This is a genomic window from Secundilactobacillus silagei JCM 19001 (genome assembly GCF_002217945.1).
GTDB lineage: Bacteria > Bacillota > Bacilli > Lactobacillales > Lactobacillaceae > Secundilactobacillus > Secundilactobacillus silagei.
Genome location: NZ_BCMG01000002.1, coordinates 229,470 through 287,140, shown reverse-complemented (window position 1 = coordinate 287,140; position 57,671 = coordinate 229,470). Strand labels below are relative to the sequence as shown.

The 57,671-nt window shown below is 44.8% G+C and carries 46 protein-coding genes and 2 pseudogenes (2 of these 48 cut by a window edge); 19 read left to right on the top strand and 29 right to left on the bottom strand.

Annotated features, from left to right (window positions below; all coding sequences use genetic code 11):
* Both CES79_RS02980 and CES79_RS02975 read right to left on the bottom strand, forming a co-directional pair.
* Positions 1-515, bottom strand: the 5' portion of a protein-coding gene (locus tag CES79_RS02980) for a DNA alkylation repair protein (protein ID WP_054656150.1). Its footprint begins 142 nt before the window's first position; 515 of the gene's 657 nt are visible here — the first part of the coding sequence; its start codon is at positions 513-515; its stop codon lies beyond the left edge, outside the window.
* A gap of 87 nt (positions 516-602) precedes the next feature.
* Positions 603-1,076 carry a Dps family protein gene (locus CES79_RS02975; protein ID WP_408005816.1) on the bottom strand — a complete coding sequence of 158 codons (474 nt, stop codon included), beginning with the start codon at positions 1,074-1,076 and terminating at the stop codon, positions 603-605.
* Between the two features lie 185 nt (positions 1,077-1,261).
* On the opposite strand from CES79_RS02975, the gene CES79_RS02970 reads away from it, so the two are divergent.
* Complete coding sequence (locus CES79_RS02970; protein ID WP_054656148.1) at positions 1,262-1,948, top strand: DUF554 domain-containing protein; 687 nt, start codon at positions 1,262-1,264, stop codon at positions 1,946-1,948.
* A 55-nt stretch (positions 1,949-2,003) separates the two neighbouring features.
* Here the strand turns inward: CES79_RS02970 and CES79_RS02965 are convergent, their stop codons facing one another.
* On the bottom strand, positions 2,004-3,356 hold the full coding sequence (locus CES79_RS02965; RefSeq protein WP_089136261.1) for a gluconate:H+ symporter: 1,353 nt from the start codon (positions 3,354-3,356) through the stop codon (positions 2,004-2,006).
* 278 nt (positions 3,357-3,634) lie between these two features.
* Between CES79_RS02965 and CES79_RS02960 the strand changes: the two genes are divergently transcribed.
* Positions 3,635-4,252, top strand: coding sequence for a hydrolase (locus tag CES79_RS02960; RefSeq protein WP_054656223.1), 618 nt, complete (start codon positions 3,635-3,637; stop codon positions 4,250-4,252).
* 72 nt (positions 4,253-4,324) lie between these two features.
* Here CES79_RS02960 and icd read toward each other — a convergent pair whose 3' ends face one another.
* The 5 genes from icd to yjeM all read right to left on the bottom strand — a co-directional run bounded on the left by icd (position 4,325) and on the right by yjeM (position 11,972).
* Entirely contained in the window at positions 4,325-5,602 is a 1,278-nt protein-coding gene (gene icd, locus CES79_RS02955; RefSeq protein WP_089136260.1) for an NADP-dependent isocitrate dehydrogenase, read from the bottom strand.
* A gap of 14 nt (positions 5,603-5,616) precedes the next feature.
* On the bottom strand, positions 5,617-6,699 hold the full coding sequence (locus CES79_RS02950; protein ID WP_089136259.1) for a citrate/2-methylcitrate synthase: 1,083 nt from the start codon (positions 6,697-6,699) through the stop codon (positions 5,617-5,619).
* Between the two features lie 23 nt (positions 6,700-6,722).
* A complete protein-coding gene (gene acnA / locus CES79_RS02945; RefSeq protein WP_089136258.1) occupies positions 6,723-9,347 on the bottom strand; it encodes an aconitate hydratase AcnA in 2,625 nt (874 codons plus the stop codon).
* A gap of 297 nt (positions 9,348-9,644) precedes the next feature.
* The gene (locus CES79_RS02940) at positions 9,645-10,373 is read right to left on the bottom strand and encodes a hypothetical protein (protein ID WP_089136257.1); all 729 of its coding nucleotides are present in this window, start codon (positions 10,371-10,373) and stop codon (positions 9,645-9,647) included.
* 105 nt (positions 10,374-10,478) lie between these two features.
* Entirely contained in the window at positions 10,479-11,972 is a 1,494-nt protein-coding gene (gene yjeM / locus CES79_RS02935) for a glutamate/gamma-aminobutyrate family transporter YjeM (protein ID WP_089136256.1), read from the bottom strand.
* 585 nt (positions 11,973-12,557) lie between these two features.
* On the opposite strand from yjeM, the gene CES79_RS02930 reads away from it, so the two are divergent.
* From CES79_RS02930 to CES79_RS02920, 3 genes are all read left to right on the top strand, one after another.
* The gene (locus tag CES79_RS02930; protein ID WP_089136255.1) at positions 12,558-13,574 is read left to right on the top strand and encodes a ketopantoate reductase family protein; all 1,017 of its coding nucleotides are present in this window, start codon (positions 12,558-12,560) and stop codon (positions 13,572-13,574) included.
* A 156-nt stretch (positions 13,575-13,730) separates the two neighbouring features.
* Positions 13,731-14,630 carry an NAD(P)H-dependent flavin oxidoreductase gene (locus tag CES79_RS02925; protein ID WP_054656142.1) on the top strand — a complete coding sequence of 300 codons (900 nt, stop codon included), beginning with the start codon at positions 13,731-13,733 and terminating at the stop codon, positions 14,628-14,630.
* Positions 14,631-14,650: 20 nt separating this feature from the next.
* The gene (locus tag CES79_RS02920; protein ID WP_089136254.1) at positions 14,651-15,061 is read left to right on the top strand and encodes a peptide deformylase; all 411 of its coding nucleotides are present in this window, start codon (positions 14,651-14,653) and stop codon (positions 15,059-15,061) included.
* A gap of 372 nt (positions 15,062-15,433) precedes the next feature.
* On the opposite strand, the gene CES79_RS02910 is transcribed toward CES79_RS02920, so the two are convergent.
* Positions 15,434-16,828 (bottom strand): FAD-binding oxidoreductase, encoded by a 1,395-nt coding sequence (locus CES79_RS02910; RefSeq protein WP_089136288.1) that lies wholly within the window; start codon positions 16,826-16,828, stop codon positions 15,434-15,436.
* A gap of 244 nt (positions 16,829-17,072) precedes the next feature.
* On the opposite strand from CES79_RS02910, the gene CES79_RS02905 reads away from it, so the two are divergent.
* Positions 17,073-18,161: an LCP family protein gene (locus tag CES79_RS02905; protein ID WP_089136252.1), complete on the top strand. Its 1,089-nt coding sequence runs from the start codon at positions 17,073-17,075 to the stop codon at positions 18,159-18,161.
* A gap of 67 nt (positions 18,162-18,228) precedes the next feature.
* Here the strand turns inward: CES79_RS02905 and CES79_RS02900 are convergent, their stop codons facing one another.
* The 5 genes from CES79_RS02900 to CES79_RS02880 form a co-directional block, all read right to left on the bottom strand.
* Positions 18,229-19,638 carry an APC family permease gene (locus CES79_RS02900; RefSeq protein ID WP_089136251.1) on the bottom strand — a complete coding sequence of 470 codons (1,410 nt, stop codon included), beginning with the start codon at positions 19,636-19,638 and terminating at the stop codon, positions 18,229-18,231.
* Between the two features lie 321 nt (positions 19,639-19,959).
* Positions 19,960-20,718, bottom strand: a complete 759-nt coding sequence (locus tag CES79_RS02895; protein ID WP_089136250.1) for a hypothetical protein — start codon at positions 20,716-20,718, stop codon at positions 19,960-19,962.
* Complete coding sequence (locus tag CES79_RS02890; protein WP_054656134.1) at positions 20,711-21,424, bottom strand: ATP-binding cassette domain-containing protein; 714 nt, start codon at positions 21,422-21,424, stop codon at positions 20,711-20,713. Before CES79_RS02890 ends, CES79_RS02895 begins: the two co-directional genes overlap by 8 nt.
* Entirely contained in the window at positions 21,402-21,791 is a 390-nt protein-coding gene (locus tag CES79_RS02885) for a GntR family transcriptional regulator (protein ID WP_054656132.1), read from the bottom strand. Before CES79_RS02885 ends, CES79_RS02890 begins: the two co-directional genes overlap by 23 nt.
* 1,874 nt (positions 21,792-23,665) lie before the next feature.
* Positions 23,666-24,316 carry a hypothetical protein gene (locus CES79_RS02880; protein WP_054656130.1) on the bottom strand — a complete coding sequence of 217 codons (651 nt, stop codon included), beginning with the start codon at positions 24,314-24,316 and terminating at the stop codon, positions 23,666-23,668.
* A 175-nt stretch (positions 24,317-24,491) separates the two neighbouring features.
* Between CES79_RS02880 and CES79_RS13190 the strand changes: the two genes are divergently transcribed.
* Together CES79_RS13190 and CES79_RS13185 are read left to right on the top strand one after the other, a co-directional pair.
* A complete protein-coding gene (locus CES79_RS13190) occupies positions 24,492-25,211 on the top strand; it encodes a choline/carnitine O-acyltransferase (protein ID WP_054656128.1) in 720 nt (239 codons plus the stop codon).
* A 32-nt stretch (positions 25,212-25,243) separates the two neighbouring features.
* Positions 25,244-26,251: pseudogene (locus CES79_RS13185) on the top strand (choline/carnitine O-acyltransferase); the annotation flags it as partial.
* A gap of 64 nt (positions 26,252-26,315) precedes the next feature.
* Here CES79_RS13185 and CES79_RS02865 read toward each other — a convergent pair.
* The 7 genes and pseudogenes from CES79_RS02865 to CES79_RS02840 form a co-directional block, all read right to left on the bottom strand.
* Positions 26,316-26,984: a matrixin family metalloprotease gene (locus CES79_RS02865; RefSeq protein WP_054656123.1), complete on the bottom strand. Its 669-nt coding sequence runs from the start codon at positions 26,982-26,984 to the stop codon at positions 26,316-26,318.
* Between the two features lie 522 nt (positions 26,985-27,506).
* Positions 27,507-28,160, bottom strand: a complete 654-nt coding sequence (locus CES79_RS02860; protein WP_089136248.1) for a matrixin family metalloprotease — start codon at positions 28,158-28,160, stop codon at positions 27,507-27,509.
* Positions 28,161-28,618: 458 nt separating this feature from the next.
* Positions 28,619-29,275 (bottom strand): matrixin family metalloprotease, encoded by a 657-nt coding sequence (locus CES79_RS02855; RefSeq protein WP_089136247.1) that lies wholly within the window; start codon positions 29,273-29,275, stop codon positions 28,619-28,621.
* Positions 29,276-30,068: 793 nt separating this feature from the next.
* On the bottom strand, positions 30,069-30,725 hold the full coding sequence (locus CES79_RS02850; RefSeq protein WP_089136246.1) for a matrixin family metalloprotease: 657 nt from the start codon (positions 30,723-30,725) through the stop codon (positions 30,069-30,071).
* 638 nt (positions 30,726-31,363) lie between these two features.
* A pseudogene (locus CES79_RS13225) lies at positions 31,364-31,547 on the bottom strand (IS200/IS605 family transposase); the annotation flags it as partial.
* Positions 31,548-31,652: 105 nt separating this feature from the next.
* Positions 31,653-32,309, bottom strand: a complete 657-nt coding sequence (locus CES79_RS02845) for a matrixin family metalloprotease (protein WP_089136245.1) — start codon at positions 32,307-32,309, stop codon at positions 31,653-31,655.
* A gap of 568 nt (positions 32,310-32,877) precedes the next feature.
* The gene (locus CES79_RS02840) at positions 32,878-33,528 is read right to left on the bottom strand and encodes a matrixin family metalloprotease (protein WP_159459447.1); all 651 of its coding nucleotides are present in this window, start codon (positions 33,526-33,528) and stop codon (positions 32,878-32,880) included.
* Between the two features lie 1,032 nt (positions 33,529-34,560).
* Between CES79_RS02840 and yaaA the strand changes: the two genes are divergently transcribed.
* On the top strand, positions 34,561-35,316 hold the full coding sequence (gene yaaA / locus CES79_RS02835; RefSeq protein ID WP_089136243.1) for a peroxide stress protein YaaA: 756 nt from the start codon (positions 34,561-34,563) through the stop codon (positions 35,314-35,316).
* On the opposite strand, the gene CES79_RS02830 is transcribed toward yaaA, so the two are convergent.
* On the bottom strand, positions 35,313-35,900 hold the full coding sequence (locus CES79_RS02830; RefSeq protein ID WP_054656337.1) for a TetR/AcrR family transcriptional regulator C-terminal domain-containing protein: 588 nt from the start codon (positions 35,898-35,900) through the stop codon (positions 35,313-35,315). The two genes, yaaA and CES79_RS02830, sit on opposite strands and share 4 nt — an antisense overlap.
* Positions 35,901-36,071: 171 nt before the next feature.
* Between CES79_RS02830 and CES79_RS02825 the strand changes: the two genes are divergently transcribed.
* Positions 36,072-37,367, top strand: a complete 1,296-nt coding sequence (locus CES79_RS02825) for a threonine/serine exporter family protein (RefSeq protein WP_089136287.1) — start codon at positions 36,072-36,074, stop codon at positions 37,365-37,367.
* A 73-nt stretch (positions 37,368-37,440) separates the two neighbouring features.
* On the opposite strand, the gene CES79_RS02820 is transcribed toward CES79_RS02825, so the two are convergent.
* The gene (locus CES79_RS02820; protein ID WP_054656342.1) at positions 37,441-38,571 is read right to left on the bottom strand and encodes an AI-2E family transporter; all 1,131 of its coding nucleotides are present in this window, start codon (positions 38,569-38,571) and stop codon (positions 37,441-37,443) included.
* A 228-nt stretch (positions 38,572-38,799) separates the two neighbouring features.
* Here CES79_RS02820 and CES79_RS02815 point away from each other — a divergent pair, with 228 nt between their 5' ends.
* The 3 genes from CES79_RS02815 to CES79_RS02805 all read left to right on the top strand — a co-directional run bounded on the left by CES79_RS02815 (position 38,800) and on the right by CES79_RS02805 (position 42,919).
* The gene (locus CES79_RS02815) at positions 38,800-40,902 is read left to right on the top strand and encodes an ABC transporter ATP-binding protein/permease (protein WP_089136242.1); all 2,103 of its coding nucleotides are present in this window, start codon (positions 38,800-38,802) and stop codon (positions 40,900-40,902) included.
* Between the two features lie 134 nt (positions 40,903-41,036).
* Entirely contained in the window at positions 41,037-42,296 is a 1,260-nt protein-coding gene (locus CES79_RS02810; protein ID WP_089136241.1) for a sensor histidine kinase, read from the top strand.
* The gene (locus tag CES79_RS02805; protein ID WP_054656335.1) at positions 42,296-42,919 is read left to right on the top strand and encodes a response regulator transcription factor; all 624 of its coding nucleotides are present in this window, start codon (positions 42,296-42,298) and stop codon (positions 42,917-42,919) included. Before CES79_RS02810 ends, CES79_RS02805 begins: the two co-directional genes overlap by 1 nt.
* A 358-nt stretch (positions 42,920-43,277) precedes the next feature.
* Here CES79_RS02805 and CES79_RS02800 read toward each other — a convergent pair whose 3' ends face one another.
* Positions 43,278-43,508, bottom strand: a complete 231-nt coding sequence (locus CES79_RS02800; protein ID WP_054656334.1) for a cytochrome b5 domain-containing protein — start codon at positions 43,506-43,508, stop codon at positions 43,278-43,280.
* Between the two features lie 83 nt (positions 43,509-43,591).
* On the bottom strand, positions 43,592-44,983 hold the full coding sequence (nhaC, locus tag CES79_RS02795; protein ID WP_054656333.1) for a Na+/H+ antiporter NhaC: 1,392 nt from the start codon (positions 44,981-44,983) through the stop codon (positions 43,592-43,594).
* Positions 44,984-45,456: 473 nt separating this feature from the next.
* Here nhaC and CES79_RS02790 point away from each other — a divergent pair, with 473 nt between their 5' ends.
* Together CES79_RS02790 and CES79_RS02785 are read left to right on the top strand one after the other, a co-directional pair.
* Positions 45,457-46,011: an NAD(P)H-dependent oxidoreductase gene (locus CES79_RS02790; RefSeq protein WP_054656332.1), complete on the top strand. Its 555-nt coding sequence runs from the start codon at positions 45,457-45,459 to the stop codon at positions 46,009-46,011.
* Between the two features lie 57 nt (positions 46,012-46,068).
* Positions 46,069-47,034 (top strand): aldo/keto reductase, encoded by a 966-nt coding sequence (locus tag CES79_RS02785; RefSeq protein ID WP_089136240.1) that lies wholly within the window; start codon positions 46,069-46,071, stop codon positions 47,032-47,034.
* 333 nt (positions 47,035-47,367) lie between these two features.
* On the opposite strand, the gene ahpF is transcribed toward CES79_RS02785, so the two are convergent.
* Positions 47,368-48,921, bottom strand: coding sequence for an alkyl hydroperoxide reductase subunit F (gene ahpF / locus CES79_RS02780; protein WP_054656330.1), 1,554 nt, complete (start codon positions 48,919-48,921; stop codon positions 47,368-47,370).
* Between the two features lies 1 nt (position 48,922).
* Entirely contained in the window at positions 48,923-49,486 is a 564-nt protein-coding gene (ahpC, locus tag CES79_RS02775; protein WP_054656329.1) for an alkyl hydroperoxide reductase subunit C, read from the bottom strand.
* 798 nt (positions 49,487-50,284) lie between these two features.
* Here ahpC and CES79_RS02770 point away from each other — a divergent pair.
* The 3 genes from CES79_RS02770 (at position 50,285) to CES79_RS02760 (ending at position 55,557) form a co-directional block, all read left to right on the top strand.
* Positions 50,285-52,810: an AAA family ATPase gene (locus CES79_RS02770; RefSeq protein WP_089136239.1), complete on the top strand. Its 2,526-nt coding sequence runs from the start codon at positions 50,285-50,287 to the stop codon at positions 52,808-52,810.
* 637 nt (positions 52,811-53,447) lie between these two features.
* On the top strand, positions 53,448-54,938 hold the full coding sequence (abc-f, locus tag CES79_RS02765) for a ribosomal protection-like ABC-F family protein (RefSeq protein ID WP_089136238.1): 1,491 nt from the start codon (positions 53,448-53,450) through the stop codon (positions 54,936-54,938).
* Positions 54,939-54,972: 34 nt separating this feature from the next.
* Positions 54,973-55,557: an isochorismatase family protein gene (locus CES79_RS02760; protein WP_054656328.1), complete on the top strand. Its 585-nt coding sequence runs from the start codon at positions 54,973-54,975 to the stop codon at positions 55,555-55,557.
* A 65-nt stretch (positions 55,558-55,622) separates the two neighbouring features.
* Here CES79_RS02760 and CES79_RS02755 read toward each other — a convergent pair whose 3' ends face one another.
* Positions 55,623-56,801, bottom strand: a complete 1,179-nt coding sequence (locus tag CES79_RS02755; RefSeq protein ID WP_089136237.1) for an MFS transporter — start codon at positions 56,799-56,801, stop codon at positions 55,623-55,625.
* A gap of 134 nt (positions 56,802-56,935) precedes the next feature.
* On the opposite strand from CES79_RS02755, the gene CES79_RS02750 reads away from it, so the two are divergent.
* Entirely contained in the window at positions 56,936-57,316 is a 381-nt protein-coding gene (locus tag CES79_RS02750; protein ID WP_054656327.1) for a winged helix-turn-helix transcriptional regulator, read from the top strand.
* A gap of 95 nt (positions 57,317-57,411) precedes the next feature.
* Here the strand turns inward: CES79_RS02750 and CES79_RS02745 are convergent, their stop codons facing one another.
* A protein-coding gene (locus tag CES79_RS02745; RefSeq protein ID WP_054656326.1) for a TetR/AcrR family transcriptional regulator crosses the window boundary here: on the bottom strand, positions 57,412-57,671 show its 3' portion. 286 nt of this gene lie beyond the right edge of the window; 260 of the gene's 546 nt are visible here — the last part of the coding sequence; its start codon lies off the right edge, out of view; it ends in the stop codon at positions 57,412-57,414.

Genomic DNA, 57,671 nt, shown 5'->3' with positions numbered 1-57,671 from the left:
TCCGGCGTGGCAATATCTGGCAAAATAGCGCGTTCCAGCAGCCGCGTATCAGTCTGGCCCTTTTCCATCAACTGCAGCGTGATGGCCACCCGCCGCAGCCAAAAATCATCAGCGCCGTTAAACAATTCAAACACTGCTTGCTTATCCGCTGGTCGAACCCGGATATAATCACCAAACCCTTTACGCAGGGCATCAACTGAATCCCACCAGGCTTTTTCGGAAATCAAGCGGGCCAGCCGCTGCATATCGTTAAAGTTAAATCGTTTCACGTTAGCTACCAGTAAATCGATCGCCACGTACTGATATTCACGTTCAGGCCGTTGATACAGTGTCTCGATACCTGACACTAATTCCGGCACGGTCACCCGTTTACTTTGTTTAAGCAGTTCTCGAGATTGCCGTTTTCGTTCCGGCGTTTTGAGTCCCGCAAAGGCAAACTGATCGCGCATATACCGCGCCATGGGAGCCTTCAAAGCCGGATCACCTACCAATTGAAAGTCATCAAACAGCGTCATGCTGACACCTCACTTTCCGTTTTAATTATAGCGTATCACATGAGTGCATATTAAAACCCCATGCCAATTTGCCATGGGGTAAACTGTTTAATCCTGCGGTCCCTGGCCTAAGTAGGCCGACACCATCCAGATCAGTTTTTCAATTTCAGTGTGGTTTTCAATCAGCATGTCTTGCGTAGAGAAGTCCTTTTCATCATCCGTAATCTCGATACCTTTTTGATACTGGTCACGCAGATATTTGAACTGATCATTCAATCGTGTCATCAACTGTTGTAAGGTCAACTGGTCGAAGGCTACTTTTTCATCCGGTAGCCCCGTTTTTTCAATAAATTCGTGGGTCGTTGCGATCGGACTGCCGCCAATGGCGATCAGCCGTTCCGCCACTGCGTCTAACTGTTCGTCTAACGTGTCGTTATAGTCATCCATTAACGGGTGCAACTTGAAAAATTCTGAGCCGCGCATGTACCAGTGAGTTTGCTGAATATTAGTATGCAGCTGGCTTAAATCGGCAATTAATTGGTTCAGTTGGTCCTGTGTCTTTGGATACTGTGTCATAGGCATTCCTCCAATACTAGATCAAGTGACTTCTACTACTTGATATAAGTATATCAAATCTCTGCAATTGAGCCTAGAAAAGTGCCCCCGTTTCTCATCCCAGATTCAAATAACCTTGCAACGGGATTCTAAATCATTTATGATAAACGAATGTACATATTTATCATTTTTTAATCTAAGGGGAAATTCATATGATTCTATTCGGTGCACTGGCCAATGGCCTCGCCGTCATCTGCGGTGGCGGTATTGGCCTGGCTTTTAAACACGGTATTTCAGAACGCGTCAAAACTTTAGTTGTACAGAGTTTAGGGGTCTGCGTTGTTTACGTCGGCATCAGCGGTTCACTCAAGGGCACCAATACAGTCATCGTGGTGCTTTCAATGGTGATCGGCGCAATCATTGGTGAGTTGATCAACTTTGACCGCCAATTTCAAAAATTCGGTGACTGGCTGGAAAAACTGATGGGCATGAGCGGTGAGAACCATTTTTCAGAAGCCTTCGTCACCAGCACCCTCTTTATTTGTGTAGGGGCCATGGCAATCGTGGGGTCCCTGCAAAGCGGGATGACCGGCAATAATCAGGTGCTGTACACCAAATCAATGATCGACGGCGTTTTTGTACTGATCCTCGCAACGACGTTAGGATTAGGCGTCATCTTTTCATCGGTTTCAGTCGTGCTGTATGAGTCCGTTTTGACTTTACTAGCTCAGTGGGTAGCGCCGCTGTTTACCCACACCGTCATCAACGAAATGACCTGTGTCGGCTCCCTATTGATTTTGATCATCGGCCTAAACATGCTGAAATTAACCAAGATCAAGGTTGCCAATCTGTTGTTGGCACCGTTTTTGCCAATTCTGCTGTGCGCAGTGATCAAGTAACTGAATTTGAGACAAATAAAAAGTCTGAGCAAATCTGCTCAGACTTTTTTGCGTCCTAGTGGACAATTGCATTTAATATCAGCACGAAAACCAATCCCCAAACCGACAGCCAGGTTTCCAAAACTGTCCAAATGGCCAGGGTCTGTTTCACCGTTAAATCAAAGTATTCCTGGAACATCCAGAAACCAGCATCGTTAACGTGGGAAGCAGCCACTGAACCAGCACCGATGGCAAGAACCATCATAGCTGGATCAGCACCGCTAGAAATCATCAATGGCGTGATCAGCCCGGCTGCAGTCATACTTGCAACGGCAGCAGAACCCAGCGCGATCCGCAAAACAACCGCGATCAGCCAACCCAAGATCAGCGGTGATAAGTGAACGCCGGCAACTAAGTGCTGAATAGCATTCCCCACCCCACCATCAAGCAGAACTTGCTTGAAAGCAGAGCCACCACTGATGATCATCAGCAGCATGGCGATCGACTTGATTGATTCAGTCAGTGCATCGCCAATTTGCTTCATGGAACGGTGTTGGTGGAAGCCCATTGACCAAACTGCAAACAATAGTGAGATCAGCATGGCAACCACTGGGCTACCAATCATCGACATGTAGGAATTAAGCCCCTGTCGTGCGGCTGAGCCCGTATCATGAACAATCAATTGGTAAATTGTGGCGGCCCCCATGAAGATCACTGGGAACAATGACGTCAAAATTGAAATTCCAAATCCTGGTGTCTCATCAAGCTTGAACTCTTTGATCTCACCAAACGCCGGCAGTTCCTTCTTAAAAGTAAACGCAGACGGCGCGTACTTTTGAGCCAGCTTAGTAAATACCGGACCAGCCATGATCACCGTTGGAATCGCTACAATGATTCCGTACAGCAAGACCGTCCCAATGTTGGCGCTTAACGCCGTGGCCACAGCGGTTGGTGCCGGTTGTGGCGGTAAGAAAGCTTGGGTGGTGGACAGTGCCGCTACCATTGGTAACCCAAGGTAGAGGAATGGCACTCCGGCCTCTAGGGCAATCGAGAACACGATCGGTGTTAAGAGCACTAACCCAACTTCAAAGAACATCGACATCCCGATGATAAAGGATGCCACAACAATCGCTAACTGAAGCCGTTTCTTTCCAAATACGCGAATCAGCGTTTGGGAAATGCGGTACGACCCACCCGCTTCAGACACTAACCGGCCGATCATGGCACCAAAACCAAAGACGATGGCTAATTCTCCCATAGAATTACCGATCCCTTTAGTGATGGTTCCCGCAATATCGCTTGGGTTCATACCCAACCCTAAGGCAACTAGAACGGCGGTCAAAATTAAGGAAATAAACGTGTTTAACTTCACACGAATAATCAGGAATAACAACAATGCAATCCCTAAAAACAGCACTATAAATTGCAAGACAACTTCCTCGTTTCTCTCTCATATACTTGTTATATGCAAAAAAGCACAACAAAAGAATTGTAGGCAACTTAAAGGTGAACTGCAAGCGTTTTTGAAAATAATTTTCATGAAAGCGGATTACAGTGATAATTTATTTCAATTTCTCATTTCTAGCTATCTTGAATTTCTCATAAATTTAACATTATAAACCTATTGTCGGATATAAGTCGTCGTTCTTTGAATCACGTCGGCCCCTGCTTATAATGTGCGTAATTAACGAGAAAGGAATGATCATCATGACAAGTTACGCACCAAGAGATCCCCAAACTGACCGTTTATTAGCACCCGGCAATAGTGTTTTTGTGATTATTGATTATCAACCAACGCAGATTCAATCCATTGAATCAATGAACCGCCACCAGCTCGTCCAAAATATTGTGGCAACCACCAAACTGATGCAGGCTTATCATGTGCCGATCATTCTTTCAACGGTAAACGTTGCAACTGGTCGCAACAAAGATACCATTGATGACTTAAAGGCCGTTTTAGGTGATACGCCATCGTATGACCGCACCACGATCAATGCCTGGGAAGATCAGGAATTTAATGAAGCAGTCACGTCAACTAACCGTCATAACATTATCATAGCAGCGTTATGGACGGAAGCGTGCCTGACCTTCCCCGCCATTGACGCCATGGCTGAGGGCTACGACGTTTATCCGGTGGTTGATGCCGTTGGCGGCACCAGTCTCGATGCCCACGAAGCAGCGTTACGCCGGGTAGAACAGGCCGGCGCCCACCCCACTTCTTATGCCCAGTTAGCTTGTGAGCTGCAACGCGACTGGAACCGAACGGACACTGTTCCTGCTTTCTTAGAGGGAATGTTTGAAACGGGCAAATTTTTAGAATTATAGAAGCTGACTGAATAAGATATAAACAAGGCCTACTCCGCTTAATCGGAATAGGCCTTGTTTATATCTTATTCTTTATCTTTGACCAGATTGGGCAATCAACTGTGCCACATAATCGCCAAATTCACTGGTACTCAGCACTGTTGCGGCTGCTGTTTTAGCAAAATCAACAGTCACATGATGCGATTGAATGGCCTGCTTGATGCCGCTTCGGATCAACTGGGCAACTTCGGTCCAACCCAGATAATCAAACATCATGGCACCGGATAGAATAATCGAAGTCGGATTCAATTTATTTTGACCGGCAAATTGCGGTGCGGTTCCGTGCGTCGCTTCAAAAATCGCGTGACCCGTTTGATAGTTAATGTTGCCACCAGGCGCAATCCCAATACCGCCAACCTGGGCGGCTAAGGCATCCGAAATGTAATCACCGTTTAGGTTCATGGTCGCGACCACTTCAAAATGCTCTGGGTAGAGTAAGGACTGCTGGAAGAAGTTATCGGTGATCACATCATTCACGACCAACTTTTGCGCATCACGGGCGGCTTGATAGGCCTGATCAGCTGCTTGAGCACCCTGATCGGCTTTAATTTGATCGTATTGATTCCACGTAAAGACTTGATCACCATACTTTTCAGCCGCTTCATAGCCCCATCTTTTAAAGTTACCCTCAGTCTTTTTCATAATATTGCCCTTATGAACCAACGTTAAGGTGTGCCGGTTGTTAGCAAGCGCGTAATCGATGGCCGCCTTGACCAGCCGGGTCGAACCCTGTTTTGAAATGGGTTTAATGCCAAAAGCGGACGTATCGGGGAAGCGGACCTTACTGATTTTATCCTGTTTAGTCAGTAAGTCTTTCCAGGCTTCAGCATCCGCCGTGCCAACGTCGCTTTCAATTCCAGCGTAAATGTCTTCCGTATTCTCTCGGAAAACGTCAATATTCACGTTTTCGGGATGGACGACTGGCGATGGCGTTCCTGGATAATACGTTACCGGTCGAAAGCAGGCATACAAATCCAATTTCTGACGCAGGGTCACGTTAATGGACCGGTGGCCAACGCCAATGGGAGTCGTCAGCGGGCCCTTAATGCCAACTAGGTATTCACGCAGCGTTGACAGCGTCTTATCCGGCAGCCATTGGCCAGTTTCTTGATAAGCCTTCTCACCAGCTAATAATGGCAACCAGTTAATTTTCTTTTGACCAGCGTAGGCTTTCTTGACCGCTGCATCAAAGACCGTTTGAGCTGCTCCCCAAATTTCAGGGCCAATACCGTCCCCCTTAATAAAGGGAATGGTTGGCTTATCCGGCACTTGAAGCTGGCCGTTATTCATGGTTATTTTTTCTTCAGTCACTTAAAATTTCCTCCTTATCGGCTCGGGTAATGCCGGTTAGTCTCACCCACGTACTCCGACGATGGCCTGATCAGGCAGCCCTCAGCTTGCTGTTCAACAATGTGTGCCAGCCAACCTGCTGTGCGACAGGCCGCAAACATCATGGTGAACGTTTGCTTGTCAAGGTCAAAGCAGTGATAGATCAACGCGGTATAGTAATCCACATTAGGATGCAGATGGGTCGCTTTAAACATATAATCTTTAATTTGCTCTTGCAACACAAAGTACGAATCATTATCCGTTTCGTGCGCAATTTTGCGGGCGACTTCCCTCAGGATAACGGCTCTTGGATCACCATTTTTATAGATACGGTGACCAAAACCCATGATCTTGTGTCCACTAGCCATCTGGTCTTTGACGTATTGCACGGGATCCTGACCCGTGTCACGGATGGTTTCCAGCATTTTAAAGACCCGTTCATTAGCACCGCCGTGAAGCGGTCCCTTTAAGGCACAGACCGCTGCGGTCAAGCACGAATAGTAATCGGCTTGAGTCGACGCCACCACTCGGGCAGTAAACGTCGACGCATTAAATTCATGATCGGCGTGCAGCACCATGACGGTGTTAAACATGGCGACCCGTTCTGGAGTTGGCCGCTGCCCGGAAAACAGGTAGATAAAGTTTTCAACTACGCCCCAGCCCTTTTGCGCGTGTTTAATGGGCTGACCGTCCCGAATACGAATAATTGCCGCAATGGCCGTTAACAGCTTCGCCAATATCCGTGGCGGATCATCTCGCTTAACATCGTTAGTCGTGCCAAGAAGCGACACCGTCGTCCTTAAAATACTCATTGGATGCTGCGGCTCATAGGTGATCCTGGTGATCAATTGAACGGTTTTTTCTGGTAATACCATTTCTGAAACCAGCCGTTTTCTAAATTCACTTAATTCATCGGCACTTGGAAGCCGCGTGTGCCACAACAGGAACACCACTTCTTCAAACGGGGCATCCTTTAATTCCTTAATAGGATATCCTGCGTACGTTAATACCGCATTCTTCGTTGAACTGACCTTGGTCTGATCAACCACAACTCCAGCTAATCCCTTTGGTAATTCCATTTTGTCACCTCTGACGTTAAACCCTATTGATTCTCTTTAGCAGCTACCTTATTGGCAACGATCATTGGCATAATGCCGCCGTTTCTGTAATACTTCCAATCAACGGGGGTATCAAAGCGCACGATCGCATCAAATTTAGTTTGCTGATCCGCCTTCTGTGCCATTACGTGTGCGACTTGACCGTCCAGTTCAATTGAGAATGTTTCGGTCCCGTCTAACCCTAACGACTCGGCAGTTTGTCCCGGCTGATATTGAAGCGGCACAACGCCCATCATGGCTAGATTAGCCCGGTGAATTCGTTCAAAGCTTTCAGCGATGATGGCTTTGACACCTAAGAGTTTGACACCCTTAGCAGCCCAATCACGAGAAGAACCCATGCCGTAATCCTTACCGGCCAAGACGACTAATCCGGTATGATCAGTCTGATACTGCTGCGCGGCTTCAAAAATGGTCGTTTCTTTATTAGTTGGTAAGTACCGGGTAAAACCACCGGTCTTATCAGGCGTTAACTGATTCTTTAACCGAATATTTGCCAGTGTACCGCGCATCATGACTTCGTGATTACCGCGACGGGAACCATACGAATTAAAGTCCTTCGTTGCAATCCCTTTGGACTTCAAATAACGGCCAGCTGGCGTTTCCGCGCCAATAAAACCGGCTGGCGAAATGTGATCCGTAGTGATGGAATCACCTAACTTAGCCAGTACGCGTAGACCGGATAACTGCTTGCTGCCGGCTGCACCATCAAAGAATGGCGGTGCCGCGATGTACGTTGAGCGAACGTCCCACTGATAAGTTGCTGATTGCGGTGCTGGCAGTTCATCCCAGGTCATGTTTTGGCTCAAAATGGACTGGTAGTTCTTTTGAAATTCTTTGGGCTTTAGATACTGCTGTTCAAGCTGTGCGACTTCACTATCTTTTGGCCACAGATCCTTTAAGTAAACTGGCGTACCCGATTTAGAGGTTCCCACCGGCTGAGTTGTCAGGTCAATATCACAAGTCCCAGCTAACGCGTAGATCACAACGAGTGGCGGTGAAGCTAAGTAGGTATCCTTGACCAGTGGATTAACCCGGCCCGCAAAATTACGGTTAGCACTTTCAACTGCCGCAATTGGATAAGGATGCTCAGTGAGCCTAGTTTGCAGGTCTTCTTTTAACTGACCTGAATTACCAATACAAGTCATACAGCCATACCCAACCAGGTTAAAACCAAGTTGATCCAAATAGGGTTGCAGCCCCGCCGCTTCCAAATACTGGGTCACGACTCGAGAACCTGGCGCTAACGATGTTTTCACATAATCGGGCACTTTTAAACCTAACTCAACGGCCCTTTTAGCAACTAATCCAGCTGCCAAAAGAACTTTCGGGTTAGAGGTATTCGTACAGCTGGTAATGGCTGCGATACCGATGGAGCCGACCCGAATCTTGAATTTCTGACCGTTAACTGTCACTGGATAATCAGGCAGCTGACGCCGGTCATCAAATTGTTTGGGCATGTCTTTTAGCGCAACCGTATCCTGTGGCCGGTTGGGTCCAGCTAAGCTGCTTTGAACACTGGCCAAATCAAGTGAGACGGTTTCACTGTATTGCGGAATGGCCTTTTCGTCATAGAACAGGCTATTCGTTTTTGCATAATTTTCCACTAGATCAATTTGATCAGCCGACCGGTTCGTTAATTTTAAATAGTCGATAGTTTGCTGATCGATCGGGAAGAACCCACACGTAGCACCGTATTCAGGGGCCATATTGCCAATAGTGGCCCGGTAAGCAAGTGGCAGGCTTTGCGCGCCTTCACCGTAAAATTCAACGAACTTTCCAACCACGTTATGTTCACGCAGCAGGTGGGTCAACGTCAGTGCCAGGTCGGTGGCTGTAATGCCCTCGCCTAACCTACCCGTCAACTTAACGCCCACTACTTTAGGCATCGGCATATACGTGGGTTCGCCCAGCATACTGGACTCTGCTTCAATGCCGCCGACACCCCAGCCGAGAACCCCCAGGCCGTTGATCATCGTGGTGTGCGAATCAGTTCCAACTAACGTATCTGGGAAGGCTTCGTAACTGCCATCCGCCAATTGCTTGGGGTGGATAACGTCAGCCAGATACTCCAAATTAACTTGGTGAATGATCCCCGTGTCAGGTGGAATGACCGTCAGATTTTTAAAGCTGTTTTGCGCCCATTTTAAAAAGGTATATCGCTCACGGTTGCGTTTGAATTCTTGCTGGATATTGTAAGCAAAGGCCTGCTTATTGCCAGCGTGATCAACTTGAACGGAGTGATCAATGACTAAGTGAACCGGGATTTCCGGATTGATTGAATTCACATCGCCGCCCCGTTTAGCCACCACATCACGCATCGCTGCCAGATCAACTAACGCTGGAACACCCGTTAGGTCCTGCAAAATGACCCGTTCCGGTTGATGCGCAATATTTTGATCATGATGCTGATCCCAATCATTGAACGCGGAAGGAACCCGCCCTTGATCAGGTTTCTGATCTGCACGGCGCAACGCTTCTTCCAGTAAAATCCGAATGGTGTAAGGAAGCTTGTCAACCGTCTGTCCATGATCCTTCAAATACGCGTCAATACTGTAAAACCGGTATGAACCGCCCTTTAAATTGAGTTGTTGCCGGTATGATTTATTCATAAAACCCACCGCCTTTGTATGTGCCAGAAGCCACTAATACTTTAATTAGAAAGTCGAACAATCTTAACCTTTAAAATTAAATCGTTAATAATTTCACTTTGTTCTAATGATATTCTCATTTACGTTTAATCTAGCTGTAATCAGTTATTTTGTCAAGACTTTCTTGAATATTTATTTACACTAACGACTAAAAATTTACAGACACTTGACCGTTTAATCCGTTTAATTTCAACTAAAAAAGCCACTGGATCAATAATCGATCCAGTGGCCTCATCTTTTTATTCTGTTATTTAGACGCTAATTGACAGTTTGGGTGTTACTCGGTTCATTTTCGCTGTCAACCAGCTCGACCTTGATTCCCTTTTTAACTAACTTTGCCCGCCCGGTCGTTACAAACCGATCGCGGATACTGGTTTTGGTATACTTGGTCACTCGAGCCAGCAATCGTTGCATGATCTTCAGCGCATCTTTACTCGTGGTCATCCCCGTTGCCAGTTGCTTTTCTTTAAGGGCGTTATACTTAAGGGTTTCGAACTTTAATTTATTCTTGACGATTCTCATTCTGGAGAAATCATAGATGCCATTTTGCTTCAGAATGAAGTGGTACAATTCCCGCTTGGTACGTTGAAAACCTTCAAACTTATCGCCCTTATAGATAAACACGTACTCGCTTTTACCAGCTTTGGTTTTGAGCACATCACCGTCATGCAGCGTAAAATTACGCAGCGCTTCGTAAGAGCCCGTTGACAGATTAATTTGGCCTTCGTAAAAATCAGCCGAAAATCCAGAACCCACATCAAAATCAACGGAAACACTCGTTGCCTCGTGCTTATCATGAGCCACAAAGATTTCACTATCATCATATGGCGCCCTGAAGGTACCGTCTAAATCGATGTTTTGAACATCATTTAACCGCTTAGCTAACGTTGCTTCAGACGGTTCATTTGGATCAACAATTTTTGCAAACTTATAACCCTTTCGATGCTTAATAATTGGGATCGTTAACGTTTCAACATTACTTGTCATAGCTCATCCTTCTTAAAATGTCATGGTTGTTAGTTGCTTTAATTTAACTAAAGGTCTCCTCATTAAGCCTAACACAGCGTTACCATAATTAACATTCTTTCAGCATTAATTTCGGTCCTTCGTCTGACGGGTGCGAAAGGCTAAGAACGCCCACGCAACCGCACCGAAGAAGACTGGCCCAATGATGGTCCAAAAAGCCGTATAGTAATCGTGCGTCATGATTGGATAGGCCGCGGTGAAAATGATGCCACCACTAATCACGATCAGAACCACTGCCACGATCAAGTTAGTCCAGCCACGGTTGGTATAAATTTCAAACGGCCGTTCCAGGTCGTGACGCCGCTTAAAGAACGGAAAGGCCCCAATCAGGAAAATGTACGGAAACGAGGTGGAAACGTTCCCCATATCGGTTAGAATCGTGTAAAACTTAGCTGCTGTACTGCCACCGAATGCCACTAAGAAGATCATGACAGCGACGATGATTGCTTGGATCCACATTGCGTAGGCCGGCATGTGATGCTTGTTTAAAGTCGTCATCTTCTTTGGCCAAAACTTTGGGTTGGAACCCATAATAAAGGATTTCAACGGTGAATAAACCAGGACAAAGAAGGAACCTAAGTAAGCAATAAACATACTTAATCCCGCAAACCGGGCAAACAAGGTTCCCAGTATAGTAGCGGTAGCTGTCGACAGATTCAAGCTCTGCCCCAAAACGACCCCGAGGTTATTCATCAAAACATAGGTGATATTTCCGAGGTTCACCTGATTGCCGCCCAAAACGTGCTGCCAGTTCGTGCTGATCCCCCACAGGAAAATCGATGATGAATAAGCAATGGTGATCACAACGGTGGCAATAATCAACCCTCGCGGAAAAGTCTTCTCGGGCTGATCCATACTGTCGGTCACACCGCCTAAAGACTCGGCCCCAGCGTAAGCAAACACCGCGTAGACCACAAAGGAAACAAAAGCAATTGGCGATTGAAACTGACTGTTAGGTGAATTAACGAAGCTGCTTAACCCGTGAATCGGTTCAGCTAAATGACCGCCATTTGCGAACAGTACCACAAAGCTGGCCAGCACAAAAATCACCGTCAGCAAACTCACAAAAACGCCGCCCACCGATGAGATCTTCGCTATCGCATCGATCCCATGCACGTCACACCACGTTACAGCTAGGATCCACAAAATACCTAGAAGCCCAATTAGCTGGGTCGACCCCAGACCGAACAGCTGCCACTGCGGTGTGCTGTCGTGACCGGAAATCAGCGTGGCTAACGGAATCCAGACCTTTGACGCCGTCGATACCATCCAAATAATCCAAGACGATAACCAAATAAAGGTCCCGATAAAAGCCCACCGTTCACCAATCGATCCGGCCATCCAGGAATAAATGCCACCGTGAGCGTCCTTAAAAGCGGCCCCGTATTCAGCGAACATTAATGAACTGGGTAATAGGAATAATAAAGCTGCTAAAATATACCAGATAATACTGGCATACCCCATCTGGTCATACGCGATGGTCGTATTTGCAAACCCATAGATCGTCGTAAACGTCATTAAGACCAGATTAACCAACGTAATACTTTTCTTTTTTGCCATAAAAATAACCTCATCCAATCTCAAATAATTGCAATAATTATATATGTCACTATTAATTTTAATTGTTACTGTATAAGTACTCAATGACTATGAAAGATAATTAATAATCTCATTCTTACATTATTCTTTTAGATAATGTATTTCAGGATATTTTTAATGAGCAGCTTCTTAGCTTATAAATGTATATTTATTTGAATATTTGTAATATTCCATTGGATTACGATGAGATAAACATTAAAATTAGATTTGACATCTCACATTGAAGTGTTATTATGATGTCAATTCGATAAGCAAATGCGTTGACGAGGACAGCGTTGGTACACCATAAGCGAGTTCGGTTTGGTGTAAGCGGACAATTTGTACCAGCCAATCACCTCGAAGCACTGCTGATAAACGGTAACTAGTAATCAGTGGCGGAGTCAATCTCCGATATCAACATGGATCTGTGTTTGCAGATTGTAAGTGCTGCTTGGTGACAAACAGCAAACATAAAGGTGGTAACGCACACGTGCCCTTTAAGTCAGAGATGGCTTAAAGGGTATTTTTGCTTTCAAATTACAATACTTATTTAAAGGGGTAATACATATGAAATTCACAGTTGTTGGAACAGGTGCAATGGGTTTGCGGTATGGTGTTTTGCTACAGGATGCTGGTAATGAAGTTGACTTTGTTGATGGCTGGAAACCCCAAGTCGAAACCATCCGTAAACAGGGTGGCGTTAAGGTTTCTCGGGATCATGAAGATACCCATCTGGTACCCGTTAACGTTTATTACCCAGAAGAATACGATGGCAACCCCGACTGCTATATCTTTTTCCTGAAGCAAATGCAGTTGTCCGATATGCTGAAACGTTGCGCCCACTTCTTTAAACCTAACCAATACGCCTTTACCTGCATGAACGGGATGGGCCACATCGAAAAATTGTTGAAGTACTTCAAACCAGAAAAGCTGGTCGCAGGAACCGCCTTGGTTGCCACTGTTTTGAACGGCCCTGGCGACGTTGACTTCATCGGTAAGCGTGGCGCCGGTTCAATGAACCTCGCTAACTACACTGAAAAGCCAGATGACTTCACCCACAAGCTGGTTGAACAGCTTAAAAAAGCCCAGTTTAATCCTAATCTCACCAGAAACTTCCGCGGCACACTGATGGCCAAAGTCGTCTTCAACTCAGTTGTTAACACCCTTTGCACCATGTTTGAAGTCACCATGGGTGAATACGCCGACTATGAAGGCGCTGATGAAATGAGCCGCCAGCTGATCGACGAAGCCTACGACGTCTGCGAACGCGATGGCGTCAAGATGCTCAATACCCGTGAAGAAGAACTGGAAAGTGTCAATTACGTGTCTAAAGTCGCTAACCCACTCCACTACCCTTCAATGTATCAGGATATGCATAACTACCGGCCAACCGAAGTTGATTACATCAACGGCTACCTGGTTAAGCTAGGTAAGAAACATGACTACTTTGCTAAGACCCATTCCTTCTTGACCCATGAAGTCCATTTGGCAGAACGCAATAAGCAACGTGAACTGAAGCGGATGCGTGAAGAAGAAACCGCACCAGAAACGGTGGTTGAACATCAGCAAGTTGCTGGCAGATAGTGTTTTAATTTCAAAAAAGCAATGAATCACATCTCGTGCGATTCATTGCTTTTTTGCGTCCAACTTGAATTGTCATTTCCAACCCCCAACCTCAGCCATTTCGTGTTATTCTGTTAGGTAAATCATGTCATTTCCTAATCCCAAGGAGGTCATAATATGCAACTGACTAAATTACTGCACGTTCAAAAACCCATCATTCAAGGTGCCATGGCGCAAATCTCACGGCCAGAGTTGGTGATTGCCGTTAGTAATGCCGGTGGTTTAGGTGTTTTAACCACTACTGGATCCACGCCAGAATCGCTGCAAGCAGATTTAAAGACTATTCGAGCCGCAACTAAGCAACCATTTGGGGTTAATTTGATGCTGCAGCAAACTAACATTGACAGTCTGTTACCCGTCCTATTGGCTGACCCGGTTCCAGTTGTCTTCACCAGCGCCGGTAACCCTGCGCCATTCCTGCAGAGCTTAATCAATGCCGGTACCAAGGTGATTTCAGTCATTCCTAACGTTAAGATTGCCAAGAAAATGGCTGCCCTGGGCGCATCCGCAGTGGTTGCTGAAGGCGCGGAATCTGGCGGCCATATCGGCACCGAAAACACCATGGTATTGGTGCCGCAAGTCGCATCCGCGGTGGACATCCCCGTAATTGCTGCTGGTGGTATTGGCACCAGTGCGGGCGTAAAAGCGGCCTTCGCGTTAGGTGCCGCTGGTGTCCAAGTTGGCACCGCATTTTTAGTTGCCAAAGAGACCCCCATTGACCCGATTTATAAACAACTGGTGATTAAAGCCGACGATAATGGTACAGTAGTTACCGGAACTGGTGGTGATCGCGTTCGTAGTTTGAAGACACCGTTAACGACCAAATTGCTGGTTACCACTGACTCAGCAACGTTCAGTCAGTTATCCAGCGGTTCTTTGCTGCGTGCAATTCATGGCGATGTGGATCATGGCAGCTTCATGGCTGGTGAAATCGCCGGTGCCATGACCAAGATCCGCCCAGCTAAGGAAATCATTGATGATTTAAACCAAGGCGTTCCCACAATAATAGAAGACTGATTTTAAGAAGGAGTTTTTTCATGATCAAACAAATTAACCACGACCAAGGTTTTCTTTCCCAAAAAGCCACTCGAGCAACCCAGGCGGATGCCGCTGCTGTAACCGACCTCGTGGATACCCTTAAAGCTAACACTAGTCGCGCCGTTGGCTTAGCGGCTAACATGATTGGCGTTAAAAAGCGCATTATTGCGATTCAGCTTGGCATGTTATCCATTCCCATGGTCAACCCAGAAATCACTAAAAAAAGCGGTCCTTACGAAGCTACTGAAGGCTGTCTCTCGTTGGAAGGTCAGCGAACAACGACCCGTTATAAGACGATTGAAGTCACGTATCAGGATCAGAACTTTAAATCACACACCCAGACGTTTAATGATTTTACCGCTGAAATTATTCAGCATGAAGTGGATCATACGAATGGGATTTTGATTTAACTGAAAAAAGAGCACCAGGAAAATCGTTTGTGATTTTCCTGGTGCTCTTTTCTTTTACATTGACTAAACGTGTTCAGAAAACCTGCCCCCGGCCACATAACGCAACTAATTTCAAAATGCAAAGCCGGAATTTTCCTGGCGCTTTGCTTTTACGTAGCCGAAACGTGTTCAGAAAGCCTGCCCCCGGCCATATAACGCAACTAATTTCAAAATGCAAAGCCGGAATTTTCCTGGTGCTTTGCTTTTACGTAGCCGAAACGTGTTCAGAAAGCCTGCCCCCGGCCATATAACGCCACCAATCCCAAAATTCAAAACCGGAATTTTCCGATTGGTGGCGTTATATTCTGGGGGCAACCCGGCTTTCTTCACACTCTAGTTTATTTTCCTCTTCGGATTCAACAGCTGCATTGGATCAAACAGCGACTTGATCTGATGCTGAATCTGATCAACATCTTCACCCAATTCTTCGTTGTTCCACTGATTCTTCATGGTACCAACGGCGTGTTCGCCCGAAATCGTGCCGCCCAGTTTCAACGTTTCATGGAACATTAATTGCAGCGCTTCAACAACGTCTTGCGGCGCCTCTTTTTGTTCCTTTGGCCAAACAATCGTCGGGTGCACGTTACCATCACCAGCATGACCAGCTACGTAGATCTTCAGGTGCTTTTGAACACCCACTTGGTGAATATAATCCATCATCGTCGCCAGCTTGGACAATGGCATTGCCATATCTTCCATAATATGATTCTGACCAGCAAATATAGCTGGCAGCATATCACGACGCAACTTCTCTAAATCAGCCTGTTCTTTTGAATCAGTTGTAACGGTGACATTAACTGCCCCGTACTGATTCATCAGTTCTTTCAGCTTATCGACTACTTCTGGAATACTGTTGTCGACTTTGAAGATCAGCATCGCACCACTATTACTGCTGTAATGCGTCCCTTCGTATTTATCCAGTGCCTCAATTGTGGCGTTATCCAAGGCTTCCAGCATCGTTGGGTAAACTCCAGAAATGCGAATTTCAGCAACGGCTTCAGCTAACTTAGTCATGTCGTCAAAGAACGCGATCCCCATCGTTGGCGTGCCAATCGGAATCGGCATTAATTTCACTGTTACTTCAGTCACAACGCCCAACGTACCTTCAGAACCAATAAATAACTGGGTCAGATTATAACCAAAGGCTTGCTTCAACGTCCGGCCGCCGACTTTGATCTCACGACCATCCGCCAAGACGACCTTTAATCCCAGCACGTTATCTTTCGTCGCACCGTACTTCACGGTACTCATCCCACCAGCGTTAGTGGCAACGTTGCCGCCAATGCCAGAGATTGGCTTGGAACCTGGATCCGGTGCATAAAACATCCCCTGTTCACGGGCCGCCTTATCCAGATCACCGTTGATCACACCCGGTTCGACAACGGCCAATGAATCGGCCCGGCTGATTTCTTTAATGTGGTTCATCTGCTTGGTCGACAGCACAAAGCTGCCCGCCACGCCGTCAGCACCAACCACCGTACTGGTAAATTGATTTTGCGGGACCACCGGCACGTGGAATTTGCGGGCGGCCTTCATAACCCCCTGGATATCCCTAGTGGACTTCACTTCAATGTAAGCTAATGCTAAGCCACTCTCATCACTGGTCATCTTGGAGCTGAAGGATTGCTTCTTCAGGGTCTCAGGATCAGTAAACACGTTACCATCAGTGACTTGCTGCTTTAAAAATTCAATGATCTGTTCATTACTAAAAGCACTAAAAACTGTCAATAACATCAAATCCTTTCTAAACGAATACTTCAAAATTTAGTATAGTGCAATCGTTATGCAGTTGATATTAATTACACCTATTATTTGTACTGTTATCGATAAGATGTTTTAAGTTTTATTAATGAAAATTTATTTGAACTTCAAAAGATAACGTTTATACTTTATCCTTAAGTCTACGTGTGTTATAACTGTCTTTCTAAAAGCTATTCGTTTTACTAATCTGATTAACATTAAGGAGTCATATATGCAAAATCAAAACCCGAAACACTCGGCGCCAAAACAACATTCAAAATTACGACGGGGCATCGTCTGGACGATAGTCGCACTGGTGGCTGTCATAGGCATTGGGGGCGCCTATGCCATCTATCAAACCAAAGCCAACATTGACCAAACCTACTCTGCCGCTCACGGTGCCAATCGTGCGAAGGTTTCGAATTCTAAGCCCGTCAGCATTTTACTGATGGGAACGGATACTGGTGCTTTAGGCCGGACTGATAAGGGCCGGACCGACACGATCATGGTGGTCACCATCAATCCGAAAACCAAAAAAGCCACCATGGTCAGCATTCCTCGTGACACGCTAGTGAAAATTGCCGGTACTAATGACACTGAAAAGATTAACGCTGCCTATACAGTGGGCGGTGCTTCAACGTCCATGAAGACGGTTGAAAAACTGGTGGACGTCCCGATGAACTACTACGTTTTGATCAATATGGGCGGTCTGGAAAAAGTGGTCAACGCAATCGGCGGCATCGAAGTTAACGTACCCTTCTCATGGACCGATTCGCACACTCACATGTCCTTTAAGAAGGGTAAGGCGCATTTGAACGGTAAACAGGCCCTGGCCTTTGCCCGGATGCGTTATGAAGATCCTAACGGTGATTACGGTCGCCAAAAGCGCCAGCAACAAGTCATCCAGCAAGTCGTTAAAAAAGTGACTAAATCTGGTAACGTCGCCATGTACCAAAAGTTACTCAACTTGCTGTCCAGCAACATGAAAACCAACTTATCCTTTAACGATATGATCAGTTTGGCCGAACATGATAAAGATTCTGTCAAGCACGTGAAAAAATCAAGCTTACAGGGTGTCGGTGCCTACATTGACGATGCCGCTTACCAAGTGCCCGCTACCAAGACGCTTCAGAACACTTCTGACCTCTTGCGGGCTTCTCTTGGTAAACCTAAGGAACCATTAAACAACTTCAACGTACAGCAAAATAAGCTCAACACGAAGAACGGCTTCGACTGGGATTCCGGTAACAATCCGGTTTATACGGTTTACGATAATAATGCCGCTTCGGATAACGCCAATGCTACCCAGACCAATAATTAATGAACAGCCCAAAATGGCTTACTCGGTGATCTTTCAAGATTACCGAGTAAGCCATTTTTAGTTGAATTTAATTTTTACGTAACTGACTGTGCCAGACACCGTACGCAGCGTAAATAATGACACCGATAGCAAACCAAATACCTGAAACGACCCAGGTTTCTAATGGCAGCTGAAGTAGCATCCAGATGCATAGCCCAGCAGAAATGATCGGTAGATAGGGATAGAATGGCACTTTAAAGCCCGTATTGGCAATGTCTTTGCGTTTCCGTAATGGCAGTACACCTAACGACATCATGGTGAAGGCGATCAAGGTCCCAATGTTGACCAGCTGAGTGAGCCGGTCTAATGAAACCAAGCCACCCATAATGGCAATCACAATGGTGACCGCCAGTAACCCGTGACTAGGAACTTGGTGCTTCATGCTGATTTTTCCTAAGCTTTTAGGTAATAGACCATCCCGGCCAATGGAATAGATCAGCCGTGATGAACTGTAGATCATCGAAAGCATCATCGTAAACATTCCGGCTAAAGCCCCAATTGAAACCACGCCAGCGACCCAGTTTTGGTTCACAATTTGCAGCGCGAAGGAAACTGGTGCGGCCACGTTTAATTTCGTGTAAGACACCATCCCGGTCAAGACAGCGGCAACTGCCATGTAGAGAACCGTACAGATGATCAGCGTCCCCAGAATACCGATTGGCATGTTACGCCGCGGATTCTTCACTTCAGCTGCGGAAGCTGAAACACAGTCAAACCCGAGATAGGCGTAGAACACCAATGAAGCGCCCCGCATAATACCATGCGCACCATATGGCGCAAATGGGTGCCAGTTGCTAGGCTTAACGTAGAAAATACCAACAACCACGAATAATAGAATAATGAAAATTTTAGCCACCACAATAATGTTATTGATCCGGGTAGTCGTCTTGACCCCCTGTGTCAGCAGTAAACTAATAGCCAGCACGATCAGAATTGCAAATAAGTTGAAATAAGTGCCGTGAGCCGGATCAAAGCTGCCCGTAATCGCCTTAGGCACTGTAATGCCAACACCCTTTAAAAATGACACTAGGTAAGCCGACCAGCCAGTAGAAACGGCCGCCACGGATAACATGTACTCGAGGACCAGCGCCCAGCCGATCACCCAGCCAATGAATTCACCGAACACAATGTTGCCGTATGAATAGGCACTGCCGGCAACGGGTAACGCGGATGAAAACTCCGCGTAACACATGGCAGCGGTGGCACAGACCAAGGCTGCCAAAACAAATGATAGGACGATTCCAGGACCGCTGTATAAAGCAGCGACCGTGCCGGGAAGAATAAAGATCCCGGTTCCAATCACCGTTCCAACCCCTAATAATAGCAAATCCTTAGCATCCATCGACTTTTCTAATAAACTATCCTTATCTAAATACCGGTCGAGCGACTCTTTTTTAGTTAACCGCCCGAATATGCGAGAGACCGTTGTGTTCTGCATAACTTCTTCCTCCTCATAATTTCCACTAATCTGTGAACACCAACGATCAGACCAACAAAAAACACCAGGGACCACGTTGTCCGCTGGTGTTTTTAACCAGTCAGGCAGCCCAAGCGTTTCGCCTAGCCGTCTGACCGTAAGTGTAAGTGCCATGCTAATAGCAACTTCTCTAACTTACTGGTTGATAGCCAGGCTCGTTAAAGAAGAAGAAAAATCGCTGCTGTGTTACTTGATCACGATTCATTAGCATATTGTGGCACTCCCTTCGTTGTGTATGAGAGTATTTTAACAATTGAATGAGAAAAAAGCAAGCTGCAAAAATTACTGTGCCGTTTCAACGAATTTATTCATTAATAAAATGTTGGCAACTGATTCCAGCACGGCCACTAACACGATGGCACCTAGGCTGGCAAAAGCTGTTCCCCAGCCCACTGAGAGCCCACTCATCACCATGCCGTAGATGTGAAAGACGCCGACAGCAGTTCGAATAATCGCTAAACTGACGACAATGTATAAGATCCCGCGAATCAGCCGTTGACGACCGATGGGCAGAAACGCGCCAATACTTAGAATGATCAAATGGATCAATGAAATCGTGGTCCAAACCATCACGATTGAAGTCACAAAGATCAGCAGTGCCATCACCACGATTCCAATGACTTTCATTGTACTGAGACCGCCATCTGAAGACATAAAATAATTACTCCAGTTACCACTTGCAAACGCGACAATTGCGTTGATCACAGCCTGGACGACCCCAAAATACAGCATGGCAAGAACCGTTGCGCTTAAACTGCTCAGATAGATTTTAGTATCACTAGCTGGAATCAGTCGAATAGCATCACTCTGATAAACGCTTTCGTTATACATCGCCATTCGGATAACAACAATCAAGAAAGCTAAGGAGCTCCAAAAGCCAATGGCGGACATGAATCCAGAACCAATATTAGCCACCCCGTTTTGAATGGCCAGCATGACCCCATTGACTACAATAACAACCAGCATCAAAAGAATGATCCGGTTGATCGATTTAAATCTATCCCGCAATAAAGCGGGTACTAGTGCCGTAAACTTAGTCATTGATATCAGCCTCCCCATATAAACCTTCGTAATAATCTTCGATACTCTGACCGCTTTCTTCACGGATCTCATCGGCCGCCTTATGCACAGCGATCTTATCGTCCTTAATAATCACGATCTCGTCTAGAATTGGGGCAATTTCAGAAACGTAGTGGTCACTGATGATCATCAGTGAGTCGGCTGGTTTCCACTGAATAATACTATTAATGATCTTTTTGCGGCTCATACTGTCGATCCCGCTAAAGGGTTCATCGAGTAAGTAGATGCTGGTCTGTCGCGCGAGGGTTAGGCTGATCACTAATTTTTCCCGGGTCCCTTTTGATAAAGCTGATAAGCGCTGCGATTCATCCAGTTTTAAAAACGTCGCCATTTGCGTATATTTCTGTTCATCAAAATCAGGATAGACCTTGCTATAAAACCGTTTGACGTCACTGATTCTTTGGTTAGTTGCAATCCCACCTAACGGATCACTATAACTGATCAAACTTTTGCGGTTAGCCAAATTACTATCGCCGTTGATCGTGATCGTGCCACGAGCGTTCTTCGCAAGTCCAGCAATCAACCGCATTAAGGTCGTTTTCCCAGCCCCGTTTTCACCTAACAGACCAATAATTTTATTTCCTGATAGTGATAAAGACACATCCGTTAAAATTTTCTTGAGGTTCTTACGATAATTCAACTGCTCAATCTTCAATGTCGTTGCCATTTGAATCCCCCTGCCTTTCAATATATGCCGTTAGTTCAGCAACCATCTGCTCATCGCTAATATTCAGCCGGTGAAGCCGATCATAAAGTTGTTTTAAATAACTGGTCATTAGCTGCTGCTTCAGCTGTTCGACAATCTGCGCGTTATCAGTCACAAAGTTACCGCGGCCACGTCTTGAAATGATCACGCCTTCAGCAATCATCTCGCTCAAGGCCCGCTGCACCGTGTTCACGTTGACCGTCATGGACACTGCCAATTGCCGGATTGCAGGAAGCTTATCGCCAGGTGCTAATTGGCCAGCAATGATTTGATCATAGATAACCGTTTTGATCTGGTAATAAATAGGCACCTTGTCATCAAATTCCATTTTAGCTGTCCTCCTTAGTTAGTGTACTAGTTTCCTATTACACTATATCACTAATCCACAAAATTTCAATATCAGGGACTCAAATCAGACAAAAATAGTGATAAAAGTGCTTTTGTAATATAAATGTAACATTTAAATGACCAATAAAATTGGCATAAAAATTTTTTTGAAATATTCGCCATTAGACACCTAATTGATTAACCATAAGTTCCTGTAACTGTGTGTTGTCGGCAATTATAGCCTTTTCATGATAATCATCGAAAATCGATCAAACAATATTGATTAAAACCGTTAGTGACATTAACTATCGAAATTTTGGGTATAATTCGCGATTTGTTATGTCATCTTCACACTTTCTTCACATTTAGAGACTATATTATGACCATAGCCTAATATCTTAAAGGAAGATATTAAGTGAGCTTTTTCATTTTACTCCTCCAAAGTAAAATTTATATTTCCGTGAACCCCATCACGAAAATGCCTACTCCTATGAAGATCACCCTCCCCCGGGCGATCTTTTTTTTGCCCTTTTTTAGACAAAAATAAAAGATTCGCTTGGCTGTCTTCTTCAGACTAGTAAAGCGAATCTTTTATTTGACGCGATACACATCTTAGAGTAACTCGGACCCTCATCCATAACACACCCAACAGAGAGCGCACAGTCACCTGACCGTGCATTGACTATGTTTTATCAATGCGATTCAAGCAATATGAATTCCCTGGGTTCATACTGCTAATTACTCCACTGTGGCCTCCAACCACATTAGGACGGTACTGCTCACAAGGCGTCCAATACCTCGATCATAATCTCCACATCATGATCTCATGCTGATGGTTAGTGACCCATTCACCGAACCAATCATCACAACACAGTATCTGCAACATCTTAGCAAGCTTCTTCATTTTTCTCACTAGACCTATTAATTCACGAATCCCCCGGAACCAATAAATCGAAGATAAGAACAAAAAGACCCATTCATTCGGCCGGCTGATAAGCCTCCGAGAACGGGTCGTGTCCTAACCAACGTTAGAACTGAGCATTTAAATTAACTTTTTCGTTCTTAAGTATATATATAATCTATCACATAGCCTGGATAATATCAAGCCTTTTACAACATTATTATTATCTATAAGTTAATTAAGCAATCAAATTTACTTAATTGTAACCCTGCCTGACAAAGCTTGATTGACCAGCAGACTCGTTAGTAAAACGATAAACTAGCCGCAGCAAAGCCACTTGCCGCGCTCTTCTTAAACTAAAAAAGCAGCCACCCCATCAGGCAACTGCCTCAATCAATTCAATTGTCCATGATGATCATGCCGCTACTGAAATAAGTGGGTGTCATAATTGTTAAAACGTGAACAAGCTAATGTCGTTTAACCCAATCTTCGCCGATACTGTAAGGATGAAAACAGACTAAACTACATGTACGCTCAACCATTACGTGTTGGGGTACACCCGGATTTTTCAATTTTACTTCCTCCATAATCAAACCCATCTAAGCTAACAAAAAATTCATCATGTGCATTCAAACTATGCCAGATAACAACGTCTATTAACTTTCTTAGCCTAAAGATATCCCCCCTCACATCACCAGACTCACTTCAATCAGGTAAATTCCCCCTTACCTGAAGGTTTCATTGAACCCGTCTAGCTTATGGACAAATATAGCGACATTGATTGCCTGAGTCAAACATTTTTACCTGTATTCTTATAAAAAATGATAAGCGATGCAACTACGTGATTTTGTGTAACGATGCTATTCTGACGTATATCTTATACAGGCTTTTTTGAATATATTAAATATTTTTATAAAAAATAGCATTTTTATATGCTAAAAATGCCAAAAATTTATGTTAAGTTATTACTATAATTAGCTCAACCAGGAATCAAGCCAAAACCGCTTTTGCGTGATCACTTCTGCCGCCGTTTCACTAATAGCTTTAATCTGTTTAAGTCCTGGCTGCTGGCTTACTTTTTCTAATAACCTTGTTCGCTCCTGCTCGTCCGTAATCACCCATTTTAACGCATCCATCTGCACTAATATTTCAAATAGATTCAGTGCTGCCGTATCCAAGACACTCGCATTGAGCTTATCGATCAGCCACGACTTAGCGGCCGTGCGCGCTGAATCAGTGGGTTCATAGATTACATGCGGTTTGAGATTATTCTGAAAGATCACCCGCTGGACCTGTTTGGCTGCACGTAATTGCGAGCCAATGCCATCATAGGTTTGATTCGCAATGTCCCAGCTGGTAATTGGCGTTAACGCGCTTGCTAGCTGATCATCCTTTGCGAGACAATCGGTCAGCTCTTTAACAAAAATCGTGAGATAGTCCGGTAATTGGCGATTGTTATCAAATACCACTTTGTCGTCCTGTATCTGAATGACGTTATCCGCCACTAAATCTAAAAAGACGGCCAGCACAAAGTAGGACTGACTCGTAAATCGCGTTCGTAGCATCGGCTTTTTACCAATGCGTTCCGTTATGAGTAAATATTTTTCTGCAGTTGTTAGTGTCACTGAGCATCACCCCTTAAAAATAGCATACCACCTGATCGAATAACCGTGAAGCCGGCAATTTGACGAACCGTTATCCATGACGAAATTTGAATAATATGCCATAATATGGCTCAAAGACACCATATTTTAAATTTTTTCTTCCTATTATAAGTAAATATTCAAAAGGGGCTTTAAAATGACCGCAAAATATTCAACGCAACTGTTACCGCAATTAGCTAAACTGCCATTGCCGGATATTGATGCAACACTTTCACGACTCGAGAAATGGAGCCGTCCATTATTAGGTGATTTGCAACGCGCCAAATTTGCTGACCAAATCGCCGCCTTCAAAACTAACGATGCACCCGAACTGCAGGCGTTGCTCAAACAGCGCTGGGCCGAAACCAACGCGAACTGGGTGACGCCTATTTCGCGTCAGCACACGCTTAAAAACCGCCACCCGCTTCAAGAGACCTCTAACTTCGCGTTTACCGTGTTCTCAGCTAACCTACCAGATTTAGATCAAGTCACAATGGCTGCCAAACTGCTTCAAAATTTCGCTGATCAGTACCTGGCTTACGCGTCAGAGGAAGCGCCAGTTGAAACCGCGCCGGATGGCCAGCCGGTCGATATGAGTACTTACCAGCGACTCTTTCGAACACAGCGACAGCCAGGCCTTGACCAGGATACGTTGCAAAAGACCCGCAATACGTTGAAAAACGTCGAATCAACGGTCATTTATCACCAAACTGTCTATCAAGTTCGGCTGATCGACCACGCCGGGCGCGTTGCAACCCTGCACTCACTCACCGAAACATTGACGCAGATCATGGAAAATACCGCTGCTGATGCCTTCTTTATCGGCGCTTATACTGGTTTACCACGAATGACGCAGCACGGTTACAGCAGCATTTAGCAGCCAATCAGGCCAATCGCGAAAATTTACAGCGTATCAGTAACAGTTTGTTGGTGCTAACGCTGCAAGATTCCAATCAGCCACTGACTGCTCAGTCTGTCTTGCTAGGACCTCAAGACCGGATCTTCGATAAAACGACCCAGGTCATCATCAGCGCTGACGCCCACGTTGGGTTTGCCTTCGACCGCAGTCAAACTGATCCGTACCCGCTTTTAAAATTAACCACGGCCGTCGTAGAACACCTAAGTCAACCGGCCGACCAGTGGGACAGCAAGGGTAAACCACACTTTCAACAGCTTACTTGGCAGCTGGATCACTATACCAAAGAAGCGCTCAGTGAAGCTGCAAATAAAAACGCGGTAATTGCTAATCGTTTGGGCTTTGCATCCACCACGATTCAAGATTTAGGCAGTGAATCACTAAAAAAATTAAACATCGCTGCCGATGCCTTTAGCCAAGTTGGACTGGCACTCGCCGAATACCGTGCAACCGGTGGCTGGCGAAACATTTCAGAACCCGTTTCAATGCACCAATTTTATCAGGGGCGAACCACTAACATGGCTTCTGTCACGCTTGAAGCGCAGCGTTTTATCACCGCCTTTGCCGCTGGTCAACGGGATACAGCTGTTAAACAGCTATTTGATCAGGCCGTGGCCGCTCATAGTGACCGCATGGCTCTAACACACAATGGTCTTGGTATTGAGCACCACTTATTGGGGCTACAGGCCATGATGGCGCAAAATGGCGGTAACGCTGTCTTTCCCGATGCCGCTGCCTTCTTTCATTCAGCATTTTTGAACCAGTTAGTGACTGCCTTCTTTTCAACCACCAGTTTACCCTTTGAAATCATCGACAGCTTAGCAGCTGTGCCGACTAGTACTGATGGTTACGGTATCTATTACGGCGTCTCAAAGGCTAAGCTCTCATTAACGGTTTCAGCTTGGAAAACAAACCCGTTTACAGCTGAAGAACTGCTCACTAACGTAGTCGACAGTCTGACTGCGTTATCTGGCTGGTTAACTGCTCAATCCAACAACTAAAAGAACGTAAAAAAATATCCATTCCCCCCGGAATGGATATTTCATTTCTAATGTTGATTTTGCTTTAACGATAACTCTGTTTCAGCCCGTTAAAATCGGGTTTGGCAACGGATTGATCACGTGTAGCGTAATACATCACGCTACTTCTGCCGACGTTATGTTCCAAGCCTAAAGCGTGACCCAGTTCATGTTCGGCAACGTTCGTCCGTTCCTGCTTTGAATAATGAAAATGATCGGCAACATTGCGATAAATATAGGACTTAGCACCAGCCAAAACGTCTAAATGATTCAGTCTTGTATGGTCATAATACGATGAATAAGTAATCCCAACTGATGACCCGTTCTTACCCTTTGGTGAATTACTAGTACCTAGTAAAACATCCGGTTTCCCAGAAGTAGTAACTAAATGGACAACCCCGCCGCGATTCCAGCTCTTAACAGCGGTCCGCCAAACGGCATCATAATACTTTGATCCACTGGCAACCTTATAGGTAATGGTCGTCGACTGCCAGCGCTTAGCAGCTGGTGTTACTCTTGCTGAACCTGTCGCATTATCCATCCACTTATCAGAACTAGCTTTTACAGTACCAAAGTATGTGTCGGTCTTAATCTGCGCTTGAGTCGCATCTGCTTCAGTGACCAACTTGGCATCGGCATGACTGGGCGAAATACAACTAAAACCTGCAACAACAGCAACAGCAGCCAATAAGCGATACACTATCCGTTTATTCATATTTACTGATAAGTCTCCTTAAATTAAAATTTAATTATGTTGACTATCAGCTTTTTCTAAAGGCTTTCTTTAAAAACACAACATGAGAAAACCATACTCTTCCTTAATATAAAATTACTAATTCACAACTAGTAAAAAGATTAAATCTTTTACCCCATTTATTACTTATTGCCCCTAATAATTAACTCAACGGTATGACTATAACATCAAGCCATTTGAAATACCAGATTGAAAACATTACAAATGTTTTACTAAAAATGACCTTGTGAATTTATTATAACGTTAAACTTTTAACTAAAATCCTAGTTTGTTAGGCTTTTCAGCTCATAAATTAAAGCTTATGTTTGAAAACATGAACAGTTTCATTTGCACGTTAGGATTTTAAAGTTAGAACAATTTTGTCAATATAATGAATGCTTTGTTTATTTTTAATACATTTTATTATATCTGTATCACAAAAATGGCCAAAAAAAATAACCATCCCCCCGGAATGGCTATTTCACTTCTAATTTAACTAAGATCTTATCGATAACTGGCTTTTAATCCATTAACATCTGACTTAGAAACCATTTGATTACGAGTGGCATAGTACATCACGCTATTTTTACCAACGTTATGTTCTAAGCCTAAAGCGTGGCCCAATTCATGTACAGCAACGTTGGTTCGTTCTGCCTTTGAATAGTGGTAACGGTTAGCGACGTTCTTGAAAACGTACGCTTTAGCGTTTGCCATCACCTTTAGATCATTCATCGTTTTGTCATGATAATATGACGAATAAGTGATGCCGACCGTGGTGCTATTTTTACCCAGCGTTGAATTCTTATCAGCCAAAGTAATATCAGCCTTACCAGACGTAGCAACTAAGTGGATAACGCCACTACGGTTCCAGCTCTTAACCGCTGACTGCCAAACGGAATGATAGTAACTTGATCCACCAGCAATCTTGTAGGTGATCGTGGCTGATTGCCAGCGTTTAGCCGCCGGTGTCAAACTGGCTGAACCAGTTGCGATGCCACCGTCAGTCTTGGCAGTTCCCTGAAGAACTGATGTCTGAGTAACAGCACTTGTCGCATCAGCGTCTGTAACTACCTTGGCATCTGCATGGGGCGTTGCTAAAAGTAACCCCGTAGCAACGGCAGCAACGGCTACCAGACTGCCCATAAAACGATTATTCATATTCACTGATTAGTCTCCTTAAATGTTCTAAGTGTCTCCGGCTATCAGCTTTTTCGCTAACTCTCCAAAATTACTATACCCGTTAAAGCACTGCTTCATTTACTTTTTATTGCCCCCCAATAAAAAGTAACGAGAATGAATATAACATCTGCGCGCAAGGAATGCAACTACAATTAAATAAGAAAACGTTCGAAAATGAATTCATTTGCCTCTCTTCTACATAGAATCGTTTGTTTAAAAGCCGATGAGATGAGTTAAAGAAATGAGTTTCATGCTCACAGAAATTATTTAAAAGCATTATTTTCCAAGAAATTCATTTTTCTGATGTATTCAGTATTGTACTTTCGTTCGGTGCTTATTGATCTCCCATAGTTTCAACCCAACGGTCCCTCCTATAGAATCAAAAATATCCATTCCCCCCGGAATGGATATTTCATTTCTAATTTAAATTTTTGATTTTAACGGTAACTGGCTACCAAGCCGTTAACGTCTGGTTTTGAAACGGATTGATCACGAGTAGCGTAATACATCACGCTGCCTTTGCCTACGTTATGTTCCAAACCTAAGGCGTGGCCTAATTCATGTTCAGCAACGTTGGTACGTTCTGACTTTGAATAGTGGTAACGGTTGGCAACGTTTTTGAAGACGTATGATTTGGCGTTGGCCATTACTTTTAAATTATTCATGGTCTTGTCATTGTAGTATGAAGAATAAGTAATCCCAACAGTGGCATTCTTCATAGTAGAGTTCTTATCAGCTAAAGTAATATCAGCTTTACCAGAAGTAGCGACCAGCTTTACCACACCGCTCTTGTTCCAGCTCTTAACGGCTGACTGCCAAACGGTCTTGTAATAACCGGATTTGCTGGAGATCTTGTAGGTGATGGTAGCTGATTGCCAGCGCTTAGTAGCTGGTGTTAATTTAGCGGAGCCAGTGGCTTCGCCGCCATCGGCTTTAGCAGTACCATTCTGTACCTGTGTCTTAGTAACAGCACTCGTAGCATCGGCGTCTGTAACTACCTTTGCATCTGCATGACTTGGTGTTGCGAAAAGCAAACCTGCGGCAACGGCAACGACAGCTAACATACTACCCATAAAACGATTGTTGATATTCAATGAATTGTCTCCTTAAAGTCTGTGTGCATTCAAAAAATTACTTACTAAAATTCAATTTGTGAAAATTGAATTGGTTTTCCGTTGCTTGGTTATTGACCCCCCAATAACCAACGCAACGAGGATGACTATAGCACCGGGAATTCAGGAATACTATTACAGGAATGTTACAAAAAATCAGCAATATTGAGTTTGTGAAATAATTATACCTTTAACTATTTAGGGGCTAAAGTCTATCGCAGCAGGCTTCCCAGCCCCTAAAACCACGCTAAAATACACGGATGTAAACAGTTTCATTTACATATTAAATATTTAAAAAAGTTTGCGATATTTTTAAAAATATCAAAAAACACTTGATTTTTAGGACATATAGTGATATGTGTCCTATTCGTTATACCTGGAAAAGCCCAACTCTTTTTGTAAATCAACTTGTTAGAACTAGCAATCTTTGGTTTTAGTTCAGATCAAAACCACCTATTTTTCATAGTCCAGCATTTAGCTAGAACATTCATCAGTCGTGTTAGCCAGTCGCACTTTCTCTATGTAAAGTGAAATTAAAGCACCTATCAATCTAAGACCATAAGTTCTAGTTACCAGTCAGTATTTCAAGGCACTGGTTTCTCAAGCATCAGGATCACTTTACTATCCTTATTAGGGATGCTGGTATTACTTACCGCTTTAGATCTTCATATTTTTGACACTCAATCGATCCAACACAATATCACGTATACTAATAAATCAAAAATATCCATTCCCCCCGGAATGGATATTTCATTTCTAATTTAAATTTTTGATTTTAACGGTAGCTAGCTACCAAGCCGTTAACGTCTGGTTTTGAAACGGACTGATCACGAGTAGCGTAATACATCACACTGCCTTTACCCACGTTATGTTCCAAACCTAAGGCATGACCTAATTCATGTTCGGCAACGTTGGTCCGTTCTGACTTGGAATAATGGTAACGGTTGGCAACGTTTTTGAAGACGTATGATTTGGCGTTGGCCATTACTTTTAAATTATTCATGGTCTTGTCATTGTAGTATGAAGAATAAGTAATCCCAACAGTGGCATTCTTCATAGTAGAGTTCTTATCAGCTAAAGTAATATCAGCTTTACCAGAAGTAGCGACCAGCTTAACCACGCCGCTCTTGTTCCAGCTCTTAACGGCTGATTGCCAAACGGATTTGTAGTAACTTGAACCACTATCGATTTTGTAGGTAATGGTAGCTGATTGCCAGCGTTTAGTAGCTGGTGTTAATTTAGCGGAGCCAGTGGCTTCGCCGCCATCGGCTTTAGCAGTACCATTCTGTGCCTGTGTCTTAGTAATAGCACTCGTAGCATCGGCGTCTGTAACTACCTTTGCATCTGCATGACTTGGTGCGGAAAAAATCAAACCTGCGGCAACGGCAACGACAGCTAACATACTACCCATAAAACGATTGTTGATATTCAATAAATTGTCTCCTTAAATTCCGTGTGTATTCAAAAGCTTACTTACTTTGTGAAAATCGAATTGCTTTTCCGTTGTGTTGGTTATTGACCCCCCAATAACCAACGCAACGAGGATGACTATAGCACCGGGAATTCAGGAATACTATTACAGGAATGTTACAAAAAACTGGTGAAATCGAGTTTGTGAAATAATTATACCTTTAACTATTTAGGGGCTAAAGTCTATCGCAGCAGGCTTCCTAGGCCCTAAAACCACGCTAAAATACACGGATGTAAACAGTTTCATTTACATATTAAATATTTAAAAAAGTTTGCGATATTTTTAAAAATATCAAAAAACACTTGCTTTTTAGGACGTATAGTGTTATGTGTCCTATTCGTTATACCCAGAAAAGTCCAACCCTTTTTGTAAATCAACTTGTTAGAATTAGTAAATTGTCCATCCTTTACAATCTGTCATTTAACTAAAATAATTGAATCTACCATATTAACTAACCAGCATTTATCTATGTAAAATAAAATCAAAATCACTCGCCAAATAGATAGTTTGCTCTAAGAATGGAAATTCTGATTACCGGACAATGTTTTATCTTTATGTACGCATCATGATTACTTTGTTACCTTATCAGGACGTTGATATTATTCACCGTCTTTGAAAGGATCCTCATATTCTTTGACACTCAAGATCACGTTTCTTTTAGTTTTGAATATATTTTTTAATCGTCGTTTCGTTCAAAACCACATTGCTGACATAATATCCATCTGCCCAGCAGTGACAGTCGTCAAAGTCGCACTTTAAGTCCACGTATATTAAGGCACTTTTATCCCACACTTAGAAGAAAACCACTAGGTGCAGAACTGGATCTAAAAGCATAAATCAAAAATATCCATTCCCCCCGGAATGGATATTTCATTTCTAATTAAAATTTTAACGGTAACTTGCTTCCAAACCATTAACGTCTGGTTTTGAAACGGATTGATCACGAGTAGCGTAATACATCACGCTGCCTTTACCAACATTATGTTCCAAACCTAAGGCATGACCTAATTCATGTTCAGCAACGTTAGTTTTTTCTGTCTTGGAATAGTGATAACGGTTAGCCACGTTTTTGAAAACGTATGAAGTGGCATTGGCCATAACTTTTAAACCGTTCATATTCTTATCATTATAGTATGAAGAATAAGTAATCCCAACAGTGGCATTCTTCATAGTTGAGTTCTTGTCAGCTAAAGTAATATCAGCTTTACCAGAAGTAGCGACCAACTTAACAGCACCGCTCTTATTCCAGCTCTTAACGGCTGATTGCCAAACGGTCTTGTAATAACCGGATTTGCTGGAGATCTTGTAAGTGATGGTAGCTGATTGCCAGCGCTTAGTAGCTGGTGTTAATTTAGCGGAGCCAGTGGCTTCGCCGCCATCGGCTTTAGCAGTACCATTCTGTGCTTGTGTCTTAGTAATAGCACTCGTAGCATCGGCGTCTGTAACTACCTTTGCATCTGCATGACTTGGTGTTGCGAAAATCAAACCTGCGGCAACGGCAACGACAGCTAACATACTACCCATAAAACGATTGTTGATATTCAATGAATTGTCTCCTTAAATTCCGTGTGCATTCAAAAGCTTACTTACTAAAATTCAATTTGTGAAAATTGAATTGGTTTTCCGTTGTGTTGTTTATTGACCCCCCAATAACCAACGCAACGAGGATGACTATAGCACCGGGAATTCAGGAATACTATTACAGGAATGTTACAAAAAATCAGCAATATTGAGTTTGTGAAATAATTATACCTTTAACTATTTAGGGGCTAAAGTCTATCGCAGCAGGCTTCCTAGGCCTTAAAACCAGGCTAAAATACGCAGATGTAAACAGTTTCATTTACATATTAAATATTTAAAAAAGTTTGCGATATTTTTAAAAATATCAAAAAACACTTGCTTTTTAGGACATATAGTGCTAAGTGTCCTATTCATTATACCTAGAAAAGTCCAACCCTTTTTGTAAATCAACTTATCAAAATTAGTAAATTGTCTGGATTTTACAGTCTGGCATTTAACTAAAACAGTCAGTAATCATCTATCAAACCAACCAAAAATATCCATTCCCCCCTGGAATGGATATTTCAATTCTAATTTCATTTAATTTTTAATCTTAACGGTAGCTGGCTTCCAAACCATTAACGTCTGGTTTTGAAACGGACTGATCACGAGTGGCGTAATACATTACACTGCCCTTGCCCACGTTATGTTCCAAACCTAAAGCGTGACCTAATTCATGTTCGGCAACGTTAGTTTTTTCCGTCTTGGAATAGTGGTAACGGTTAGCCACGTTTTTAAAGACGTATGATTTAGCATTGGCCATAACTTTTAGATTGTTCATGCTCTTGTCGTTATAGTATGAAGAATAAGTAATCCCGACTGTAGCGTTCTTCATAGTTGAGTTCTTATCAGCTAAGGTAATATCAGCTTTACCAGATGCAGGGACTAATTGAACCACGCCGCTCTTGTTCCAGCTCTTAACGGCTGATTGCCAAACGGACTTATAGTAGCTTGATCCACTATCGATTTTGTAAGTGATAGTGGTTGATTGCCAGCGCTTAGTAGCTGGTGTCAAATTAGCTGAACCAGTAGCAGCGCCGCCATCAGCTTCAGCAGTCCCACGAAGTGCTTGTGTTTTAGTGATTGCGCTGGTGGCATCGGCGTCTGTAACGACCTTTGCATCCGCGTGACTTGGCGCAGCAAAAATCAAACCTGCGGCAACGGCAACGACAGCTAACATACTACCCATAAAACGATTGTTCATAATATTTATAGTCTCCTTAAAGTTCGTATTCATTCGAAATTTGCTTACTAAAAGTCAATTTGTGAAAATCAGCTTTTTTAAGCCGTTGCTAATTGCTGACCCCCCAACAATTAACGCAACGAAAAAGACTATAGCACCAGGGGATAATAAATACTATTACAAACATGTTACAAAGATACAGCAAAATAAAGTTTGTGAAATCATTATATTTTAAACTGTTTAGAGTATAAACCCTAGCTCAGCAGGCTTTCCAAGCCCTAAATCAGGACTAACTCCCCTAAATGTAAACAGTTTCATTTACATATTAAATATTTAAAAAAAGATGCATATTTTTTAAAAATATCAAAAATAAGCAGGATTTTGGAACACATATCTACCGATGTTCTATTCAACGTTCACTAGTAAACCCTAATTTTTCCACAAAAAAAACGCCTAACGATAATCGTTAGACGTTTTGAATTAGAAATGAAATATCCTAACCTTTTCATTGCCTTATCATAAATCAGCTTTTATTAAAGAATTGAAGGAGACATCAACAACTCTTCAACTACTCGCAATGGTAAGGACACTACCTGTTAATATGTTCGATTATACGAATGATATAATCTCACTAGCAATATTTAAATTGCTGGGGGGATTTCTGATTAACAATCAGAATGAGTTAATTGGGGGGGATTAACTCGACAGGAATTTGAAATACATCAAACCAAAAGGATGATTAGTGTAAAACCAATTAATTAAAATTATACCCATAAGACGACAATGACCCGAACAGGTCTCTCTCCTGTCCGGGTCGTGTCACTAAAAAAGAGTTTTAGTGCTGAGCAATTTTTTATTTAATTAATTTTACTGTTCTTGAATACAAAGCATATTATACATAGTACATAGCCATTATGCAAGCCTTTTTGCCAACTTTTTTATTTTTCTCCAAAAAATAGACAACCTAACTGCTATTGCATCTTTGGTAAAACTCCATTAAACTTAACTGCAGCTCATTAGAACGGTACTTTAAGTACTAGATAGGAAGAGTCTATGCAGATCATTATTGCACCGGCCAAAAAAATGGTCATCAATACTAACGACTTTGAGATTCAAGATTTGCCTATATATATAGAAGAAACGCGTCAAATACTTCAAAAAATGCAAACTTTCAGCTATGAAGAAGCCCACAACATGTGGCGCTGCAGCGATAAATTAGCCCGACCAAACTATGCTTGGCTGCAAAAAATGAACCTGTCTGATCAGTTAACACCCGCCATTATAAGTTACACTGGCATTCAATATCAATACATGGCACCAGACCTGTTCACGGCACCCGCACTAGCGTATGTCCAAGCTAATCTGCGTATTTTATCAGGCTTCTACGGCATTTTACGGCCCTTCGATGGTGTTACTCCCTACCGGCTTGAAATGCAGGCAGCCATCCAGGTAGCAGGCACCCGCAACTTATATCAGTTTTGGGGGCAGCGGCTCTATCAGGCACTGTCATTTGATCAAGGCCCCGTGCTTAACCTGGCCTCACAGGAATACGCTAAGACCATTACACGGTACTTACAGCCTAACGACCAGCTAGTAGACGTTGTTTTCGGGTCAGAAGTAGCTGGCAAATTAAAAACCAAAGCCACGTTAGCCAAAATGGCCCGTGGCGAAATGGTACGTTATTTAGCCGAGCACAACATTCAAGATATCGCCGGTGTTACCCATTTTGATCATCCAGACTGGCGCTTTGATGCTCAACGGTCAACTCAAGATAAACTGGTTTTCATTAATAATGAGCGCAGACACTAAGCAATCTCAGAGTGCTTCTGATAAGTATCGATGCGTTTCGTGCGTAATAGGTACCCATTGATACCATCTTCCAGATAAGCCTTCAAATAATGGTACTCTTGCTGTAACTCAAGACTGTTAGGATGATATAGCCACTCCTTTAATGAGAGAAAAAGTGTTCCACCAAGCGTTTTTTGCAGAAATACACAGTAGCTGGTATCAATACTGATCTTTTCAATGTCACCTAAACTGGTAAAGATTTGACCAACCATGGTCTTTAAATGATCGATAATCACTTCTTCCGGGGCGTTTTGAACATCTAACTTTAAAACGTTTTGGTAGAACGCCCGGTTATTGTCGAAGTACGTCAGCATTGCTAGTAGCGTTTGCGGCCAAAAGCGATAGTTACCGCAGTACTGAACCGCTGCCTTGACTTCAGTTGAATAAATTTCAGCTAACACGTCATATTTATCCCGAAAATGGTCATAAAAGGATTGCCGCCGCATCTTGGTAATCGCCATAATCGTCGTGACAGTTATTTTATCAAATGGCTGTGAGACGACTAATTGCTTCGTCGCTGCCATTATTTTTTCCTTTGTCGTCATGCCATTTGCCCCTTTCAATTAAAAAAACACATGATAACGATACCATAATATTGAAGTCTTGTGAAAATTAGCGATTCGAGCTTATAATGTAGAAAGCACATTTATTGGAGGCAAAAAGTGACTGAAGAAGCAAAAGAATCTGAGAATCATACGCCATCAGAAACACATCATATGACGATTCCATGGCAGGATTTTGCCGTGGATCAAGACGCACAGATCAAGCATGCGCGTGTCAAAGCAAGGTCCTCTGTCGTTGGCCGCATCGGTATCATGATGCTTTCCTGTGGTACTGGGGCATGGCGTGTCCGTGATGCAATGAATACTGTCGCACGGGTACTTGACTTGATCTGTTCCGCAGATATTGGCTTAACTACGATCAATTACACCTGTTTTGATGAAGGTCACAGTTATTCACAAATCTTGTCATTACCAAATACCGGTGTTAACACGGAAAAACTCTTCGTGTTAGAAACTTTCGTCAAACAATTTGAAAAAAAATACTCCCACTTAAGTATTAAAGAGATCCATCAAAAATTGGATAAGATCCAACAAGCTCCCGGCCATTATTCACCAGCCATCAAGGGCTTGGCAGCCGCCATTGCCTGTGCATCCTTTATTTTTTTACTGGGTGGCGGCTGGATCGAAATGATTTGCAGTTTTATTGGTGCTGGCCTTGGTAACTGGATCCGTGGCGAGATGGGGAAACATAAACTCACGATGATTTCCGCAATTGCGGTCAGTGTGGCTGTCGCCGAAATCACATACCTGTTGGTCTTTAAAGGCTTACAACTCGTTTATCCTATTTCGGGTAACCATGAAGCTGGTTACATCGGAGCCATGCTGTTTGTGATTCCTGGTTTTCCCTTTATTACTAGTTTCCTGGATTTATCCAAACTCGATATGCGTTCAGGACTGGAACGATTAGCCTACGCGCTGATGATCACCATTGTGGCCACCCTTTGCGGCTGGCTGATTGCTTTGATCGTTAATTTCCAACCAGAAAACTTCGCGGCACTGGGACTAAGCCCGTTAGTTCTCATGTTATTACGACTGCCCGCTAGTTTTTTCGGGGTCTACGGTTTCTCCATGATGTTTAACAGCTCACAGCGACTAGCCATCACCTCTGGGTTAATCGGGGCGGTTGCCAACACCCTCCGGCTGGAATTAGTCGACTTCCACACCATTCCAGCCCCCGCTGCAGCATTCTGCGGCGCACTGGTGGCTGGACTGCTGGCTTCAATCGTCAACCGGACCAATGGTTTTCCACGAATTTCTTTGACGGTTCCTTCCATTGTAATCATGATTCCCGGCCTTTATATTTATCGCGGTATTTACAATATTGGCTTGAATCAAATTGGCACTGGTGCTTTATGGCTAACACGAGCAGCCCTGATCATTTTATTCTTACCTCTGGGCCTGTTCGTTGCCAGATATCTGTTGGATAAAGAATGGCGTCATTTTGATTAACAAGAGTTTAGCTATAATATAGTAGAAAAAGTGCTAGAACTGATCAATTGATCAGTTCTAGCACTTTTGTTAACTACTCTTTTATCTGAAGACCTTCCTTTTTAAAGGTCGCATTTCGCATCAGTCTATACAGCGTCGCGGTGATTGGAACAGCTAACATCATACCCACAATACCTGCTAAGCCGCTACCAATCGTAATCGCTGCTAGTACCAGCAGACCTGGTAGACCAATGGTACCGCCAACCACTCTGGGGTAGATCAGGTTACCTTCAACTTGTTGAAGAACGATGATGAAGACCACAAACAAGATTGCTTGAATTGGCGAAACAACTGCGATCAAGACAAAGCCGACCACTCCACCGATCCAAGCACCGATCATTGGAATCAAGGCACTGACACCAACTAAGGCCCCGATTGAAAGCGCATCTGGGAAGCGGAAAACCATCATGCCTAACGTACACAGCGTCCCTAGAATAAAGCCTTCCAGCACTTGTCCAGCAATGAAGCTAGAAAACATCTTATCAGTGACATGCAAAACGTAACGTGTTTTGGCCACAAATTTAGTTGGCAGAAAATCATCCATCAACCGGTTTAACCAGCCACCGATTTTTTCCTTACCACTGAGCAGATAGATGGCAAAAACAAAGGATAAAACAAAATTAATGACACCAGAGAAAATATTGCTGAAGATGGAGACAGTTGAAGAAAAGATGCCAGAAGCGCCAACGGTTAGGTACTTCATGACTTTTGATTCAATTGACTTCCAATTAAAGGAAGCTGTTGCCGCCGTCACCCGTTGACTAATGGTATGATCCTGATCGAATTGATTCAGCCAACGGGTCAGATCATTGATAGTACCGGGTGCCGTTTTGAAGAAACTGTTAATGGCGTCCACGAACTGTGGAATAACCAGCCGCATGACACCCGCAATCACCAACACGATAATGACCAGCGCTGCTAAGATTGCCAACGGCCGACGAAACCCCTGGGCCCATTTTTGACTGGCATGCGGCCATAACCCCTTCTCTAATTGCCGAGAAAGTAAGTTGACCGCGTAAGCCATTACCGCACCTAAAATCAGCGGATTAAGGACGGATACCAAGTTACCAATTGCCCCAAATATTGGTCCTGGGTACACGATGCAAGCCAGGAAAATGGCGAACACAACACCCAGTTTGATTAATGTTTTTTTCGATATGGTCACCAAAACACACCCCCGTAAACAAAATGAATTACTTCTAGTTTACCTTATTTATGCAAACGATACCAAATTTCCTTTTCTTCATTTTAAAAAGCCGTTCTAATCACTGCTATATCAGCCTTTATATCGTCACTGCCCATTTGGGCAAAAATTAACTGTCCGTTCGACCGATGTCGGCTGCAGTAATTCTGATTATGATAGAGACACTTAAATTATTGCAGGAGGAACACCATGAGTTATTTAGAACTACGAGACATTCATAAGTCTTATTATCTGGGCAAAGAAGAATTCCCTGTCTTAAAGGGAATCGATCTCAACTTTGACCTTGGTGAATTTGTTTCCATTTTAGGGGAATCCGGTGGTGGTAAGTCCACCCTGATGAACATCATCGGTGGGTTAGACCGCCAATTTCAAGGTAGTGTTACCGTTGATGGCAAACGTTTGGACCATAAAAATGAAAAGGCCATGGATACCTACCGACGCGATACTATCGGTTACATTTACCAAGCTTACAACCTGATCAGCCACTTAACGGTCTTAGATAACGTTCTAATTCCGCTGGACATGACGACTTTAAGCCACGCCCAACGAGAAGATCGGGCCATGTCGTTATTGAAGCGGGTCGGTCTAGAAGATCAAGCCAAGAAATACCCCAACCAACTTTCTGGTGGGCAAAAGCAGCGGGTCGCCATTGCCCGGGCATTAGCTAGTGATCCAAAAGTCATCATTGCCGATGAACCAACTGGTGCCCTGGACTCACAAAACACCGCTGAAGTACTGGAGATCCTGGACAGTATCGCCCAGGAAGGCCGACTAGTGATTGCTGTGACCCACTCCCAATCAGTAGCCAACTCGGGTACCCGAATCGTCCATTTGGAAGATGGTAAAATCAATGCCGATACCCGTTTACACAACGCCTATCCGCTTAAAGACACTGAACGGCTGAAATCTCGATTACTGCCAGCAAACGTCGCTTATCGAACTGCCTATAAGCATTTCAAATACAATTTCTGGCGGAATTCACTGATTGTTTTAGGAACTGCCATTGGGCTATTTGCCGTAATGCTCTTCTCTGGCTTAGGCAACGGGATCAACGGCTACATCAACAAACAGGTCAATGATTTGGTCAATCCCCAAGTCGTTGTCGTGAGTCGCTATCAGAAGTCGCCAAATAGCACAGCATCCGCAGCCTCGGGAAGTTCTGCTCAAGCTGGCAGTACCCAAAGCGCTCAGTCAAGTTCTGCTTCCCAATCCAGCAGTCCTCAAGGTGGCAGCAGTAGTGGCAGTCAAAGCGGTGCCGGTTTAAGTGCCGCCACCGCCGCACCAACCGCTGCTATGCCAAGCATTTCAAACAAGAATATTGACCAGTTGAAGTCCTTAAAGCACGTTACTAAGGTTGATAACGTCTACATTGCTAGCAACGTGACTTCCAAATACAATGACAAATCAGCTGTCATTTCACAGCTGCAAAACTGGAACACCAGTGCAACTAAAAACAGCATCAAGTACGGTCACGCACCAAAGACCGGTGAAGTCCTGATCGGTTCTAAAGACGTTGCCAAAAAGCTGAACAAGGATCATTACAAATCAATGATCGGTAAGACTATCACCATGAAGTACCAGACGTTAAACAAGCACCATAAGATGGCCACCGTTAACATGAAACTCAAGGTTTCTGGAATCGTCTCCAGTTCAAGCGGTATGGGCAGCAGCATGCGTTCAGATAACTACGTCAATACCAAGACCATGAAGAACGCCATGCAGGATGCTAACGTCGAAACTAAGTCACCAATGGTCGCCGTTAACGTGGATAAGCTTGATAACGTTAAATCAACAACTGCTCAAATGAACAAGCTGAAGTCCAACGCCAAGCGTCAGTTCACTGCAACCTCAGTCAGCTCAATTATCAGCACCGTTCAAACCTACATTAGTCTAGCTACAAATGTACTGGCCGCAATTGCCGCCATTTCACTACTGGTTTCTGCTTTAATGATCATCGTGACGATGTACATGTCTGTTAGTGCTCGAACTAAGGAAATTGGTATCTTACGAGCATTAGGTGAATCAAAACGGGATGTTCGCCGCCTGTTTATCAGTGAATCACTGATTATCGGGGTCCTAAGCGCTGCTCTGGCCACCGTTGTCGCCTTCGTGGGTCAGACTGTTGCTAACCAAGCACTCTCAAGCATTGCCAACTTCGCGTTTGTTCAAATTTCGTTGAGCAACGTGGTCGTGGTCTTCGTGATTGCACTGATCATCTCACTGTTAGCTTCTCTGCTACCCGCTCGAAGCGCAGCCCGGTTGAATCCAATCGATGCCTTGTCAGCAGATTAACGCGTTAATGAAGTAAGTTCGATTTCTCCAAGTCACAATCAAGTCAGCCTAAAAGGCCACTCCGAAATCGTTTCGAAGTGGCCTTTTAGTGTAAAATACAGTTAACAGCTCAATCGCGAAAGTGAAGTGAAACCATGCCAAAACACAATGAAGCACAAAAGATTCAGACGTTGAAAAAAGCGCGGGTACCGCTAATTGTTTGGATGATCATGATCGGCTTTGTGGCCCTCAGTATTTTATCAACTAGTGCCTTCACCATTGGGCAGCACCTCAAGATTTTTTCTGAGAACCGGCTGCCAATGTCCCCGCCCGTTCAATATCATCACAGCCTCACGCCGGTCTTCTTACTGATTGGCATCGCTGGTTTCATCCTGTCGATTTGGCTGGGTCCCTGGCTGTACCAAAAACGGCCGTGGGAAATGGTTTGTGTGCCAATCGTGTTATTGGTGATCGTAGTCGTCGTCATGCCGGTGAGCGCGCCCGTTATGATGGTAGGAACTTTTCCCGTTTTGATGATTGATTCCATCATTGCCTATCGCCGGCCACAAATTATGCTAACTGGCTTAACCCTCGTTTACGCCATCCTATGGGTCATTTATCTGCTCACCGTTGGCTGGTGGCTAGCGCTAGTGACCCTCCAGTCGTTTGTCTTCGTGATCCTGATCGTCGCTTATTACTGGCGCCTTTACCAGCAGCAATTAAGTGAACGCCAACGGGTGGAAGATCTTTATAGTGAGCTGCAACTGGCTTATAAACAAGTTGAAGCTTCTGCCATCCGCTCTGAACGCCAGCGAGTGGCCCGCGAGCTTCACGATACGCTGACTCAGGGACTGGCAGCCGTGGTGATGCAATTGGAAGCAGCTAACAGTTTTCTGGATCAGGGCAACACCAAGCGAGCAAAAGAAATCATTAATGATAGTGTGACAGCATCGCGTAAGGCGTTGCAGGAATCACGAATCACATTGACTGATTTACGGTCGACCACTGAAGAAAGTCTGCCTGCTAGACTGCAGCTCACTACTGAAGCAATTCAGAAAAATTACCACATTCACACCACCATCAAATTTGGTGATATTCCGGACTACGCTCCGAGTCAGCTCACCGAGATCACCCGGATCGTCACTGAAGCGCTGACCAACGTTGCCAAGCACGCTAAAACTGATCAGGCACTGATCAGCAGCCAGTTGAAAGATGATATTTTTAAATTAAAAGTGATCGATTTTGGTCAGGGATTTAATACCAAAAACAAACTCAAACCGGGTCATTATGGTCTTAGTGGCCTGCAAGAGCGCGCAACCCGCCTAGACGGTGTCGTGACCGTCATTAGTTCACTAGGTGAAGGCACCACCGTGACGTTAACTATGCCAACAAGTCGAAAGGAACTGGATAACTGATGATCAAAGTATTGATAGTAGATGACCACGAACTATTACGAGCAGGTCTGGAATTAATTTTTGAAACGGCTTCGGATATTGACGTCATTGGTACGGCTGATGATGGCCAAGAGGGACTGGATAAGGTTAAAGAATTGCATCCTGACCTCGTACTGACTGATATTCGCATGCCCAAATTAGACGGGATCGCTTTGATCAAGCAGCTGCATACGACCGACCCTGATCTACCCGTGGTAGTTCTCACGACTTTTGATGATCAAAAACCGATTCAACAGGCCATGCAGTTAGGTGCCAAGGGGTTCTTACTGAAGGATGCTGACAAAGATACCATTTTAAATGTCATCCGCGGTGCCATCAAAGGTGAAACGTTTATTGAACCGCGAATTGCTGGTAAGGCCTTTGCGCAGCCGACGCCAACATCAAGCATTGAACTGTCCCCGCGCGAACACCAAATTCTAACGGAAGTGGCGGAAGGCTATCACAGTAAAGAAATCGCTTCAGACATTGGGGTCAGCGAACGCACGGTAAAGGCTAATCTCACGACTATTTATAATAAGCTGGGGGTATTCTCCCGAGCTGAGGCTGTGGCCAAGGCGTTGCAACTTAATTTAATTGAACTGTGAGTGTGTGAAACAAAGCGGTAGAGACTGGAGTGTAAGGACGGACTGGCGGAAACCCTGAACTTGGGGTTTCTGCCAGTCCGTCCTTACATGCAAGTCTCTGCTTTGTTGAACACGATTGGGCTAGAGAAAAGTATCGAGCAAACAGATCAGTCATTCACTGAATTTCAGTTAAGAAACCTAGTAATATCCTTACCAATATAACCTTCAAAGTGTGAACGCTGCTTTCCTGTTACCTAGCGCAAACGTGTTCAACCACTCTGACTCCAGACATATAACGACAATAAGGTGAGTTCCCCAAAACCAGGGAACCCACCTTATTGTCGTTATATTCAGGAGTCAACCCGAGTTGTTTCACACTCTAGACTAACTTTCCCACCACCGGTAACTTCTCAAGCACCGACTTCTTATGTGGAGCTTTTAGAATGACCGCTGACAGATCCTGACCCGCAACATTACCATGATGTTCGCCGTTCTTCCAAGCGTCAACATCCGTTAAATCATAGATCGTCCCATCGATTGCGACATACGCCTTATGACCATTTTTACCATCATATTGTTTCAGTTCTTCTTTGGTTAAGTTCACTGCCATTAGTCATCCGTCCCTTCTGATATCTAACTAGTAGTTTATCATTGATCACCTGAAAAGTCAGTTAAAGTGATGTGTCTAAAAACCTAAGCCTTTGCTTCTACCTGCTGAGTTTGGACATGTAAACCAATGCCAGTTAACCCGCTGATCAGAGACATTACCGGGCAAAGCAGACTGAAGAAGACAAATGGCAGGTATGACATGGTTGGTACGCCCAGCGTGTTAGCTAAGAAGACCCCGCCAACACCCCATGGTACTAAGTAGTTCAGAACGGTCCCACCATCTTCAAGGACTCGCCCTAAAGCTGAACTCTCCAGACCGCCATTTTCGAAGGTTTGTTTAAATGACCGGCCTGGCAAAATGATAGAGAGAAATTGTTCACCAACAAAGATGTTGATCCCAATGCAGGCACACAATGCAGCTGTCACTAATTTAGCATGGGAATTTAAGTGATTGGCTAACGGTGTCATAACCGCACTGACTAACCCAAAGTTCACTAGCAGGCCACCCAGTGACAGCGTTAAGACAATCAAGGCTACCGTGGGCATCATGCTGACAATGCCGCCCCGTGACAAGAGTAAATTGACTTCTGAATTGGACGTTTTGGCAACAAATCCGTTGGTGATGATGTTGCTGGCTTTAACCACACTGAGTTGCGGATTATTGATAAACATCATCACACCTGATACCAGTACATTTAATAGCATGGTTGGAATCGCCGCCATCTTAAACCCGGCGCAGACGAACACGAGAATGATGGGAATCAAAGCAACCCAGGAAATATGGAAATCTTGTGTCAATGCAGCGACGGTCGTGTTGATCTTCGCAAAATCGGCGTGGTTATGACCAAATCCCAGCAGTGCAAAAATCACGGTTGAAATGACCCCTGCTGGCACCGTTGACCAAAGAATCGTCTTCATGTGATCAAACAAATCAGTATCCACGACCGCTGCGGCTAAATTGTTGGTTTCAGACAGTGGCGAACACTTATCACCAAATACACCGCCGGAAATTACCGCACCAGCAACTAAGGCTGGATTGAAGCTCATGGTGACACCGATCCCGAAGAAGGCAATGCCGACCGTTGAGACCACCGTAAAGCAGCTCCCAACCGCCGCGCCGACTAACGTGCAGACCAGAAAAACCGTTGGTAAGAACCACTGTGCGCTGATGGCCTTAAAGCCAATCACCATTAACGTGGGAATGGTACCGGCAGCGATCCAAGTACTGATCATAGCCCCAATTAAAATGAAGATGACGATGGGGATAATCCCTTTATCGATCCCATCTTTGATCCCATGATTAATATCATCCCAGGAAAGGCCTTTGAATTTAGCCCAGAAGATGGTGACTGTAATTGCCAATAAGACTGGTACCTGTGGTGACAATCCTAATCCAATCACCCCACAACCCATAATTGCTAGAATCAGAACTAACATTAATATTGCTTCTCGTAAACTCAATTTAATTTTTTGCATTGCAATCGATCTCCCTTTTTATGTATCCCTTTCACCCGCAAAGAATCCGGTCAATCAATATCGTGTAATGCCACCGCAAGTTGTTCTCATTTTGATTACTCCTCCCAACAAAAAAATCGCCCCCATTGCATTAACTGCAACAGGGACGATCAGACTCTACCGTGGTACCACCCAAATTGTGTACACTTCTGTACACCACTCACCAGAAGATAATGGATTCTAGCGGTAACCATTGTCGACGTCTACGTATTTCGCTTTTCTTACCCTGATTGGCTCGCAGCAACCGCCAACTTCCTGACACCCAGATAAGACGCTACTTGATTGTAAGTCCGACATTAAATATTAATTAGAATTATAACCCCATTTTTGGAAAATGCAAGTTAACCGGTTAACTGAAGCCGTCATCAACCGAACTTTTTCCGCCAATTAGCGGGATAATCATGATATGATAATTTTGAAAGGAGCTAAGTTTTATGCGTATTTTACTGATCAACGGGTATACGCCACACCCTGATGCTGGCGGTAAACTGACTCAAACACTGGTGGATATCAGTATCCAAACGCTGTCGCAGCACAATGACGTTAAAACGACTGCGGTAACGGACTATGAGGCAGCTCAAGAGTACGCCAAGTTTCAGTGGGCCGACCTGATATTACTGTACTTCCCCCTATACTGGTACGCGGTGCCGTGGGGGTTAAAGCGCTACATTGATGACGTGTTTGCGTTGCATCAGTTTTACGATACCGATGAAAATGGCCAGCCGGTGGCGTTAATGACCGGCAAACAATTTGGCTATGTCACTACTTTGGCTGCAGTCCGTGAAACGTATGCTCCCGGCAATCCGCTGACGAACGGGTTAAGCGTCAATGACCTCTTAAAACCGTTAGACGTCACCTTCCGTTACGTCGGTATTCAGCCCGCATCTCACTTTCAGAACTGCGTCTTCTATGACGTCTACAATCCAACGACGATTCAGCCAATCAAGGCTGCGTTACTAGCTGAACTCTCAAAATTGAATCGCGAATAAACTCATTTTACGTAAAAAGAACTAAGATAGAGTTATTGAATAAAGAAGGAGCAAACTATGGAAAAAGTAAAACTTGGTACTAGTAACTTAAACGTTTCTCCAATTGGCTTAGGCACCATGGCTTTTGGTCGCTGGATCACTGAAGCAGATTCGGATGCGATCTTAACCCATGCTGTTAATTCTGGGATTAACTTAATTGATACCGCTGACTACTATGGCCCTGGTCAAGACGAAAAACCAGCTTATGGTGACGGCACCTCCGAAACCATCATCGGCAACTGGCTTAGTCATAATCCGGGAGCCCGCTCTAAAATCGTGCTGGCCACCAAAGTTGGTTCCAATACCAATCCTGTAATGAGCAACCCAACGCTGTCGCGTGAGCACATCCGCCAGCAGATTGATTCATCACTGGAACGCCTGCAAACCGATCATATTGACCTGTATCAGGCCCATTTATTCGACAATGGCACCCCACTAGCCGAAACGCTGACCACACTGAGTGACTTAGTTGATGAGGGTAAGATTCGGTATTATGGGGTTTCTAATTACAGTGAATACCAGTTAAAACTGGCACTGGGCATTATTAAAGATCGCCGGCTAAACCCGCTGACCTCACTGCAAAACCGCTACAATATCTTGAGTAACCACGATGATTCAGCTGTTCTGAAATTAGCTCAGCGTTCTCACGTTGGTTTCTTAGCTTACAGCCCGCTGGCTCGTGGCGTGCTCACTGGCAAGTATCTAAATGGTGCCATGCCTGCAAATAGCCGTGCTGCGCAAGGTGAACCGCTGATCAAAGAATACTTTAACGATGCCGATAAAAAGGCCGTCAGCAAGCTAAAGACCATTTCAGACGATTCCGGTATTTCAATGTCGCAACTCGCCTTTGCCGGGGTGTTATCAATTCCGGGCATCACTACCGCTTTATTAGGCGCCAGCAAAGTCAGCTACATTGACGATGCCATCAAAGCTGCTGAGTTGCAGTTACCACAAAGCGTCTTAACTCAAATGAAATCGCTATAAACAAATCGCTGTGAATTGAAAAAATGCCATCCGTAAACTAAATTGCGGATGGCATTTTTGTGTTCATTTCGCTAATTGACCACTATATGAACCGCAGGGTGCCCGTGATGGGGGCTGCTGTGTCGGTGGTGTTAGGTCGGGGTGAATTCCCCCGATCTTACAGCACGGGACGACATCCGAGACACGCGGGTCTGGCGTGGCTTGGATGCGAGGCAAAAGACGTGGCTTTTGCCGGTCCCCACAGCAGTCCCCATCACGGGCACCCGAAGGTGGCAATCAAAAAGTCACGACTCCTATCGGAAATCGTGACTTATCATTTGTGAATCATTTAAATTAAGCTTTAACGGTTACCTCACGTGCTAATGCATCAAAAGCACCAAGAGCAGCGGTAGCACCAGAACCCATGGAAATGATGATCTGTTTGTAAGTTGAGTTCGTGCAGTCACCAGCAGCAAAGACGTTTGCCATGCTGGTTGCACCCTTTTCATCAACCACAATTTCACCGTGTTTATTCATGTCAACGCATTCTGCCAGCCAGTCGGTATTGGGTACCAGCCCGATCTGAACGAAAACGCCGTCGACAGCTAATGACTTGGAATCGCCGGTAGCACGATCAGTGTACGTCATGCCGGTAACTCGGCCATCGCCCGTAATTGCAGTTGTTTGGGCGTTAGTAATTAAATCAACGTTAGCTAACGACTGTGCCTTGCTGACCAAAACGGCATCGGCTGAGATCTTAGGCACGAATTCCAGTACGGAAACGTGCTTCGCGATACCAGCTAAATCAATTGCTGCTTCAACACCAGAGTTCCCGCCACCGATAACGGCAACGTTTTTACCCTTATAAAGCGGACCGTCGCAATGTGGGCAGTAAGCTACACCCTTGTTACGAAATTCAGCTTCGCCAGGTACGTTGACGTTACGCCAGTGCGCACCGGTCGCAATAATCACGGTCCGGCCTTTCAGTATGGTGTCACCTTTTAAGCTGACTTGAACCGGTGAACCTGCAGTCAACCCAGTGACCGTTTGGCCATCAATCAGCGTGACGTTGTACTTGGTCATCTGCGCTTGGATGTTTTGCATCAGCTGTTCACCCTCGATGTAGTCAGTACCGATCAAATTCTCAATACCAACGGTTTCAAGGGGCTGACCACCCATATGATCAGCAACTACCGCAGTGGACAGGCCTTTACGACCAGCATACACTGCAGCGGAACCAGCGGCGGGGCCGCCACCGATGATCAAAACATCGTAGGTCTGATCAGAAACATCGTTATCAACGGCTGCCACGGCAGCTTTGCCCTGCGCCTTGTTAACAAGTTGTTCCAACGTTGCACGACCGTTGTGCCATTCTTTGCCGTTCAAGAAAACGGTTGGCACAGCCATAATGTTGTTGGCTTCCGCTTCGTCTTGGAACATGCCGCCTTCGATCATGGTATGAGTGATATGCGGATTTAACAGACTCATAATATCTAATGCTTGGACCACGTCTGGACAATTATGACAGCTCAAACTGGCAAAGGTTTCAAAGTGTAAGTCCTGATCAATTGCCTCGATTTGTTGACGGACTTTCGCTGAAATCTTCGGTGCGTGACCGGAAACCTGTAAGAGTGCCAAAACAAAGGACTCAAATTCGTGCCCCAGTGGAATCCCTGCGAAGGTAATCCCAGAAGGTGCTGCGCCCTTAGCGTCCACCGTGAAGCTGGGCTGGCGCTTCAATTGCCCTTCAGCAATCGACAGTTTAGGTGATAAGGCCACCACTTCGTTTAAGAAGTCGCGCACCTTAGTCCCATTTGCCGAGTCACCAGTGTCTAACGTAAAGACCACTGGCTGCTGAAGCAACTGTAAATAGCTACTCAGCTGCTGTTTTAATTTATTATCTAACATCTTAGATCTTGCCTACAAGATCGAGGCCTGGAGTTAAGGTTTCGGAACCTTCCTTCCACTTAGCAGGACATACTTCACCTGGATGAGAGGCAACGTATTGACCCGCTTTGATGCGATCAATGTATTCAGAAGCGTTCCGGCCAATACCGTCAGCGTTAACTTCCATTGATTGAACGACGCCATCCTTATCCAAGATGAACGTCCCCCGTTGAGCAAGGCCCGCGTCTTCATCAAAGACGTCAAACATCTTGGCTAGTTGATGCGATGGGTCACCGATCATTGCATATTGGAGTTTACCAACAGCGTCTGATTCATCGTGCCATGCCTTGTGGACAAAATGGGTATCTTCAGAAACGGAATAAACTTCAACGCCTAAACTTTGTAAGGTTTGATATTGATCTTGTAAATCTTCCAATTCGGTTGGGCAGACAAATGAAAAGTCAGCCGGGTAGAACATAATAACGCTCCAATGACCTTTGATATCTGCATCAGTAACGTCAATAAACTCGCCCTTTTGATATGCCTGTGCCTTAAATTCCTCAATCTGTTTTCCTACTAAACTCATGTGAAAACCCTCCTTAGAATTTGCTACAAGTTCATTGTACAATGTAATTTTTCTAAATTAAAGGGTAAATTAGAATTTTTCTATATTAGCTTCAATTTGCTAAATTTGTCTTATTCGTAATCAATTGTAGTTCTCTTTTGGGATTCGTTCCAATGCCTATACTGCTTAGAAAAAATGACAGTTATACTAAAGTTCATTCCACTTCGCGGAGGCGGGCAACTCGCAGTGGCTCGCTCCGGAGCTAGCACCCGCGCTTCGCTTGGGGCGGATCTCCTCCGTCTCGCATAGCAGTAAGCTACCAAAAAACGGTAGCCAACTGCTATCGACACCACGATTTGCCCACCCCCGCTCCGCTCCATTCAAATTACTCACTCTATCAACAATTACCGTTTGGTTGCGCAAGCGCAAATGATGATTATATTGTGAAATATCAAAACTAATACAGTGAATAGATACTGAAACACTCCAGAATTTATCATAATTTGCGACAGCAACCATTCAGTTCAGTAACAACGATGAACTAATTGGAATGCAGTGGAGTGAAACTGGCCAATCGTGGTGAAAGTAGTTGTTAGTGAGTGTTTTTTACTCGCTTACAACTACGGGAGACGGAGGAGATCCGCCCGGAGCTTGCTCAGGGCTAGCTCCGGAGCGACCCCACGACGAGTGGCCGGTTTCACGCAACGAAATGAACGCTTAACAAGGCTCTTTTCCGTACTGCCACATTAAACGCATTTTCACCATCACCAAATTTACGTTAGAATAGACCTATTCATTAACAGAAAGTCAGGTGCTCATGTGGTTCAGCCAATTGATCATATTGAAGTTCGCGGCGGTAACGTCAATAACCTGAAAAATATCGATGTTGATATTCCGTTAAATAAGTTTGTCGCCATTTCCGGCCCCTCCGGATCAGGGAAAAGTTCCCTGGCCATGGGGATTCTATACGCTGAAGGTTCCAGACGGTACTTGGATGCCCTGTCGACCTATACTCGCCGGCGAATCGCCCAAAATAAAAAATCACAGGTGCAGTCCGTTAAGCACATTCCATCCGCTTTGGCGCTGCGCCAGCGACCAAATATTCCGTCAGAACGATCCACGGTGGGCTCCCTCACCGAAGCCTTTAACGTGATCCGACTGATCTTTTCACGGCTAGGCTCAATCGTCTGTCCCAATGGTCACCGAATTCCGCCCACCATCAAAATTGCCCAAACAATGGATATCTTGGGTGATGAAATGGGCAAGATCACCTGTCCCACTTGTGGCATTCGTTTCATGGCAACTAGCGCCGAAGACTTCTCGTTTAATTCCACTGGTGCCTGCCCCACCTGTCACGGTTTAGGCGTTGTCCGCAAGCTCGATGAAGACAAGCTGATTGGTGACGAAAACCTGACCATTGATCAAGGCGTGGTCGCTTCCTGGCATCTGCCCGGCCGTAATTTTATGCCAAAAGTTGTCGCCACTTTAGGCGTTCGGACTGATGTACCTTACAAAGACCTCACCGACCATGAACGCGATATCGTCTTGCATGGGGAAAGAACAACTCATCCGGTCAATATCAGTTCTGGGACCGGCCGGGTCTTTCACATGGATAACGCGCTGTACGAAAACGCATATGTCGCCGTTGAAGACTCCATCAAGTCCAATACCAGTGAGCGGTCAATTGCGCGAATCAATCAGTTCTATCATTTTTCAACCTGCCCCACTTGCCACGGTTCACGGCTAAATCCAGTGCGATTGAAGCAGTTAGTCGGCGGTAAAAACATTGCCGAAGTAGCTGACATGCAGCTCAATGATTTAGCCAAATGGGAAGCTGACACCAAGGAAGCATTACCTGATGACATGGCCTCACTAGCTAAAATTCTGTTTACCGAATTAGATGATAACTTACGGCCACTACTGGAGTTGGGCCTAGAATACCTCAGCCTTTCTCGCAGCGGCAATACGTTATCGACCGGCGAACTGCAACGAATTCAACTGGCCCGGACACTGCGTACTGAAACTACTGGTGTCTTATACGTTTTGGATGAGCCCTCAATTGGCCTGCATCCGGATAATATTCACGGTTTGATCAACGTGTTCCGCCAGTTGATCGCTCAAGGGAATTCGCTGGTGGTCGTGGATCATGAAGTCGACATTATTGCCGCCGCTGACTGGGTGATTGAAATTGGCCCCGGTTCTGGTGACGAAGGCGGCCAAGTCATTGCACAAGGAACACCTAAAAGCTTAGTGACTAACCCGAAATCATTGATTGGCCCCTTTATCTCTGGTCACGCGGATATTTTGCAGCAAAAACACGCTGCTAAAAAACCAACTGGCCAAATGACCCATCTCAAAATCAGTGATCATTTCAACCTGCATAACGTTGACACAAGTTTCCCAGATAACCAAGTTACAGCCATCACAGGATTCTCTGGTGCCGGCAAAACCAGCCTGATTATTGATTCACTGGTACCAGCCATCCAAGCGCGTAAGAAACAACAAAAACTACCCAAACAAGTCAGTGAACTTACCACAGACCTACAAGACGTGGTCAGTGTGGATGCCAGTCCAGTGGGTAAAAATGCCCGCTCGACTCTGGCAACCTACACCAGCATCATGAATGCTTTGCGACATATGTTTGCTAATTTACCGGAATCCAAAGCTAAGGGGTACGGCATCGCCTATTTCTCTTACAATAATAAACAGGGCGCCTGCCCCAACTGCGGTGGCCTCGGTAATATCACACTGGATATTCAGTACCTGCCCGACATGGAGGAAGTCTGCCCCGTGTGCCACGGTGCCCGCTACAAAGATGAAATTCAGCAGATCAAATGGCATGGCTATTCAATCGTTGACCTCTTAAACTTGTCGGTTGAAGATGCCATCCCCGTTTTCAAGGACGTCCCGAAAATTGAACATCAGTTAAAGCAGCTTCAGGAAGTCGGCTTAGCTTATCTGCATCTAGGTGAAAGCACGCCAGCCTTATCTGGTGGTGAAGCGCAACGGCTCAAGTTAGTCAGTCACTTGACCAAAAAGGAAGCTGGCACGCTCTTCGTCTTCGATGAACCATCAATCGGCCTGCATCCGCTAGACGTTCAAACCCTGCTGCAAATTATCGATAAACTACGAATCAATGGTGCCACGATCCTTATCATCACACATGATGTGGATCTAATGCTCAATGCCGATTATCTTATCGATATGGGACCGCGTGGCGGGGCTGCCGGCGGTAAAATTGTGGCAGCTGGTAAACCATTAGACTTAGTCAAACAGCAAGGTAGCCTGACAGTGAAATATTTGGCAAAACATTGGGGGAAGTTTGGAGAACCTAGCAGTAAGTAATTCATTATTTACAATTTATGATAGTTCATGTTCTGTGAGCGAAACGGAGGGCGCTGGGGCTCAGTGGTGAAGGTGAAACTTGGGAGTTGGCGGTGCGAAGCAGCGACTACTTCTTAGTTTCACGCGAGACGGAGGAGATCCAGTTAAGGCAGAGTGTGGAACGAGGCGTTAAGAGAGCGGTGTATAAGGCACTTAAACCATAAACCCCGAACTTGGGTTTATGGTTTAAGTGCCTTATATATAGCTCTCTGCCTCGTGGAGCACGTTTCGGCTATGTAAGATTATTAGCTCCGGAGCGAGCCACCACGTTCCAGCCCCGAAGCGCCCGGAGTGCAGCGTACTTTAACCACAATCCAAGAATTACGATTTGACACCACCACAAAAACCATGTTATTTTAATGCTACACAAAACCAAGAGGAGGTATCGCCCATTGAAGATCTAAGTCAACCGTTAGAACCTAGCACCGTGATTCCCGTTACAGGGGAATACTGCGCAGTTCTGGCATTGACCTAGACCTTCTCTAGCGAGCCTAAACGCATATGAGTATGCGAGTAAGCACCTGGAGAATCGTTCTCAGGTGCTTTTTTGATGTCTAAATTGCCACGGTGCCCGCCCAGAGATTGGAGGTACCTCATTATGTCGACTATTCAAATGACTAATTTATCCTTTGCCTATCCCGGGCAACCGGACTTATTTACGAAACAAAACCTCACCTTTGACAATAGCTGGAAGCTTGGTCTAACCGGTCGTAACGGCCGCGGCAAAACCACCCTGCTGAATTTGATTCGTGGGGTACTCAGCGGTTCAGGCCACATTTCCATGCCACTAGAACCGCTGTATTTTCCCCAACCCGTTAAAGACCCGACTCAGGATGCTTGGGTCATCGCGGAGAAAGCCACCACTGCTGAACTGTGGGAAGTCCAGCGCGAACTGAGCCTGATGCACACTGATGACGGTATTCTCTACCGCGCCTTTGACAGCCTCTCTGGCGGTGAGCAGACCAAAGTCTTGCTGGCAGCCACCTTTGCTAGCAATACCGGCTTTCCATTGCTAGATGAGCCCACTAACCATTTAGACATTGCCGGTCGGGATCAAATCGCGGCCTACCTGCACCAAAAGCAACAGGGCTTCATCGTCATTTCTCACGACCGGCACTTCTTAGACGTGGCTACTGACCACACGCTGACCATCGAAAAACAGCAATTAGTCTTGACCCAAGGTAATTATTCGGCTTATGAACAAGCTAAAAAATTGAAGGACCAGACTGAATATGCAGAACAATCCAAGTTGCGCCACGATATTGGCCGCCTAAAAGAAACGGCTGCCAACAAACGGCAGTGGAGTCAAAATCGCGAAGGTGACAAGTACGGCAACCCGCATCAAAAAGGCAGCGGCTCGATTAATAATACCGGCTTTATTGGTGCCCGTTCGGCTCGGGTCATGCAAAAGGCGAAAAATTTGGAACACCGAATGGACAAAGCCATCACGGATAAAGAGTCACTGCTGCAAAATGTCGAGTTTATCGACCCCTTAAAAATGAATTATCAACCGGATCATCACGCGACGTTACTGCGGGTGCGCAACGTCCAGTTAAGCTATGATGGTTCGCCGCTTTTCGCTAAGCCAGTCAGCTTTGAACTCAATAAGGGTGACCGTGTCGCTTTGATTGGTCCCAATGGCAGCGGTAAAAGTTCCTTGATTGCGGCCATCTTGGGTCACTTCAAGGGCACCATCACCGGTGAAATTAAACTGGCGCAAACGGCTGCTCGCAGCATTGTTCGTCAGCACTATCCCAATAACGTCGGCACTTTAACTAAATTTGCCGAAAAACGGCAGCTGCACTACCAGGACCTTTTAAACAACCTCAAGAAATTGGGGATGCCGCGTTCAGCCTTCCAAACACCGATTCAACAGCTCTCTGCCGGTCAGCAAAAGAAGGTGGAACTGGCGGCTAGTCTAGCCACCCCCACCGGCCTTTACCTCTGGGATGAACCGCTGAACTACCTGGACGTCTTCAATCAGGATCAATTAGTCACCGTCATTCAAAACGTTCAGCCTACCATGCTGGTCACGGAACACGACCGCGATTTTATCGATGCCATCAGTACTAAAGTTGTTGCGCTATAATTAATAGTAAGTCATCAGAAAGTCAGGTCTTAAAATGTCCAATTTACCTCAAATTAACCTTGCACACACTGCTTTTGTCGCAATCGATCTGCAAAATAACATTCTCGCGGCCAAAACGATTGGTCCCAGTTCCGCTGATCAGGTCCTTAAAGTCAATAATCGGTTAGCTGAACGATTGACAAACACCGCCGCGCTCATCGTTCAAGTCACGGTCAATGTTCACTCAGTTCAAACCCTGTTTCCATTTAAGGAGAATGATCAAAATGGCTCAACCACACCGAATACCGCTCAGTTAATGATGCCGATCGCCCATGATCCGTTTGCGAAAAACGTGATGATCATTAACAAACAAAATCCCGGTGCCTTCTTTGGTACCGACCTAGATCTACAGCTTCGACGTCGCGGTATCGACACCATCATTCTTACTGGAGTCTCCAGTTCAAACGGTGTCTACGCGACTGCGTTGGACGCCTATCAGCAACATTATCGGCTGATTACAGTATCGGACGCCTGTGCTGACCGTGATCCGGAAAGTCACCAATTCTTCTTCGCCAAAATTTTTCCACGGGTCGGCTGGGTCACCGATAGTGAAACGTTACTCGCTAATTTACCAGCTTAATTGAACTAAAAAACAGGCTCTAAGACCACTTCCGTTTCGGAAAATGTCTTAGAGCCTGTTGATCCTTATTTAAGTAGCCGTTTGGCAACTTGAACTAATAGTAATGCCAGTAAACTCATCATCAGTCCGGCAATTGGCGTCCACATTAACCCCAACTGGTTAACGATCTGACCGCCCGAAAACGATCCAATCATGATACCAATATTGAAAAATGAGATGTTCAAAGAAGAAGCCAGTTGCGCATCTTCTGGCAGCTTATCCTCCGCAATCTGCATGGTATATAGCTGCAGTCCAGGGACGTTCATAAAGGCTAATAGCCCCATGGCGAGCACTAAAATCAATCCGACTACGTGCGCTGAGATACCAAAAATCATGACTAACATGACTAACGCCAACGCCGCAAACATCTTGGTTAACGCACCCAGGGGATTCAAGTTAGCAAACCGGCCACCAGCAACGTTGCCGATTGCCACCGCTAGACCATACGCAATCAGTAACACCACGATGAGACTCGTTGACCAGCCAGCCTTACCAAGAATTGTCGTCAGATACGTGTAAACTGGAAAACTAGCCCCATAACCTAACGCAGTGATCACCAAACTCAGCATCAAGTCGCGCTGTTTTAAGATTCGCAATAACCCGCCACGTTTCGATGCGACCGGCTTCGGTAATTTTGCCGGTACCAAGAGCTGGTTGCCAATCAGTGCTAGTAAACCAATGGTGGCAATGACCACAAATGACATCCGCCAGCTAGCGTGCTGCCCGATAAAGGTTCCCAGTGGTACCCCAGTCACAGTAGCTACCGTCAGTCCAGTAAACATGGTGGCAATGGCGGATGCCCGCCGATTCATTGGTACCACGCTGGCCGCAATCACCGTGGCAACGGACATAAATAGGCCATGAGCAAAGGCGGCGACCACCCGACCAGCCAGTAAAATACCGAAAGTCGGCGCTGCAGCAGTAATCAGATTGCCAATAATAAAAGTCACCATCACGGCGATCAGCAACTGTTTACGCTCAAACTTACTGGTCAAAGAGGTCAATAGCGGTGCCCCAATGGTAATCCCCGCCGCGTAGATGGAAACCGTCATCCCAGCCGTACTGAGACTGACGCCAAACGTTTGAATGATCAGCGGCATGACCCCAACGCTGATAAATTCGGTGGACCCGATAGCAAAAGCACTGAGCGCCAATGCCAGCAGTGTCCAAGTAGCGGTATTTGATTGTCGTTGTTCATTTAACATCTTTAATAGTTCCTCCCTGTATTTGCTGCAGTCGTTGCATAACGTACAAGAAACCATTATACTGATACCATTCAAAAGAACAATTACGCACTAAAAAGTGCTATACCCACTTTTTAGTGCCCATAGGAGGAAATATGGCAAAAACCTATAATATTGGCGTTGAAGCCACCATGGAAATTATTGGCGGTAAATGGAAAGCAATTATTTTATGCCATTTACGGCACGCTACGATGCGGACTAGTGAACTCAAACGGGCTATTCCGCAGATCACGCAAAAGATGCTGACCCAGCAGTTACGCGAACTGGAAGACGATGGCATCGTCAACCGTCACGTCTACGAACAAGTACCGCCCAAGGTTGAATACTCCCTCACTAAACGGGGCGAAAGTCTGAATAAGATTTTAAACCAGCTCTGCACTTGGGGTGAAGAAAACATTGACGAACGCCGCTCTGAGGGCGAATCCATTGAACTGCGCCACCGTGACGATGTGAACCTGACACCTAGTCAACAGTAAGACTATCGGTGTCGAACTCAAAAGAAAACGCGATTACTCTGATACCCGGAGTAATCGCGTTTTCTACTATAAAATTCTTATTTTCATCACTAAAGCTAAGACTGATTAATCTTCTCAACAACTTCAATTAGAAAGGCTTTCATTCTCAACCGGTCACTCTGATTAGTTAGGTCGATCTGCGACAAGATACCAAACGTACCTTCAAGCAGAAATGAACTGATCAGCATGGGATCGTGAGATTTTCTAATTTTATTAACGATCGGCGGCGCAGATTTATCAACCTGCGTAATCTGAGTCATCAGCCAATTTTGTAAAAGTCGCTGATTTTCAGCATAGTGCCGGTTATTCGAATTGA

Bases quoted from the DNA above. Each gene is read 5' to 3' on its own strand.
- CES79_RS02975 (WP_408005816.1), bottom strand. From the start codon at position 1,076: ATGCCTATGACACAGTATCCAAAGACACAGGACCAACTGAACCAATTA.
- CES79_RS02970 (WP_054656148.1), top strand. From the start codon at position 1,262: ATGATTCTATTCGGTGCACTGGCCAATGGCCTCGCCGTCATCTGCGGT.
- CES79_RS02960 (WP_054656223.1), top strand. From the start codon at position 3,635: ATGACAAGTTACGCACCAAGAGATCCCCAAACTGACCGTTTATTAGCA.
- CES79_RS02950 (WP_089136259.1), bottom strand. From the start codon at position 6,699: ATGGAATTACCAAAGGGATTAGCTGGAGTTGTGGTTGATCAGACCAAG.
- acnA (WP_089136258.1), bottom strand. From the start codon at position 9,347: ATGAATAAATCATACCGGCAACAACTCAATTTAAAGGGCGGTTCATAC.
- CES79_RS02940 (WP_089136257.1), bottom strand. From the start codon at position 10,373: ATGACAAGTAATGTTGAAACGTTAACGATCCCAATTATTAAGCATCGA.
- yjeM (WP_089136256.1), bottom strand. From the start codon at position 11,972: ATGGCAAAAAAGAAAAGTATTACGTTGGTTAATCTGGTCTTAATGACG.
- CES79_RS02930 (WP_089136255.1), top strand. From the start codon at position 12,558: ATGAAATTCACAGTTGTTGGAACAGGTGCAATGGGTTTGCGGTATGGT.
- CES79_RS02925 (WP_054656142.1), top strand. From the start codon at position 13,731: ATGCAACTGACTAAATTACTGCACGTTCAAAAACCCATCATTCAAGGT.
- CES79_RS02920 (WP_089136254.1), top strand. From the start codon at position 14,651: ATGATCAAACAAATTAACCACGACCAAGGTTTTCTTTCCCAAAAAGCC.
- CES79_RS02905 (WP_089136252.1), top strand. From the start codon at position 17,073: ATGCAAAATCAAAACCCGAAACACTCGGCGCCAAAACAACATTCAAAA.
- CES79_RS02900 (WP_089136251.1), bottom strand. From the start codon at position 19,638: ATGCAGAACACAACGGTCTCTCGCATATTCGGGCGGTTAACTAAAAAA.
- CES79_RS02895 (WP_089136250.1), bottom strand. From the start codon at position 20,718: ATGACTAAGTTTACGGCACTAGTACCCGCTTTATTGCGGGATAGATTT.
- CES79_RS02890 (WP_054656134.1), bottom strand. From the start codon at position 21,424: ATGGCAACGACATTGAAGATTGAGCAGTTGAATTATCGTAAGAACCTC.
- CES79_RS02885 (WP_054656132.1), bottom strand. From the start codon at position 21,791: ATGGAATTTGATGACAAGGTGCCTATTTATTACCAGATCAAAACGGTT.
- CES79_RS13190 (WP_054656128.1), top strand. From the start codon at position 24,492: ATGACCGCAAAATATTCAACGCAACTGTTACCGCAATTAGCTAAACTG.
- CES79_RS02865 (WP_054656123.1), bottom strand. From the start codon at position 26,984: ATGAATAAACGGATAGTGTATCGCTTATTGGCTGCTGTTGCTGTTGTT.
- CES79_RS02860 (WP_089136248.1), bottom strand. From the start codon at position 28,160: ATGAATAATCGTTTTATGGGCAGTCTGGTAGCCGTTGCTGCCGTTGCT.
- CES79_RS02840 (WP_159459447.1), bottom strand. From the start codon at position 33,528: ATGAACAATCGTTTTATGGGTAGTATGTTAGCTGTCGTTGCCGTTGCC.
- yaaA (WP_089136243.1), top strand. From the start codon at position 34,561: ATGCAGATCATTATTGCACCGGCCAAAAAAATGGTCATCAATACTAAC.
- CES79_RS02830 (WP_054656337.1), bottom strand. From the start codon at position 35,900: ATGACGACAAAGGAAAAAATAATGGCAGCGACGAAGCAATTAGTCGTC.
- CES79_RS02825 (WP_089136287.1), top strand. From the start codon at position 36,072: ATGACGATTCCATGGCAGGATTTTGCCGTGGATCAAGACGCACAGATC.
- CES79_RS02815 (WP_089136242.1), top strand. From the start codon at position 38,800: ATGAGTTATTTAGAACTACGAGACATTCATAAGTCTTATTATCTGGGC.
- CES79_RS02810 (WP_089136241.1), top strand. From the start codon at position 41,037: ATGCCAAAACACAATGAAGCACAAAAGATTCAGACGTTGAAAAAAGCG.
- CES79_RS02805 (WP_054656335.1), top strand. From the start codon at position 42,296: ATGATCAAAGTATTGATAGTAGATGACCACGAACTATTACGAGCAGGT.
- CES79_RS02800 (WP_054656334.1), bottom strand. From the start codon at position 43,508: ATGGCAGTGAACTTAACCAAAGAAGAACTGAAACAATATGATGGTAAA.
- nhaC (WP_054656333.1), bottom strand. From the start codon at position 44,983: ATGCAAAAAATTAAATTGAGTTTACGAGAAGCAATATTAATGTTAGTT.
- CES79_RS02790 (WP_054656332.1), top strand. From the start codon at position 45,457: ATGCGTATTTTACTGATCAACGGGTATACGCCACACCCTGATGCTGGC.
- CES79_RS02785 (WP_089136240.1), top strand. From the start codon at position 46,069: ATGGAAAAAGTAAAACTTGGTACTAGTAACTTAAACGTTTCTCCAATT.
- ahpF (WP_054656330.1), bottom strand. From the start codon at position 48,921: ATGTTAGATAATAAATTAAAACAGCAGCTGAGTAGCTATTTACAGTTG.
- ahpC (WP_054656329.1), bottom strand. From the start codon at position 49,486: ATGAGTTTAGTAGGAAAACAGATTGAGGAATTTAAGGCACAGGCATAT.
- abc-f (WP_089136238.1), top strand. From the start codon at position 53,448: ATGTCGACTATTCAAATGACTAATTTATCCTTTGCCTATCCCGGGCAA.
- CES79_RS02760 (WP_054656328.1), top strand. From the start codon at position 54,973: ATGTCCAATTTACCTCAAATTAACCTTGCACACACTGCTTTTGTCGCA.
- CES79_RS02755 (WP_089136237.1), bottom strand. From the start codon at position 56,801: ATGTTAAATGAACAACGACAATCAAATACCGCTACTTGGACACTGCTG.
- CES79_RS02750 (WP_054656327.1), top strand. From the start codon at position 56,936: ATGGCAAAAACCTATAATATTGGCGTTGAAGCCACCATGGAAATTATT.